This is a genomic window from Nocardia sp. NPDC052316 (assembly GCF_044547795.1).
Taxonomy (GTDB): domain Bacteria; phylum Actinomycetota; class Actinomycetes; order Mycobacteriales; family Mycobacteriaceae; genus Nocardia.
This window is the reverse complement of the sequence record NZ_JBIUBB010000004.1, coordinates 744,915-802,585: the sequence shown is the minus strand read 5'-3', so window position 1 is coordinate 802,585 and position 57,671 is coordinate 744,915. Positions and strand designations below refer to the sequence as shown.

At 68.4% G+C, this 57,671-nt stretch carries 50 protein-coding genes (2 of these 50 cut by a window edge); 18 read left to right on the top strand and 32 right to left on the bottom strand.

Features of this window, described 5'->3' with window-relative positions; all coding sequences use genetic code 11:
* Window positions 1-260, top strand: the end of a protein-coding gene (locus tag ACIHA7_RS22110; RefSeq protein ID WP_397292612.1) for a hypothetical protein. Its footprint begins 823 nt before the window's first position; 260 of the gene's 1,083 nt are visible here — the last part of the coding sequence; its start codon lies off the left edge, out of view; the stop codon is at window positions 258-260.
* A 34-nt stretch (window positions 261-294) separates the two neighbouring features.
* Here ACIHA7_RS22110 and ACIHA7_RS22105 read toward each other — a convergent pair whose 3' ends face one another.
* The 4 genes from ACIHA7_RS22105 to arc form a co-directional block, all read right to left on the bottom strand.
* Window positions 295-1,815 carry an ArnT family glycosyltransferase gene (locus ACIHA7_RS22105; RefSeq protein ID WP_397292609.1) on the bottom strand — a complete coding sequence of 507 codons (1,521 nt, stop codon included), beginning with the start codon at window positions 1,813-1,815 and terminating at the stop codon, window positions 295-297.
* Window positions 1,808-2,443: a TetR/AcrR family transcriptional regulator gene (locus ACIHA7_RS22100; protein WP_397292607.1), complete on the bottom strand. Its 636-nt coding sequence runs from the start codon at window positions 2,441-2,443 to the stop codon at window positions 1,808-1,810. Before ACIHA7_RS22100 ends, ACIHA7_RS22105 begins: the two co-directional genes overlap by 8 nt.
* Window positions 2,444-2,497: 54 nt before the next feature.
* Entirely contained in the window at window positions 2,498-3,742 is a 1,245-nt protein-coding gene (locus tag ACIHA7_RS22095; RefSeq protein ID WP_397292605.1) for a carboxylesterase/lipase family protein, read from the bottom strand.
* 295 nt (window positions 3,743-4,037) lie between these two features.
* Window positions 4,038-5,798 (bottom strand): proteasome ATPase, encoded by a 1,761-nt coding sequence (gene arc, locus ACIHA7_RS22090; protein WP_135231828.1) that lies wholly within the window; start codon window positions 5,796-5,798, stop codon window positions 4,038-4,040.
* Between the two features lie 293 nt (window positions 5,799-6,091).
* Here arc and ACIHA7_RS22085 point away from each other — a divergent pair, with 293 nt between their 5' ends.
* Complete coding sequence (locus tag ACIHA7_RS22085; RefSeq protein ID WP_397292602.1) at window positions 6,092-6,508, top strand: hypothetical protein; 417 nt, start codon at window positions 6,092-6,094, stop codon at window positions 6,506-6,508.
* A gap of 49 nt (window positions 6,509-6,557) precedes the next feature.
* Here ACIHA7_RS22085 and ACIHA7_RS22080 read toward each other — a convergent pair whose 3' ends face one another.
* On the bottom strand, window positions 6,558-7,391 hold the full coding sequence (locus ACIHA7_RS22080) for a tRNA (adenine-N1)-methyltransferase (protein ID WP_397292600.1): 834 nt from the start codon (window positions 7,389-7,391) through the stop codon (window positions 6,558-6,560).
* Window positions 7,392-7,459: 68 nt separating this feature from the next.
* On the opposite strand from ACIHA7_RS22080, the gene ACIHA7_RS22075 reads away from it, so the two are divergent.
* A complete protein-coding gene (locus tag ACIHA7_RS22075) occupies window positions 7,460-8,371 on the top strand; it encodes a RecB family exonuclease (RefSeq protein WP_397292597.1) in 912 nt (303 codons plus the stop codon).
* Between the two features lie 316 nt (window positions 8,372-8,687).
* On the opposite strand, the gene ACIHA7_RS22070 is transcribed toward ACIHA7_RS22075, so the two are convergent.
* The 10 genes from ACIHA7_RS22070 to metH form a co-directional block, all read right to left on the bottom strand.
* On the bottom strand, window positions 8,688-9,899 hold the full coding sequence (locus tag ACIHA7_RS22070) for a YeiH family protein (protein ID WP_397292594.1): 1,212 nt from the start codon (window positions 9,897-9,899) through the stop codon (window positions 8,688-8,690).
* Entirely contained in the window at window positions 9,899-10,033 is a 135-nt protein-coding gene (locus ACIHA7_RS22065) for a hypothetical protein (protein WP_397292591.1), read from the bottom strand. Before ACIHA7_RS22065 ends, ACIHA7_RS22070 begins: the two co-directional genes overlap by 1 nt.
* Before the next feature lie 126 nt (window positions 10,034-10,159).
* Window positions 10,160-11,011: an ATP phosphoribosyltransferase gene (gene hisG, locus ACIHA7_RS22060; RefSeq protein ID WP_397292588.1), complete on the bottom strand. Its 852-nt coding sequence runs from the start codon at window positions 11,009-11,011 to the stop codon at window positions 10,160-10,162.
* 47 nt (window positions 11,012-11,058) lie between these two features.
* Window positions 11,059-11,340: a phosphoribosyl-ATP diphosphatase gene (locus ACIHA7_RS22055; RefSeq protein WP_174412539.1), complete on the bottom strand. Its 282-nt coding sequence runs from the start codon at window positions 11,338-11,340 to the stop codon at window positions 11,059-11,061.
* Between the two features lie 171 nt (window positions 11,341-11,511).
* Window positions 11,512-13,326: a choline/carnitine O-acyltransferase gene (locus ACIHA7_RS22050; protein ID WP_397292584.1), complete on the bottom strand. Its 1,815-nt coding sequence runs from the start codon at window positions 13,324-13,326 to the stop codon at window positions 11,512-11,514.
* Window positions 13,323-14,159 carry a class I SAM-dependent methyltransferase gene (locus tag ACIHA7_RS22045; RefSeq protein ID WP_397292580.1) on the bottom strand — a complete coding sequence of 279 codons (837 nt, stop codon included), beginning with the start codon at window positions 14,157-14,159 and terminating at the stop codon, window positions 13,323-13,325. Before ACIHA7_RS22045 ends, ACIHA7_RS22050 begins: the two co-directional genes overlap by 4 nt.
* 62 nt (window positions 14,160-14,221) lie before the next feature.
* Entirely contained in the window at window positions 14,222-15,085 is an 864-nt protein-coding gene (locus tag ACIHA7_RS22040; RefSeq protein ID WP_397292577.1) for an arpA protein, read from the bottom strand.
* Between the two features lie 150 nt (window positions 15,086-15,235).
* A complete protein-coding gene (locus ACIHA7_RS22035; RefSeq protein WP_397292575.1) occupies window positions 15,236-15,907 on the bottom strand; it encodes an HAD family hydrolase in 672 nt (223 codons plus the stop codon).
* On the bottom strand, window positions 15,904-17,616 hold the full coding sequence (locus tag ACIHA7_RS22030) for a protein kinase (RefSeq protein ID WP_397292573.1): 1,713 nt from the start codon (window positions 17,614-17,616) through the stop codon (window positions 15,904-15,906). The genes ACIHA7_RS22035 and ACIHA7_RS22030 overlap by 4 nt, the downstream gene beginning before the upstream one ends.
* 505 nt (window positions 17,617-18,121) lie before the next feature.
* Window positions 18,122-21,718, bottom strand: a complete 3,597-nt coding sequence (metH, locus tag ACIHA7_RS22025) for a methionine synthase (RefSeq protein WP_397292570.1) — start codon at window positions 21,716-21,718, stop codon at window positions 18,122-18,124.
* A 147-nt stretch (window positions 21,719-21,865) separates the two neighbouring features.
* On the opposite strand from metH, the gene ACIHA7_RS22020 reads away from it, so the two are divergent.
* Together ACIHA7_RS22020 and ACIHA7_RS22015 are read left to right on the top strand one after the other, a co-directional pair.
* Entirely contained in the window at window positions 21,866-22,750 is an 885-nt protein-coding gene (locus tag ACIHA7_RS22020) for a PAC2 family protein (protein WP_397292567.1), read from the top strand.
* A gap of 93 nt (window positions 22,751-22,843) precedes the next feature.
* On the top strand, window positions 22,844-25,456 hold the full coding sequence (locus tag ACIHA7_RS22015; protein WP_397292564.1) for an AMP-binding protein: 2,613 nt from the start codon (window positions 22,844-22,846) through the stop codon (window positions 25,454-25,456).
* Here ACIHA7_RS22015 and ACIHA7_RS22010 read toward each other — a convergent pair.
* Window positions 25,403-25,708, bottom strand: coding sequence for a hypothetical protein (locus ACIHA7_RS22010; protein WP_397292562.1), 306 nt, complete (start codon window positions 25,706-25,708; stop codon window positions 25,403-25,405). The genes ACIHA7_RS22015 and ACIHA7_RS22010 overlap by 54 nt on opposite strands.
* A 330-nt stretch (window positions 25,709-26,038) precedes the next feature.
* Between ACIHA7_RS22010 and ACIHA7_RS22005 the strand changes: the two genes are divergently transcribed.
* From ACIHA7_RS22005 to ACIHA7_RS21990, 4 genes are all read left to right on the top strand, one after another.
* On the top strand, window positions 26,039-27,178 hold the full coding sequence (locus ACIHA7_RS22005) for an XRE family transcriptional regulator (RefSeq protein ID WP_397292560.1): 1,140 nt from the start codon (window positions 26,039-26,041) through the stop codon (window positions 27,176-27,178).
* Between the two features lie 118 nt (window positions 27,179-27,296).
* A complete protein-coding gene (locus ACIHA7_RS22000; RefSeq protein ID WP_397292557.1) occupies window positions 27,297-29,192 on the top strand; it encodes a TIGR02677 family protein in 1,896 nt (631 codons plus the stop codon).
* Window positions 29,193-29,232: 40 nt separating this feature from the next.
* On the top strand, window positions 29,233-30,657 hold the full coding sequence (locus ACIHA7_RS21995; protein ID WP_397293122.1) for a TIGR02678 family protein: 1,425 nt from the start codon (window positions 29,233-29,235) through the stop codon (window positions 30,655-30,657).
* A gap of 4 nt (window positions 30,658-30,661) precedes the next feature.
* A complete protein-coding gene (locus ACIHA7_RS21990) occupies window positions 30,662-34,846 on the top strand; it encodes a TIGR02680 family protein (RefSeq protein WP_397292553.1) in 4,185 nt (1,394 codons plus the stop codon).
* On the opposite strand, the gene ACIHA7_RS21985 is transcribed toward ACIHA7_RS21990, so the two are convergent.
* The 11 genes from ACIHA7_RS21985 to ACIHA7_RS21935 form a co-directional block, all read right to left on the bottom strand.
* On the bottom strand, window positions 34,843-35,250 hold the full coding sequence (locus ACIHA7_RS21985) for a PPOX class F420-dependent oxidoreductase (RefSeq protein WP_397293121.1): 408 nt from the start codon (window positions 35,248-35,250) through the stop codon (window positions 34,843-34,845). The two genes, ACIHA7_RS21990 and ACIHA7_RS21985, sit on opposite strands and share 4 nt — an antisense overlap.
* A 70-nt stretch (window positions 35,251-35,320) precedes the next feature.
* Complete coding sequence (locus ACIHA7_RS21980) at window positions 35,321-35,797, bottom strand: DUF1772 domain-containing protein (protein WP_397292551.1); 477 nt, start codon at window positions 35,795-35,797, stop codon at window positions 35,321-35,323.
* Window positions 35,798-35,892: 95 nt separating this feature from the next.
* Window positions 35,893-37,158 (bottom strand): serine hydrolase domain-containing protein, encoded by a 1,266-nt coding sequence (locus ACIHA7_RS21975; protein ID WP_397292549.1) that lies wholly within the window; start codon window positions 37,156-37,158, stop codon window positions 35,893-35,895.
* 295 nt (window positions 37,159-37,453) lie between these two features.
* Window positions 37,454-38,470: an alpha/beta hydrolase gene (locus ACIHA7_RS21970; RefSeq protein WP_397292547.1), complete on the bottom strand. Its 1,017-nt coding sequence runs from the start codon at window positions 38,468-38,470 to the stop codon at window positions 37,454-37,456.
* A 125-nt stretch (window positions 38,471-38,595) separates the two neighbouring features.
* Window positions 38,596-40,194, bottom strand: a complete 1,599-nt coding sequence (locus ACIHA7_RS21965; protein ID WP_397292543.1) for an FAD-dependent oxidoreductase — start codon at window positions 40,192-40,194, stop codon at window positions 38,596-38,598.
* A 52-nt stretch (window positions 40,195-40,246) separates the two neighbouring features.
* On the bottom strand, window positions 40,247-40,897 hold the full coding sequence (locus ACIHA7_RS21960; RefSeq protein WP_397292540.1) for a TetR/AcrR family transcriptional regulator: 651 nt from the start codon (window positions 40,895-40,897) through the stop codon (window positions 40,247-40,249).
* A 51-nt stretch (window positions 40,898-40,948) separates the two neighbouring features.
* Entirely contained in the window at window positions 40,949-41,479 is a 531-nt protein-coding gene (locus ACIHA7_RS21955) for a M15 family metallopeptidase (RefSeq protein WP_397292536.1), read from the bottom strand.
* A gap of 52 nt (window positions 41,480-41,531) precedes the next feature.
* On the bottom strand, window positions 41,532-41,855 hold the full coding sequence (locus ACIHA7_RS21950; RefSeq protein WP_397292533.1) for a hypothetical protein: 324 nt from the start codon (window positions 41,853-41,855) through the stop codon (window positions 41,532-41,534).
* Window positions 41,852-42,112 carry a hypothetical protein gene (locus tag ACIHA7_RS21945; protein ID WP_397292530.1) on the bottom strand — a complete coding sequence of 87 codons (261 nt, stop codon included), beginning with the start codon at window positions 42,110-42,112 and terminating at the stop codon, window positions 41,852-41,854. The genes ACIHA7_RS21950 and ACIHA7_RS21945 overlap by 4 nt, the downstream gene beginning before the upstream one ends.
* 464 nt (window positions 42,113-42,576) lie before the next feature.
* Window positions 42,577-43,044, bottom strand: a complete 468-nt coding sequence (locus ACIHA7_RS21940; protein ID WP_397292526.1) for a hypothetical protein — start codon at window positions 43,042-43,044, stop codon at window positions 42,577-42,579.
* A 516-nt stretch (window positions 43,045-43,560) separates the two neighbouring features.
* On the bottom strand, window positions 43,561-44,865 hold the full coding sequence (locus tag ACIHA7_RS21935) for a diguanylate cyclase domain-containing protein (RefSeq protein WP_397292524.1): 1,305 nt from the start codon (window positions 44,863-44,865) through the stop codon (window positions 43,561-43,563).
* A 401-nt stretch (window positions 44,866-45,266) separates the two neighbouring features.
* On the opposite strand from ACIHA7_RS21935, the gene ACIHA7_RS21930 reads away from it, so the two are divergent.
* Window positions 45,267-46,379 carry an alkane 1-monooxygenase gene (locus ACIHA7_RS21930; protein WP_397292521.1) on the top strand — a complete coding sequence of 371 codons (1,113 nt, stop codon included), beginning with the start codon at window positions 45,267-45,269 and terminating at the stop codon, window positions 46,377-46,379.
* Window positions 46,380-46,413: 34 nt separating this feature from the next.
* Here the strand turns inward: ACIHA7_RS21930 and ACIHA7_RS21925 are convergent, their stop codons facing one another.
* Window positions 46,414-48,090, bottom strand: a complete 1,677-nt coding sequence (locus tag ACIHA7_RS21925; RefSeq protein ID WP_397292517.1) for a fumarate hydratase — start codon at window positions 48,088-48,090, stop codon at window positions 46,414-46,416.
* Between the two features lie 273 nt (window positions 48,091-48,363).
* Between ACIHA7_RS21925 and ACIHA7_RS21920 the strand changes: the two genes are divergently transcribed.
* Window positions 48,364-48,834, top strand: a complete 471-nt coding sequence (locus tag ACIHA7_RS21920; RefSeq protein WP_135231849.1) for a MarR family winged helix-turn-helix transcriptional regulator — start codon at window positions 48,364-48,366, stop codon at window positions 48,832-48,834.
* Window positions 48,835-48,838: 4 nt separating this feature from the next.
* On the opposite strand, the gene mftD is transcribed toward ACIHA7_RS21920, so the two are convergent.
* Both mftD and mftE read right to left on the bottom strand, forming a co-directional pair.
* Window positions 48,839-50,155 (bottom strand): pre-mycofactocin synthase MftD, encoded by a 1,317-nt coding sequence (gene mftD, locus ACIHA7_RS21915; RefSeq protein ID WP_397292514.1) that lies wholly within the window; start codon window positions 50,153-50,155, stop codon window positions 48,839-48,841.
* The gene (gene mftE, locus ACIHA7_RS21910; RefSeq protein WP_397292510.1) at window positions 50,152-50,886 is read right to left on the bottom strand and encodes a mycofactocin biosynthesis peptidyl-dipeptidase MftE; all 735 of its coding nucleotides are present in this window, start codon (window positions 50,884-50,886) and stop codon (window positions 50,152-50,154) included. The genes mftD and mftE overlap by 4 nt, the downstream gene beginning before the upstream one ends.
* A 40-nt stretch (window positions 50,887-50,926) precedes the next feature.
* On the opposite strand from mftE, the gene mftR reads away from it, so the two are divergent.
* The 7 genes from mftR to ACIHA7_RS21875 all read left to right on the top strand — a co-directional run bounded on the left by mftR (window position 50,927) and on the right by ACIHA7_RS21875 (window position 56,972).
* A complete protein-coding gene (mftR, locus tag ACIHA7_RS21905) occupies window positions 50,927-51,520 on the top strand; it encodes a mycofactocin system transcriptional regulator (RefSeq protein ID WP_107657742.1) in 594 nt (197 codons plus the stop codon).
* A gap of 127 nt (window positions 51,521-51,647) precedes the next feature.
* Complete coding sequence (locus tag ACIHA7_RS21900) at window positions 51,648-52,550, top strand: STAS domain-containing protein (RefSeq protein ID WP_107657743.1); 903 nt, start codon at window positions 51,648-51,650, stop codon at window positions 52,548-52,550.
* A 14-nt stretch (window positions 52,551-52,564) separates the two neighbouring features.
* Complete coding sequence (locus tag ACIHA7_RS21895) at window positions 52,565-52,954, top strand: STAS domain-containing protein (protein ID WP_107660644.1); 390 nt, start codon at window positions 52,565-52,567, stop codon at window positions 52,952-52,954.
* Complete coding sequence (locus ACIHA7_RS21890) at window positions 52,932-53,357, top strand: ATP-binding protein (RefSeq protein WP_397292506.1); 426 nt, start codon at window positions 52,932-52,934, stop codon at window positions 53,355-53,357. Before ACIHA7_RS21895 ends, ACIHA7_RS21890 begins: the two co-directional genes overlap by 23 nt.
* Window positions 53,350-53,985 carry a SpoIIE family protein phosphatase gene (locus ACIHA7_RS21885; protein ID WP_397292503.1) on the top strand — a complete coding sequence of 212 codons (636 nt, stop codon included), beginning with the start codon at window positions 53,350-53,352 and terminating at the stop codon, window positions 53,983-53,985. The genes ACIHA7_RS21890 and ACIHA7_RS21885 overlap by 8 nt, the downstream gene beginning before the upstream one ends.
* Window positions 53,986-53,998: 13 nt before the next feature.
* A complete protein-coding gene (locus ACIHA7_RS21880; RefSeq protein ID WP_397292500.1) occupies window positions 53,999-56,335 on the top strand; it encodes a SpoIIE family protein phosphatase in 2,337 nt (778 codons plus the stop codon).
* A 298-nt stretch (window positions 56,336-56,633) separates the two neighbouring features.
* Window positions 56,634-56,972, top strand: a complete 339-nt coding sequence (locus ACIHA7_RS21875; protein ID WP_135237380.1) for an STAS domain-containing protein — start codon at window positions 56,634-56,636, stop codon at window positions 56,970-56,972.
* 5 nt (window positions 56,973-56,977) lie between these two features.
* Here ACIHA7_RS21875 and ACIHA7_RS21870 read toward each other — a convergent pair whose 3' ends face one another.
* Both ACIHA7_RS21870 and ACIHA7_RS21865 read right to left on the bottom strand, forming a co-directional pair.
* Window positions 56,978-57,376: a hypothetical protein gene (locus ACIHA7_RS21870; RefSeq protein ID WP_397292498.1), complete on the bottom strand. Its 399-nt coding sequence runs from the start codon at window positions 57,374-57,376 to the stop codon at window positions 56,978-56,980.
* A 111-nt stretch (window positions 57,377-57,487) separates the two neighbouring features.
* Window positions 57,488-57,671 carry the 3' end of an LLM class F420-dependent oxidoreductase gene (locus tag ACIHA7_RS21865; protein ID WP_397292496.1) on the bottom strand. The gene runs 854 nt beyond the window's last position, so the window shows 184 of its 1,038 coding nt (coding positions 855-1,038); the start codon falls outside the window, past its right edge; it ends in the stop codon at window positions 57,488-57,490.

Here is a 57,671-nt window from a genome sequence, read left to right as displayed (position 1 = left end):
TGGTCAACCTCTCCCTCGCCTGGCACCGTCTCGATACCGACCCGCGCATCGCGCTGACCATCATCCCCGGCCCCGACGGCGAGCCCGAACGGATAGCGCAGCACAAGGCGATCACCGCATACATCTTCGCGATCGAGGACCTCGACCCCACCCGAGCTGCCTTCGAAGCTGTCCGGCACACCGCCGCTACCTTCGGCAGAAACTACCGCGACCTGATCCAGCGACTGCGAACCGAATTCCTCGCCGACGACCGCCGGTAGCCGGAGCTTGTCGCAGCGCCGTCATCGCCGACGCTCAGTCCAAACGGAGTAGGTCAGGCCAGGTTTGGGACCAGGGGTGGCGGGGACCGTCGCAGCGCCAGATGGTGACGTCGCGGGTGGCGCCGGGGAAGCCGAGGGGGGTGTCGGCGCGGCCGATGGGGGTTACCGAGGCGAAGAGGGGGCGGATGTCGGAGGCGTTGTCGCCCACCCAGAGGACGGTGGTGGCGGAGTCGGGTGGAGTGCCGAAGTAGCCGAAACCGCGGTTCGGGCTGTAGGCGGCGGGGAGGTCGTATTCGGAGCGGAAGACGTCGAGTGCGCTTGCCTGCCAGTAGGAGTCGGTGATGATGACCGTGCGGGCGCGGTCGGCTTCGGGCAGGGATCGGTAGGCGGCCGCAGTGGCAGCGGCGAGTTCGGGCCAGCCGAACTTGCCGTACACGCCGATCGACAGCCCGGCCTGGGCCTCGTTCTCGGCCGGCGTGTAATCGGATTCGGGTCGCCACGGCAGCGTAAAGACTGCGAGGGCAACGGATACGACGGCAAGCACGACCGTGACGATGGTGCGCAGGCGGCTTGTGCGCTCGGCCCAGCGGACCGCGCCCGCGGCGAAGATCACGGCGTAGCAGCCCGCCGCGTAGTACGGTCTGCCGTCGGTGGCGATGAAGGCCACGGCGAGCAGCAGCGGCAACGGGGCGAGGAATCGATACCGGCGCAACGGTTCCCAACGGAACAGCGTCACGATGCCGTAGATCAGCAGCAGGCCGCCGAGGATCCCGGCGGAGGCGATCGCCAGCGGCAGCCAGGTGTAGCGGCCGCCGATGGTGGCCTGTTCGGCGGCGATCACCGCGCCGAGCCGCAACTGTGGCCAGCCGTGACCGGCCTGCCAGATCAGGCTCGGCAACGTCACAAGCACCACCAGGGCCGCACCCGCCCACAGCGCGGGGCGGCGGAGCAGATCACGCGGGCCGTAGCACAGCACGCCGATCGCGACCGCGGCCCAGAAGAACGGAATCAACCATTTGACCTGCATATCCAGGGCGGTGGCCAGGGAAGCCCACAGCAGCAGTGCGTCCCGCCGCGTGCGCACCCAGCGGACGAGCAGCCAGCTGATCAACACCCACAGCGCGGTGTCGATGGTGTTGGTGGCCAACTGGGTTCCCTGCACCAACAGGAATGGCGAAGACGCATAAGCGATGGCGGTCAGGATCTGCGCGCGCTGGCCGCCGCCGAACTCCCTGGCTATCTGCGCACTGATGACCACCGCCGCCACCGTGACCAGCAACGCCGGAATACGCTGCGCTACCAGCGATCCCGGCGCGAGCAGGTCCATCAGTCGGGCGATCGCGGGCACCAGCGGGCCCTGATCGGCGTACCCGAAGGAGAGCCTGCGACCTGCGGAGATGAAGTACAGCTCGTCGCCGAAGAAGCCGTACCGACCGGTGCAGGCCAGCAAAGCGATCGCCGAGAGGAATGCGACGGCACCTACTCCGGCGAGCGCGAACGGCCGTTGCTCGAGCGTATCCAGTTGCCGCACCGAGGTTGTCGCAGTGTCAGTCATCTTCCCCCGCCTTTCGTGTCGCCACATCGAACAACCGGCACATATGGGTCGAAAACCCGCCCATGTCGAAGTCCGGCTCCTTGATCGCCCGCCCTGCCGCGCCGTCGATCGCGTCGCGGATGGACTTCGCCATCGCCACCGGATCGAAATCACCGAACTCCCCGGCGCGCTGGCCTTCCCGCATGACCTCGATCAGCGGCTCGATGATCTTCTGCTCACCGTCGGCCGAGGCGAACTTCGGCCTGCCGTCCGCGTCACGCAGGTTCAGCACCACCTCGGTGAGGGCCGAGACGTAGTTCTTGTTCGCCTCGATGAAGTCCAGATTCGAGGCGATGTAGGCCAGCAACATGTTTCGTGGCCCGGTCGCCGCCGCGACCTGCGGCCCGATGTACTCACCCGCCGACAGATACAGCTGGACGACCAGCTGCGTCATCAGATCGTCTTTCCCGGCGAAGTGGTAGGAGATGACCCCCTTGGAGATCCCGGCATGCTCGGCGATCCGCGCCAGCGACGCATTGCCGTACCCGACCTCGGAGATCACCTCCACCGCGGACGCGATGATCTGTCGCCGCCGCGCCTCCTCGATGAACGACTTTCGCTGGCCGACTTGACCATTTTCTGACCGCACGGCCAGATATTAGCACGATCGGCCAGCCGGGCGCTCGATCAACCCAGCACTCGGTCAGCCGAAGTGCCGGATATCCACGCGCTCCCACCCCGGATCGCCGTCCCGGACGAAAGCGAGCCAACTGCCGCGCATCTCGTCGACCAACGACTGCGGACGCTCGCCTCGCAGCATCGGCGCGTGCTGCCAAGCTGCCGCGCTACCGAGCAAGAACGGCAGTTCGAGGCAGTGGCACGCACGGAACGGGCTGTCCGCCGGCTGCCACTCGAACTCGAACAACCAGGCGGCACCACCACCCGCGTTGAGCGACTCGCCCAACTGCCGGGTCGGCGCGCCGAAGATCTGCTCGGAGACCGTCGCGACGGCGTCCCAGTCGTCGGAGAAGAACGCCGCCACCTCATCTCGCGTCGTGCCGAGCAGCATCCGCAGGTCCCGCTCGCCCACCGCGCGCACCAGATCGGCGGCCACCAACTCTTCATCCGCCACCAACTGGAACGGCGGCACCACCTGCCCCTCGCCGCCTTTCGCCACAGCCGACTGCGCGGCAAGCAACGCCGCCACCGGCACCTCGCCGAGCTGCTCGGCGTCGATCCCCAACTCCCGCAAGAACTTCGCGCCGACCCACTCGGCCGCGTCCGGCGTCGCGGGCAGCATCCCGAGCGGTGGGCTCTGCAAGATGGCCTGCTGGAACAGCCCGTCCGCCTGCTTCCCCGACAGCATCGCCACCAGCGAAATCGCACCCGCCGACTGGCCCGAAGCGGTGACCCGCGCCGGATCACCGCCGAAAGCGGCGATATTGTCGCGCACCCAGGTCAGCGCCGCGATTTGATCGCGCAGCCCCAGATTTCCGTCACTGACCCCCGGCAACCGCAGGAACCCGAGCGCACCCAGCCGATAGTTGATCGTCACCACGACAACGTCCCCCAGCGCGGCCACCTCGCCCCCGTCGTACCAGCCGAGACTGCCCGCCCCACTGGAGAATCCGCCGCCGTGCAGGAAAACGAGCACCGGATGCCCCTCCCCCGGCGGCGCCCACACATTCAACGACAGACAATCCTCGGCATGCGCCACCTCGAAGGACCCCATCACCCGCTCCAGCCGCGACGCCAATTGCGGTGCCGCCGGACCGAATTCGGTCGCGTCCCGCACCTGCGTCCATGGCGCCACCGGCTCCGGCCGCCCGAATCGCTCAGCCCGTGCGTACGGAATACCCCGATAAGCCGTCACCGCCCCCTCGACAACGCCACGCACCGCCCCCGCGGTCGTCTCGACAACGGTCGACAAGTTGATCTCGCTACTCATACCCCGAGTCTGCCCCCGATCCCGCCTTCCAGCCGCCCTGTTCCCCCACCACACCGAAATCCGCCACACCCCGGCCTGAGCCAAACGGATTCCGCCATGATCGACGGGGCATAGTGGCGGCGGCACACCGGGTTCGACGACGACCATGTCCCGTTCGTCGGATCCTCGACGACCAGCGCACGACGGAGCGGAGATGCGCCCACCATCGATCAGGGGCGTGCTCGACCGGATCCGATACCCCCGGCAAACCAAAAGGCCGCGCTCCCAACGGAAGCGCGGCCTTCGGCACTGAAACTTACAGGTACTGACCCGTATTGGACTCGGTATCGATCGCCCTGCTCGCGCTGGCGTTCTTACCGGTGACCAACGTGCGGATGTAGACGATCCGCTCGCCCTTCTTACCCGAGATGCGAGCCCAGTCATCGGGATTCGTGGTGTTGGGCAGGTCCTCGTTCTCGGAGAACTCGTCCTGGATCGAATCGTAGAGATGCTGGATACGCAGGCCGGGGTTGCCGGTGTCGAGGACGGACTTGATGGCGTACTTCTTGGAGCGGTCCACGATGTTCTGGATCATGGCGCCGGAGTTGAAGTCCTTGAAGTACAGGACTTCCTTGTCACCGTTGGCGTAGGTGACCTCCAGGAAGCGGTTGTCCTCGCTCTCGGCGTACATCCGGTCGACGACCCGTTCGATCATCGCGCGGACGCACAGGGCCTTGTCGCCGCCGAACTCGGCGAGATCGTCGGCGTGCAGGGGCAGTGTCTCGGTGAGGTACTTCGAGAAGATGTCCTGTGCCGATTCCGCATCCGGCCGCTCGATCTTGATCTTCACGTCCAGGCGGCCCGGCCGCAGGATCGCGGGGTCGATCATGTCCTCGCGGTTGGAGGCACCGATCACGATGACGTTCTCGAGGCCCTCGACACCGTCGATCTCCGACAGCAGCTGCGGCACGACCGTGGTCTCCACATCGGAGGACACGCCCGAACCACGGGTGCGGAAGATGGAGTCCATCTCGTCGAAGAACACGATCACCGGCGTACCCTCGGACGCCTTCTCGCGCGCCCGCTGGAAGATGATCCGAATGTGGCGCTCGGTCTCGCCCACGAACTTGTTGAGCAGCTCGGGACCCTTGATGTTCAGGAAGAACGACTTGGCTTCCTTGGCATCCTCACCGCGCGCCTCGGCGATCTTCTTGGCCAGCGAGTTCGCCACCGCCTTGGCGATGAGCGTCTTACCGCAGCCGGGCGGACCGTAGAGCAGCACACCCTTGGGTGGGCGCAGCGCGTACTCGCGGAACAGATCCTTGTGCAGGAAGGGCAGCTCCACCGCGTCGCGGATCTGCTCGATCTGCCTGCCGAGGCCACCGATGTCGGTGTAGTCGACGTCCGGAACCTCTTCCAGCACAAGGTCTTCGACCTCGGCCTTGGGGATGCGCTCGAACGCGAAGCCCGCCTTGGTGTCGACCAGGAGGGAGTCACCGGGGCGCAGTTTGCGAATCGGGGAGTCGGGATCCTCCATGTCGTCGTACTCGGCGACCTTGGCAAGCGGACCCGCCAGCCAGACCACCCGCTCCTCGTCGGCATGACCGACCACGAGGGCGCGGCGGCCGTCGTCGAGGATCTCCCGCAGGGTGCCGATCTCGCCGACCGCGTCGTAGATGCCGGCCTCGACCACCGTGAGCGCCTCGTTGAGGCGGACGGTTTGACCGTATTCGAGGGTCGAGGTCTCGATGTTCGGTGAACACGTCAACCGCATCTTCCGGCCCGAGGTGAACACGTCTACGGTCTGATCGTCATAGACACCGATCAGAATTCCGTATCCACTCGGCGGCTGGCCGAGCCGATCGACTTCCTCACGCAGGGCGATGAGCTGCTGGCGCGCCTCTTTGAGCGTGTCCATCAGCTTGGTGTTGCGAATCGTCAGCGAATCGATGCGGGCTTCCAATTCCCGTGCACGATCCGGCGAATCGGCGAGTTGCCTACGGAGCGCAGCCGCTTCGGCGCGTACCGCCTCGAGCTCTCTCCAGGCCGCCGAATCCGAATTCTCGATGGGGCTCATGTGCTGCTCCTCCCAGTCCCGGTCTATCAACGCTACCGGGCGCGAACCGTTCTCGCTTTCCGACATGGTTTCGTCGTGATCACATCTGGGCTGCGATCGACAGCCGGACGACCATGTTAGCCTGCCCTAACCCGCACTCGGTGAGCCCGCTCGCCGACCGAGCCGAAAGGTTGCTGAATATGCTCCTTCCCGCCAGGATTCTCCGCGTTTCTGTTGCTACCGCTACTGCCGCGCTCGCCGTTACCGTCGGACTGGCGGGCTGTAGTTCCGATGACAACAAATCCGATGCCAAAGTGTCTTCCTCCAGCGTTGTGGCCTCGAGCTCCAGCTCTATTACCTCGAGCAGTGCCGCGGCGACCGGGACCGCGGCGGCGCCGAGTCCCGAGACACTGCAGGCGGTGCTCGTCACATTGTCCGATCCCGCGGTACCCACCTCGGAGAAGACCAAGCTCATCGTCGACGGCGAAAAGCGCACGGCCAACATCGATCAGATGAACAAGGGCCTGGCAGGCTACACACTGACCTACGCAGTGGCAGATATCACAACACAGGGCAACACCGCCACCGCGCAGGTGACCATCACCTCGCCGCACGGCGCCCTGCCCCCGATGCCCCTCACCTGGGAGAACGTCGGCGGTACCTGGAAGCTCTCGGACGCGAGCGGCTGCCTGATGCTCGGCTTCGCGCAGGCGCCCTGCGTACCCGCCTGACCCGCCGCGGCCGACCGAGGGTGAGGTGCGGACACCCTCGGTCGCGCTGTCAGCCCTTGGAGGGCCTGCGCTGCGGCTTGGGGGTCACCGTGCCCTCGGCAAGCTTGCGTGCGCTCACCAGGAAGGCCGTATGGCCCTGCATCCGGTGTTCGGGGCGCACCGCCAGGCCGACCACATGCCAGCCACGCACGATCGACTCCCAGGAGCGGGGTTCGGTCCAGCATTCCTGTTCGCGCAGCGCCTCCACGACTTTCGACAGCTGCGTCACCGTCGCAACATAGATGATCAGCACGCCACCGGGCACGAGCGCCTTGGCAACGGCGGGCAGCGCATCCCACGGCGCGAGCATGTCGAGCACCGCCCGATCCACCGGCTCGCCCGCGAAGTCGGCGACATCGCCCACCGTCAGCGACCAGTTAGCCGGACGTTCGCCATAGAAGGTTTCGACATTGCGGATGGCATGGTCAGCATGGTCCTGGCGAATTTCGTAGGAAATCACCTCGCCCTGCGGCCCGACGGCGCGCAACAGCGAACACGTCAGCGCGCCGGAGCCCGCGCCTGCCTCCAGCACCCGCGCGCCGGGGAACATGTCGCCCTCGTGCACGATCTGCGCGGCATCCTTCGGGTAGATGACCGCGGCACCGCGCGGCATCGATAAGACGTAGTCGATCAGCAACGGGCGCAAGGCCAGATACGGGGTGCCATTGGTGGAGGTCACCACCGAACCCTCGTCGGCGCCGATCAGGCTGTCGTGCTTGATGCCGCCGCGGTGGGTGTGGAATTCCTTGCCCTCCTCCAAGACCACCGTGTACAGGCGTCCCTTGGCATCGGTCAGCTGTACCCGGTCACCGAGGGTGAAGGGACCGGTCCGTCTGGCCGTCATGAATCTCCGTTCGTGCTGGTGAATAGTCGCGCACCTGCATGTCGGTGCCGCCGGATAGCCTGCCAGGTATGAGCTCGCCCGTGTCCACGCCCCCTACCGACGGCGCCGCGGCGTCCGATCCCGGTGCGGCGGCGAGTCGGTCGCGCCCCGCGCTGTCGCCTTCGCGGGCAATGGATTTCAAACAGTGCCCGCTGAAGTACCGGTTCCGGGCGATCGACCGGATCCCCGAACCGCCGAGCAGGAACGCGCTGCGCGGCACGCTGGTGCACGCGGTGCTGGAGGACCTGTACGGGCTGCCCGCGGCGCAGCGGCAGCCGAGCCGGGCCGAGAGCCTGATCGTGCCCAGCTGGGCGCGGGTGGCGGCCGAGTGGCCCGAGGTGACCGAGTTGATCACCGACGCCGAGCTGGACGGCTTCCTCGGCGAGGTGCGCACGCTGGTGCAGACCTACTACCGGCTGGAGGATCCGACCCGCTTCGACCCGGAATCCAGGGAGGCGCGGGTGGAGGTCGAGCTCGACGACGGAGTTCTGTTGCGCGGCTTCGTGGATCGGATCGACGTCGCGCCGACCGGGCAGCTGCGGGTGGTCGACTACAAGACCGGCCGCGCCCCCGGGCCGACCCAGGAGACCAGGGCGCTGTTCCAGCTGAAGTTCTACGCCCTGGTCGTGCTGCGCACCCGCGGCATCGTGCCCACCCAGCTGCGCCTGATCTACCTGGCCGACGAACAGATCCTCACCTACGCGCCCGACGAGGAAGAACTGCTGCGCTTCGAACGCACGCTATCCGCGCTGTGGGAGGCGATCCTGGACGCCGGGCGCACCGGGGATTTCCAGCCGAACCGCGGGTGGCTCTGCGCGTACTGCGACTACAAGCCGCTCTGCCCCGAGTTCGGTGGCACGCCGCCGCCGTACCCGGGTTGGCCCACCGGTGGGACGACCGAGTCGCCGGACGAGACGTTGGCGGACGCCGTCGCCGAGTAGCGACCGCCGCATTGTCGGCCTCGGCCCGCCGCGCAGGGATTCCCGCCCCACACGTGAAACTGTGGGCGCTTCCGTGCGCGGCAGGCAACGCCTTACGCGCCAGACGATCCCGCACGCGCCGGGCAACGCCGTGCACGCCAGACGATCCCGTGCACGCCAGGCGATCCCGTGCACGCCAGGTGATCTCGTACGCGCCAGGTGATCTCGTGCACGGCGGGAGCTCTCGTGCACGGCGGGAGCTCTCGTGCACGGCGGGCGCTCTCGTGCACGGCGGGCGATTTTGTGTGCGGCAGGCGATTTTGTGTGCGGCTGCGACTCAGAGGGTGAAGTCGCGGAACAGCAGCACCGAAAGGCCCAGGCCGACAGCGAGGTTCACCACGACGGCGGAGCCGAAGACGACGATCGGCCGCCAGCCCGCCTCGCGCAGCCCGCGCAGCGAGAACTCCAGCCCGATGGAGACGAAGGCGAGGATCAGGAACCAGGTGCGCAGATCGTTGACGATGGCGATGTGTGCGGCACCCACCTTCTTGTCGACCGACTGTAGATACAGCGTCCCGATCACCGACGCCGCGATGAAACCGAGCACGAACTTCGGGAACCGCGCCCAGAACTGCCGCGCCGAGGGCCGCACCGCACCGGCCGTGTGCTCCACCCTCAGAGTGAAGTACGCGGTCAACGCGATCGCGACGATCCCGATCAGCGCGTTCTGCGTGGTCTTCACGATGGTGGCGATCTGCAGCGCCTTCTCCCCCGCGATGGCACCCGAGGCCGCGACCGCCGCCGTCGTGTCGATATTGCCGCCGATCCAGGCGCCCGCGACCGCGTCGGACAGTCCGAGAACCTCGGCGAGCCAAGGCAAGACGAAGATCGACGGTAGCGCGAAGATGATCACCAGCGACGCCGCGTAGGCGATCTGCTCCCGTTTGGCCTGTACCGCGCCGGCCGCCGCGATCGCCGCGCTGACGCCGCAGATGGACACCGCCGAGGCCAGCAGCGCCCGCAGCTTGTCGTCGAGCCCGAGCCTGCCGCCCAGCCACCAGGTGAACCCGAACACCGCCGTGATCAGCAGCAGCGTCTGCAGGATCGACGGTCCCGCCGCGGTCACCAGGATCTTCAGATTGATGGAGGCACCGAGCAGCACCACGCCGGTCTTGATGAAGAACTCGGTCCGGAAACCGGCCGAAAGCCGGTCGCGCAGCGCGAGTTTGGTGAGGATGACATTGCCGAGCAGGCCGATCGCGATGGCGTACACCGGGAACTCGATCGATTTGGCCACCCGCTCGAGCGGTGTGTCGGCCGCCCACTGCGGCACGTGCGTGTCGAAGTAGCGGGTCAGTGCGCCCAGCACGACGACGACCGCGATGCCCGCCACGACCGCGCCGACGGTCGGCCTCGAAACTGCTTGTAATGCTGCTGTTTCGGACTTCACGGGCCCGGAAGTATCAGCGCTCGTTCCGGTTTCGGTGACCGACTCGGTCGCCACACTACCTTCGGCCGTATCGTCCTCGCGCGCTTCAGGACCCGGCATCACGGCACCAGCCAATCCGGAATCGCGCCGAGGAGAACCAAAGCGATCAGCGTCAGCCCGACGATCGCCGCTAGCCAGTCCTCGTTCCAGGCGAATGTGGTTCCCGAACGTTGCTCGGGCGATCTCTGTGCCACGGGTGTGCTCCTTGCGTTCCTCATCGAGAGGCCGCACGGTAGCAACACCCGCTCACCTGGCACACCGGTTGCGTTCAGCGTGAATTATTCACGCATACCAGACAAAACAGTCGGCGATAATCCGACTCAGAAGGCCCGGCAGGAGCGAATATCGAAGGCCAGGATGGCTTTCGCGCCGAGTTCGGCCAGCTGGTCCATCACCTCGTTGCCCTGCTTGCGCGGCACCATGGCGCGGATCGCGACCCAGTTGTCGTCGGCCAGCGGGGACACCGTCGGCGACTCCAGCCCCGGCGTGATCTTGACCGCCTGCTCGAGCAGCTCCTTCGGGCAGTCGTAGTCCAGCATGATGTACTGCTGGCCGAACACGACGCCCTGGATGCGCGCGATGAGCTGGTTGCGGGCTCGCTCCTGCTGGTCGGAGCCGCTGCGTTCGATCAGCACGCCCTCCGAGTCGCACAGCGACTCACCGAAGGCCACCAGGTTGTGCTGGCGCAGGGTGCGCCCCGAGCCGACCACGTCGGCGATGGCGTCGGCGACGCCGAGCTGGATCGAGATCTCCACCGCGCCGTCCAGGCGGATCACCTCGGCCTCGATGCCGCGGCGCTGCAGATCGTTGAGCACCAGGTTCGGGTAGGAGGTGGCGATGCGCTTGTCGTAGAGGTCCTCGACCTGCCACGCCTGCCCGGCCGGTGCGGCGTAGCGGAAGCTGGAGCGGCCGAAGCCGAGGCCGATCCGCTCGCTGACCGGCGCGCCCGAGTCGAGCGCCAGGTCGCGGCCGGTGATGCCGAGGTCGAGCTCACCGGACCCGACGTAGATGGCGATGTCCTTGGGCCGCAGGAAGAAGAATTCGACCTGGTTCGCCGGGTCGAGCACGGTCAGATCGCGCGGATCGGTGCGCCTGCGGTAGCCGGCCTCGACCAGGATGGCGGTGGCGGCTTCGGACAGGGCGCCTTTATTGGGGACTGCGACGCGCAGCATGGCAGGAAGTCCTTTCGGGAGGAGAAACTACGAGTAAGACGCACCCGTCACAGATGTCGGTACACGTCTTCCAGCTTCAATCCACGACCCACCATCAGCACCTGAACCCAGTACAGCAGCTGCGAAATCTCCTCGGCGAGCGACTCGTCGCTCTCGTGCTCGGCCGCCAGCCACACCTCGCCGGCCTCCTCGAGCACCTTCTTACCCTGGCTATGCACGCCGGCGTCCAGCGCGGCCACGGTTCCGGACCCCTCGGGGCGGGTGACCGCACGATCCTGCAGCTCGGCGAACAGGGTTTCGAAGTTCTTCACGATGAGCCATTGTTTCAGACCGGTGTGCGGGACCGTTGCTCCGGCCCATCCCAGCTTCCGGCGTGCCCCGAGGCGGCGCGACCTGGACCGCCGATCGGGGGCAGCCGACACCGGTGCGCGCAGCCGCGAGATCACGGACAGCCGGAGCTCCGCATCCGGCCCGCCGACCGGATGCGAAGCTCCGTCGGATCAACTCTCCGCGAGCAGCGCCTCCAGGTCGGCGACCGCGGTGCGGAGGTGGTCGGCGAAGGCGTGCATCTCGTCGGCGACGGTGGTCGGGGTGGCCAGGTAGAGATTCCAGCGGTCCGGCAGCAGGACGTAGGCGACGCCGATGCAGCGGGGACTGGTCGAGCCGAAGCCGAAGTAGCGGATATTGACCGACGGCGCCGAGCTGGTGCTCAGGTAGTCGTCGCGCATGATCAGCCAGCCGGGGCTGTCGTAGAGCGCAATCGGCTCGGTGACGCCGAGCTCGGCGCCGCGGCGGCGCTGGATCCACTGCAGTTCCCACAGATGCTGTTCGGGCGCGGCGCCCGCCTGGCACTCCTTGGCGCGGGCGACGTGCGCGGCGGCCGCGGTGCGCGCGGCGGCGAGCCGGGTCGCACGGTCGACCGCGGGGTCGCCCATCGCATCAACGAACGCCACCATCTCCGGGGTGATCACCCGCATGGCCTCGGTGCGGCCGTTGCGATACTGCCGGGTGGCGATGGATTCGTATGTCGCGCCGGTGATTCCCTTGCTGCGCCGATGCGCGAGCTGATAACTCAACTGCGCGAAGGCATCCGGCGAGATGCCGAGCTGCTTGGCCCGCGTGGTGCCGAAGTCCTCGAAAGAGACCGTCTGCGTGGCATTTTCGGCCGCGTACCGCGCGAAGTCGGCGCCGGCGGCGATGATGTCGTTGCGCTGCGCGGCGTCCAGCACGAAATCGACCGGCTCTACGGCGGGCAGCCCTTGCGCCTGCGCCCCGGATCGGGCGGCGTGCTCCTGCGCGGGCACCTCCAGCATGGCGTCCACGAAGGACAGGATGGTGGTGCCGTCCAGCCCGCAATGCTCGACATTGATACCGGCCTGGCCGTCCTCGAAGACGATGAACGACACCGCCTTGTCGAACCAGCGGTTGGCGCTGTCGCCGTGCAGCAGCTGATCACACGCGTGCAGCTCGTCGCGCGGCGCGAAATCCTCCAGGCAGACGCAGAACAGCGCGGTCTCGATGGTGTCCAGCGCCGTGGCGTTGGCCGGTTCGGCGAGCAACGCCTGCCTGCTCGCCGCCCATTCGGCGCGCGCCTTGGTGGTGAGATGTCCGACGGCCGAGTCGGTTCGGGTCGAACGGGCACCGGCCTTGAGCACCTCGCGCAGCCCGCAGGCCAGATCCTCCAGCGAGTGCGGCGCGCCGTCCGGTCCGATCACGTCCATCCGGAAGATGCTGCCCCGGAAGAAGACCATTACATGCTTGGCGTCCGACGGGCCCGGCCACTCCTCGCTGTACGGCACCCGGACGCTGTCCTGGGTTTCGCCGGGGATGCGGGTCTCGGAGAACAGATACTTGTTCTGCCACATCGACAGCGCCTGCCCGCGCTGCAACACCGGCGGGATCGCCTCGGCGTCCAGCGAGAGCTTGTAATCGACTGCGGCGGAGATGATTCCGGCTGCCCGATCCACCTGGGTCGCGGCCGTGGAGGTGGCCAGCGTTGTGTCGTCGCGGAAGAGGAAGAAGAAGTTGGCGTTCAGGGCGATGCGGTCGCGCCTGCCCAGGTATCGCGACGGCCAGAACAGGTCCAGCCAGCTGCCCACCCCCGGGGTGGCGTCGTACTCGGCGAGGGCCGCGTGCAGCATGCGGCCTGGCCCGTCGGGGCGCAGCAGGTCGGCGACGGCGGCCTCGGTGGCGGCGAGTTCGTCCGCGGTCAACAGCGGCGCGCACCACTGCAGGAAGCGGCCGCAGCTGTCCTCCAGCGTGGGCAGGGGCACCCTGGGCAGGCTGTCGTCGGCGGCGAAGGTGCGTTCGGTCAATGCTGGTCCTCGGTGTCGGCGTGGTGCTTGGGCAACGGTCGCGATAGGTAGAGCCCGGCGTAGAGCCAGCCGTCGGTTTCCCGGTCGGCGGTGTCGATTCCCTTGGCGGACAGGGTGTTCAACACCTGCGTCTGCTCGGTCGCGGAAGCGAACCTGCGCTGCTGGAACAGACCGGGCGCCTGCTCGGTCCGGTAGCCGAGCGCGGCGAGTTCCGCGGCGATCGGAGCGAAGTCGAACATGCGCAGCACGAAGTGTGCCATCCACGGTCGCCGACGCGGATGCGCGGTGGCGACGCGGGCCAGAGTCTTCTCGGTGACGTAGCCGATACAGCCGGTGGAGATGATGAGGTCGGCGGAGGCGAGCACCGCGCGCTGCTCGTCGGTCGGTTCGCCGGACTCGAGGTCGGCGTGCACGGTGTCGTGCAGCAGGCCACTCTCCTGCGCGTAGGCGAGGGCAGGCGCGGAGGCGTCCATGCCGAGGAAGCGGACATCGGTGAGACCGGTCCCGGCGCCGAGCGTCGCGCGGTCGCGGGCGATGAGGGCCGCGCGATCGCCCGTCGCGGTGCGGTAATGCTCGGCGAGCTCGCGCATGGTGGTGTCGAAGCGCAACAGTGCCGCGTTGACGCCGTAGGAGCAGCCGAGGTCGAGCACGGTGGGCGTGGTCACCCGGGCAGAGGCGCGGAACTCCCGGATCTGCTGCTGGAAAACGGGTTTCGCCAGTTCCGGGATGCGATAGTCGAGATCGGACATGCGGGCGTAGTAGTCGCGTGGATCGGGCCGGTCGTAGATATCGTCGAAGGAGGCTTTCCCGGTCGTATGTAACGGCACTGCCACAGTCGTTCCTCTCGGGGTCGAGCGGTGTCTCCCGATCACTGGGATGAATCGGGCCGTTCGGCTCAGTCGAGCAAGCGGTCACCGCGGACGACGTCGGCCGCGGCGGCCAGATGGTCGGGTAGCACCCGGCCGAAGAGTTGCCGGGTGCGCTCCACCGTGCCGATCACGCCGGGCCGGTCGGTGTAGGCGAAGATCGCCGAATGCCGTTGCGTGGCACCGGCGACGGGTGACACGCGGTGCAGCGAGAAGCGGCCCTGGAACAGTTGCAGGTCGCCGGGGCGCAGGTCGAGCCGCTGGATGAGGCGTTCGCCGGTGCCGTCGAGCACGGCGCGAACGTCGTCGAGATGCTCGTCAACCGGCGTGCGAATGTTGGGGCAGTACTCGAAGATTCCGCCCGACTCCGCGGGCTGGGTCAGCATGCTGACGGTGAATTCGTTGGTGTCGAAGTGCCACGGATGCGACATGCCCGGCGCGACGACGTTCAGGCACAGCCCGGCCAGCGGGTCGGCGAATTCGTGCAGTTCGGCCAGGCCGAAGCAGTCCGCGACGAAACGCTGGAATCGCGTGTCGATGTACAGCTGGTGGATCAGCGCGTCGCCGGGGATGCGGTCGCGCGGCACGAACGCGTTGCCGCGCTCGAGCACGATCCGTCCCGGATGATCTTCGGGCAGTGCGGTATCCAGCGGAATGTTATAGGCGTTCACCCGCTCGACCTCGTAGTACGCGTGCGGCGCCATCGCCTCGCCCTGCGCCCGCAGCGTCTCGGTCAGCTCCGGCCGGATGAAGCCGCGCAGCACGGTGCAGCCGATCGCGGCCAGGTCCGCGCCGGCCCGCCGCACCGCGGCCTGCCGCTCGGCATCCGCCGGATTCGCGAGGGGATACCGTGCGGTATCAACGATCTCGTCCAGGACACCCACCGCTGCCATGGCGACATTCTGGTAGAGCGGACCGGCGACACGCCCGAGATTCGGCGAGATTGCCGGTGACGGCAGTCACACCTATCTATCTGCGCGCACTCCCATTGCGGCACAGTAACTCTCGGTGCAGCGCAGTCGGGAGTGTCGAACTCGGCCCGCTCAGTCGCGCAGCTTCAGCGCCTGTTCGAGGTCCTCGATCGTCAGCCCGACCAGGGTGTCGCGGAAGCTGCGCCCCGGCCCGTCGGGCACCGCGATCTCGCACGGAATCACGATCACCGCGCAGCCCGCGGCCTGCGCGGCGCGCGTGCCGGTCGGCGAATCCTCCACGGCGACACAGTCCCGCGGATCCACGCCGAGCAGCTCCGCGGCCCGCAGGTACACGTCCGGCTCCGGCTTGCCGTTGGCCACCTCGTCACCGCAGACCGATACATCGAAGAAGTCGCGCCCCAGCGTGTTCAACCCGAACTCGGTGAGCGACCGCTTGGTATTGGTGACCAGCGCCGAGGCCAGCCCCGCGTCCCGCACCATCGCCAGCGCGTCCTCGGCCCCCGGCCGCCACGGAATGGGGCCGGTCATCAACTCGGTCACCCGCCACTCCAGGAACTCCCCCGCCGCCCGCAACGCCGCCGCCGTCGGCGGCACGCCGAGCCCCTCGAAGATCATCCGCAGCGCATCCGGCCCGGACGCCCCGATCAGCGCATGCCGCAACTCGTCGGTCATCTCGTGCCCGTGCTCGCGAGCCAACTCCCGAACCGCCACGTCCCAGAGCTTCTCCGAGTCGAGCAGCGTGCCGTCCATATCCCACAGAACGGCGGCTGGTCGGGGGGTCACGTACCGGAACCGGAGATCAACATCCGTCCATTGTCCGATACCACCTGGATCCACCGGCTCTCGGATCGGACCTCACCGTTCTTCATGCGATAGGTGAGCGAGACCGTCGCGCGATTGTCGCCGTTCTGCGTGACCTTGCCGACGCTGACCGAGCTGACCGTGCCCCACCAGCGGGAGTACTCGGCGTAGCCGCCGGTCTGGGCCTGGTACGACGGTGTCAGCTGCGCCCAGGCACCGGAGGTATTGCCCGGCAGCATGCTGTAGTAGCCCTGTGTGAACTGGACGACGTTGGCCGACTGCGGCGCGCCGAAGGGAGTCGCCGTGACGGTCGGGGGTGGCGGCGGCACCGTCGTGGGAGCCGGGGTCGGGGTGGGCGACGGCGGGGCCGAGGACGGAGTCGGCGTCGGGCTCGGCTGGGTGGTCGAAGCCGGCGGGGACGCCTGAGTCGTCGGTTCCTGCGGGCCGGGGGCGGCCGCGTTGGAGGGGGACGGCGGGCTTTCGACGGACGAGGACGGGGCGGCGGTCGCGGGCGGGGCGGCGGTGTCGCCGCCCTTGCGATCATTGGTGAGCAAGGCTATGAGGCCGATCACGGCCAGCACCACGACGAACGCGGCCGTCGCCAGGGCGAGGGAGCGGTTGCGCGAGGGTCCGTTGTGCGCGCCGCCGGGCAGGGTGGCCAGGCCTGGGCGCGGCGGGATGGGGGGTTGGGCGGAAACGGATTCGGCGGCAGCGGAATTCGTCAGCGCGGCGGTCGCCACGATCGAGGTGGCGTCGTTCGCGTTCGAGGTACTGCCCGCGCCGTCGGTGCCCGGGTGCGGGATGACGGTCGTCGCGTCGGCGCCCGGTGCGGGCAGGGCCTTGGTGAGCGACGGAGCGCCGATCTTCGGATCCCGGCCCTCCGCAACGGCTTCGAGCGCCTGCTGCGCCTCCCGCATGGTCGGGCGGGCGTCGATCGTCGGCGCGAGCAGCCGCATCAGCACGGGGCCGAGCGCACCGGCATGCTTCGGCTCCGGCACCTGGCCGCGCGCGACGGCGTGCAGGACCGCCAGCGGGTTGTCGCTCTCGCCGAACGGCGGCTGCCCCTCGACGGCGGCGTAAAGTGTTGAGCCGAGGGCGAATACGTCGGAGGCGGGCTCCGGGTTCTCGCCGCGCGCCACCTCGGGGGCCAGATAGGCGGGGGTGCCCGCGAGGAAGCCGGTGGCGGTGACGGTGACGTCGCCGACCGCGCGCGAGATGCCGAAATCGGTGAGCTTCACGGTGCCGTCGTCGCCGACGAGCAGGTTCGCCGGTTTCACATCGCGGTGCATGATGCCCGCCTCATGGGCGGCGGCGAGTGCGGCCGCGGCTTGCGCGCCGACGCGCGCGACCTCCACCGGCGGCAGGGTCCGCTTGCCGGAGAGCTTGGCCGCCAGGCTGGGCGCGTCCATGTATTCCATGACCAACCAGGGCTGGCCGTCTTCCTCGGCGACGTCGAAGACGGTGATCGCGTGCGGATGGTGCAGCCGGGCCGCGATCCGGCCCTCGCGCATGGCGCGCAGCTTCGCCTCCAGCGCCGCGGTCCTGGACAGGCCGGGCGCGAGGATCAACTGCTTCACCGCGACCGTGCGCCGCAGGCGGACATCGGTCCCCCGCCACACAACGCCCATGGCACCTGTGCCGATCGGATCCGTGAGTCGATACCGTCCCGCGATCAATCGGTCCGCCGTCATGCTGTTGTGCCTTCCTGCTTACGCGCCGAGCTGGTCCTGCACTGGCGCGTACCGTCGGGAAAATCCCGAAAATGCCACGCGCCGAAGTCCTTTGCACCCGTATGCAGCGATGGCGACGCACCCGCCGACTGCTCCGGATGCAGTTGCAACGCCTCCGACAATGGCATACCCACCCGACACACATCCACCTCACCGAAACTCCCTGAGCAATCCCCCAGGTCAGCGCCGCGCCACGCCGAGACACGAAATACCCTCGGCGCGTCGGGATTTGCCCAAATCATGGCATACGAGCAGGTAACCAAGGCCCTCGCCGGACGCGAACAGTGTTCCGCGACACCGTGACCACGATCACTATCCGATCACGACGGTCATAACCGATTTCGCCCGACAACAGTCATCCGTACTGGTCGAAATTGGGGTCGACCAAGCCCGCGCACCCATTACATAAGCCGCACACCCGCTATAGACGGTGCACGGCTTACGTAAAAGGTGTGCGCTGGGTGAATCAGGCGTTGAAGTACTTCGCCTCGGGGTGCAGGAGGACGAACGCGTCGGTCGACTGCTCCGGATGGAGCTGCAATTCCTCGGAGAGGACGACGCCGATGCGGTCGGCCTCCAGGAGATCAACCAGTTTGGCACGGTCGTCCAGGTCGGGGCAGGCGCCGTAACCGAACGAGTACCGGGCGCCGCGGTAGCCGAGCTTGAAGTACTCCAGGACGTCGGCGGGGTCGGAGTCGGCGACCGCGTGACCGTCCAGGGTCAGTTCCTCACGGATACGGCGGTGCCAGTATTCGGCCAGCGCCTCGGTGAGCTGCACGCCGATGCCGTGCACCTCGAGATAGTCGCGATAGTTGTCGGCCGCGAAGAGTTCGTTGGCGAAGTCGGCGATCGGCTGACCCATGGTGACCAGCTGGAACGGCAGCACGTCCACCTGACCGGTCTCCTCGGCCCGCTCGCGCGAGCGGATGAAGTCGGCGATGCACAGGAAGCGATCCCGCTGCTGACGCGGGAAGGTGAACCGATACCGTTCCGGCGCACCGGGATTCGGCTCGGTGAGCACGACAACGTCGTCACCCTCGGACACCGCCGGGAAGTACCCGTACACCACGGCGGCGTGCTGGAGCACGTTCTCGGTGCTCAGCCGGTCCAGCCAGGCGCGGAACCGGGGCTTGCCCTCGGTCTCCACCAATTCCTCGTAGCTCGGCCCGTCGCCGCCGCGCTGGCCGCGCAGACCCCACTGACCGAGGAACAGCGCCCGCTCGTCGAGCAGCCCCGAATACTCGTGCAGCGCCAGGCCTTTCACCACGCGGGTGCCCCAGAACGGCGGGGTCGGCACCGGCACATCCGCGGCCACGTCGGAGCGCGCGGGCACCTCGATCGGCACCTCGACCGCCTTGCGCTCCTCGGCGATGCGCTTGGACCGCTCGTGCCGGGCCTTGCGCTCGGCCGCCTTCTCCCGCGCCGCGATCGCCTCGGGACTGTCGGGGTCGAGGCCGCCGCCGCGCTTGCGGGTCATGATGTCGTCCATCAACCGCAGGCCCTCGAAGGCGTCGCGGGCGTAGTGCACGTCACCCTCGTACACCTCGGTCAGGTCGTTCTCCACGTAACCGCGGGTGAGCGCCGCGCCACCGAGCAGCACCGGGAACTGCTCGGCCACGCCCTTGGTGTTGAGCTCCTGCAGGTTCTCCTTCATCACCACGGTCGACTTGACCAGCAGCCCGGACATGCCGATGACGTCGGCCTTCTTGTCCACCGCGGCATCGAGGATGGTCGCGATCGGCTGCTTGATGCCGAGGTTCACCACCTCGTAGCCGTTGTTGGACAGGATGATGTCGACCAGGTTCTTGCCGATGTCGTGCACGTCGCCCTTGACGGTGGCCAGCACGATGCGGCCCTTGCCGCTGTCGTCGGTGGCCTCCATATGCGGCTCCAGGTAGGCGACCGCGGCCTTCATCACCTCGGCCGACTGCAACACGAACGGCAGCTGCATCTGACCGGAGCCGAACAGCTCGCCGACGGTTTTCATGCCGGACAGCAGCGTCTCGTTGATGATCTGCAGCGGCGGCACCTGCTGCATCGCCTCGTCGAGGTCGGCCTCCATGCCGTTGCGCTCGCCGTCCACGATCCGCCGCGCCAACCGCTCGAACAGCGGCAACTGGGCGAGCTCCTCGGCGCGCGAGGCCCGCGACGACGACGTCGACACGCCCTCGAACAGGCTCATCAGCTTCTGCAGCGGGTCGTAGTCCTCGCCGCGGCGGTCGTACACCAGATCGAGCGCGGTCTCGCGCTGCTCGTCCGGAATCCGCGCCATCGGCAGGATCTTCGACGCGTGCACGATCGCGGAGTCGAGCCCGGCCTGCACGCACTCGTGCATGAACACCGAGTTCAGCACCTGACGGGCCGCGGGATTCAGGCCGAACGAGATGTTCGACAGGCCGAGGGTGGTCTGCACCGCGGGGTGCTTCTCCTTGAGCAGGCGGATGGCCTCGATGGTCTCGATGCCGTCCCTGCGCGACTCCTCCTGGCCGGTGCCGAGGGTGAAGGTGAGGGTGTCGATGATGATGTCGCTCTCGCGCACCCCCCAGTTGCCGGTGATGTCGGCGATGAGCCGCTCGGCGATCTCCACCTTCTTCGCGGCGGTGCGGGCCTGCCCCTCCTCGTCGATGGTCAGTGCGACCACCGCGGCGCCGTGTTCGGCGACCAGCTGCATGGTCTGGTGGAAGCGGGACTCCGGCCCGTCGCCGTCCTCGTAGTTCACCGAGTTCACCGCGCAGCGACCGCCGAGGTGCTCCAAACCCGCCTTCAGCACCGGGGTTTCGGTGGAGTCGAGCATGATCGGCAGCGTCGAGGAGGTGGCCAGCCTGCTCGCGAGGGCGACCATGTCCTTGGCGCCGTCGCGGCCGACGTAGTCCACGCACAGATCCAGCATGTGCGCGCCGTCGCGGGTCTGATCCTTGGCGATATCCAGGCACTTCTGCCAGTCCTCGGCCAGCATCGCCTCGCGGAACGCCTTGGAGCCGTTGGCGTTCGTGCGCTCACCGATCATCATGATCGAGGCGTCCTGCTGGAACGGCACCGCCGTGTACATGCTGGACACGGCGGGCTCGTGCGCCGGGGCGCGGCGCGCGTCGATCGGCGGCAGCTTCGGCTCGATCGCACGGACCGCCTCGGTCACCTGCCTGATGTGCTCGGGCGTGGTGCCGCAGCAGCCGCCGACCAGCGCGAGCCCGAACTCGGAGACGAAGCCGCTGAGCGCGACCGCCAGCTCCTCGGGGGTCAGCGGGTACTCGGCACCGTTCGCGCCGAGCACCGGCAGGCCGGCGTTCGGCATCACCGACACCGGAATCTGGGCGTGCCGGGACAGATGCCGCAGATGCTCGCTCATCTCGGCCGGGCCGGTCGCGCAGTTGAGCCCGATCATGTCGATGCCGAGCGGCTCCAGCGCGGTGAGCGCCGCGCCGATCTCGCTGCCGACCAGCATGGTGCCGGTGGTCTCCACGGTGACGTGGGTGATGATCGGAATGCGCCTGCCGAGCTGCCGCATGGCCTCCCGGCTACCGGTCACCGCCGCCTTGACCTGCAGCAGGTCCTGGCAGGTCTCGATGAGAATGGCATCGGCACCGCCGTCGAGCATGCCGAGCGCGGACTCGGTGTACGCGTCACGCAGCGCGGTATAAGGAGCGTGCCCGAGGGTGGGCAGCTTCGTGCCCGGCCCCATCGAGCCGAGGACATAGCGCGGTGTCCCGTCGGCGGACGGCCCCATCTCGTCGGCGACCTCGCGGGCCAGCCGGGTGCCGCGCTCGGACAGATCCCGGATGCGGTCGGCGATGTCGTAGTCGGCCAGGTTCGGCAGGTTGCAGCCGAACGTGTTGGTCTCCACGGCGTCGGCGCCCGCCTCGAAGTACGCGCGGTGGATGCTGCGCAGCACGTCGGGGCGGGTGTCGTTGAGGATTTCGTTGCAGCCCTCCAAACCGAGGAAGTCGTCCAACGTGAGGTCGGCCGCTTGCAACATCGTGCCCATCGCGCCGTCCCCGATCACGACGCGGCGGCGCAACGTGTCGAGTAGCGTGGTGTCGAACTCGGCGGGCAGTGACGCAGACATGAGGACCAGCGTAATGGTCCGGTCGGACAGGCCGACCCCCCGAGCCGGGTGGACACGGACACACCTGCGCCGCCGACGCCGTCGAACACGCCGGGCCCGGCCCCGGCATACGACACGCCAGTTCGCCGCACACATTAGGCTGACCGAGTGAACCCCAGTGAAACTCCCGATCCGGAACTGCCGACGTTGCGGGAACCGGTGCTGGTCGCGGCCTTCGAAGGCTGGAACGACGCGGGCGACGCCGCAAGCGGCGCCGTAGAGCATCTGGAATTGATCTGGGACGCCGAGCCGCTAGCCGAACTCGACTCCGAGGACTACTACGACTACCAGGTCAACCGGCCGACGGTCCGGCAGGTGGACGGCGTGACCAGGGAAATCCAGTGGCCATCCACCATGCTCTCGGTGTGCTCGCCGCCCGGCAGCGAGCGCGACATCGTGCTGCTGCGCGGTATCGAACCCAATATGCGCTGGCGCAGCTTCTGCGAGGACCTGCTGGAGTTCATCGAACAACTCGGCGTGCAAACCGTCGTCATCCTCGGCGCGCTGCTGGCCGACACTCCGCACACCCGCCCGGTCCCGGTCACCGGGTCTGCCTACAGCAAAGAAGCAGCGGAGCGTTTCAACCTGGAGCAGACCCGGTACGAGGGGCCGACCGGCATCACCGGCGTGCTGCAGGATCAGTGCGTGAAGGCGGGTGTGCCCGCGGTGTCGTTCTGGGCCGCCGTGCCGCACTATGTTTCGCAGCCGCCGAACCCGAAGGCCACCATCGCGCTGCTGCACCGGGTCGAGGACGTGCTCGACATCGAGGTGCCGCTCGGCGAATTGCCCACGCAGGCCGAGGAATGGGAGACCGCGGTCAACGAGATGACCGCGGGCGACGACGAGGTCAGCGAGTACGTGCGCTCCCTCGAGGAGCGCGGCGACGCGGCGGTCGACGTGAACGAGGCGATGGCCAAGATCGACGGCGACGCCATCGCGGCGGAGTTCGAGAAGTACCTGCGCAGGCGCGGCCCGGGCAGCTTCGGACTCTGAACAGGCCCGAGTACTAACAACTTTGGGTTTGCCCGCTGTTCACCAGGGGGCCGCTTGTTGGCCGGAAAGCCGCCGCCCCCTATTCTTTTTAGGGTGACCTTTCCCCCGCTCGTCGCGCACCTGCGTAGTTTCGGCGAGCGGGTCGCCGTCCGCTGCCCCGGCTCGTCCGGAGCGGATGGCGCGGCGAAGGAAACAGCGGCGGACGAGGCGCGACGGGTCACCTACGCCCAGCTGGCGACGCTGGTCGAGGATTTCGCGGCCGAACTCGGACCGAGCCGGCGGCTCGTCGCGCTCGCGGCGCGCAACGATCTGCGTTCGCTCGTCGGGTATCTCGGCGCGCTCAGCGCAGGCTGCGTCGTGCTGCTCACCGCGGAAGTCACCGACGAGTTGCTGGGCGCCTACGATCCCGACGTGGTCATCGAGGACGGCGAACCACTCATCCGGCGCGAGACCTCCGCGCACACCTTGCATCCGGATCTCGCGCTGCTGCTGAGCACCTCGGGTTCCACCGGCTCGCCGAAGCTGGTCCGGCTCTCCGCGGCGAACCTGCTCGCCAATGCGGCGTCCATCGCCGAATACCTCGCCATCGGCCCGGACGACCGCGCGGCAACGACCCTGCCGATGTTCTACTGCTACGGGCTTTCCGTGGTGCACAGCCACCTGCTGCGCGGCGCGAGCCTGCTGCTCACCGAGCGGTCGGTACTGGACGACGCGTTCTGGGACGAGTTCCGCTCCTGTCGCGCAACATCTTTCGCTGCCGTCCCCTACACCATCGACCTGCTGGACCGAATCGGCTTCGCCCACATGACATTGCCCGATCTGCGGTATGTCACGCAGGCCGGCGGCAGGCTCGCGCCCGACCGGGTCCGCGACTACGCGAAGCTCGGCGCCCAGGCGGGCTGGGACTTCTTCGTGATGTACGGCCAGACCGAGGCGACCGCCCGAATGGCCTATCTCCCACCGGAGTTGGCGGCCGAGCGGCCGGACTGCATCGGGGTGCCGATCCCCGGTGGCGAGTTCAGTCTGGAACCGATCGAGGAGACCGGTGGGCATCAGCCCGGGGTCGACCTCGGTGGGCACGCGACCGACGCCGTGCCGCACGAACTGGTCTATCGCGGCCCCAACGTCATGTTGGGTTATGCCGAGTCGCCCGCCGATCTCGCGCTCGGGCGCACCGTAACCGCCTTGCGCACCGGCGATCTCGCCCGCCGCACCCCCGATGGCCTGTACCAGGTGATCGGCCGCCGCAGCCGGTTCGCGAAGATCTTCGGGCTGCGCATCGATCTGCAGCGTCTCGAATCCGGGCTGGCGGCCGCGGGTTTCACCGTCTGCTGCACCGACGACGAGGAACTGCTCGTCGTCGCGGTGGAGAGCCCCGCGACCGATCCGACGGAGACCGCGGCGCAGCTGGCCGGGCTGCCCGCCGCGTCCGTACGGGTATGCGCCGTAGCGGAATTGCCGCGGCTGGCCAACGGCAAGCCGGATTACCCGGCCGTCCGCACGCTGTCGGCGCCCGCTGCGCAGTCCCGCGGCATCCGTGACCTCTACGCCGGCGCCCTCGGTATCGACCCGGCGCGCATCCACCCGGACAGCACCTTCGTCGACCTCGGCGGCAACTCGCTGACCTATGTGACGACCGCGGCCAGGGTGGAACGCGCGCTCGGCAGGCTCCCCGCCGACTGGCCGACCATGACCGTCGCCCAGCTGGACCGGATCCCGCACGGCGGCAGGCGGTTCGGCCGCACCGTCGACACGAGCACGCTGCTGCGCGCCGCCGCCATCGTGCTGATCGCGGGCACGCACATCGGCCTGTTCGTCTGGTGGGGCGCCGCGCACGTGCTGCTCGGGGTGGCCGGATTCAACTTCGCCCGCTTCGCGGTGACCGCCGCGCCGCGTGCCGAACGGTTGCGGCACGTGCTGCGCACGGCCGCGCTGATCGCCGTGCCGACCGCCGCATGGGTAGCCGTCACGTTGCTGTTCACCGACTACTACGGCTGGCAGAACGTGCTGCTGCTCAACAAGATTCTGGGCCCACACGACAGCGACACCGCAGGGCATCTGTGGTTCATCGAGGTGCTGATCTACTTCATGGTGGCCGCGGCGCTGCTGCTGCGGGTACCACTGGTGGACAGGCTGCAGCGGCGCGCACCGTTCTGGTTCGCCATGGGCCTGCTCGCGCTCACCTTGGTGCTGCGCTATCAGCCGTTCGGGCTCTATCCGGCAAAGGATGTGCCGTTCTCACCATTGGCGGTGTGGTTCTTCGCCATGGGCTGGGCGGCCGCGAAGGCGACGACGGCGTGGCAGCGACTTGTGGTCAGTGCCGTCCTGTTGGCCTGCGTGCCCGGCTATTTCGGCGTGCCGGATCGCGAGCGGTTGGTGATGACGGGGCTGCTGCTGCTCATCTGGCTGCCCGCGATCCGGGTGCCCGCCGTGCCGGCGGTGGTCGCGGCGGTGCTCGCCGACAGCTCGTTGTTCGTGTATCTGCTGCACTGGCAGGTGTATCCGCTGTTCGGGCAACACCATGTTGCGGCGTTGCTCGCCTCGCTGCTGGCCGGTGTGGCCGCGACGAGGGTGCTCGCGGAGGTGCGACGGCGCTCCGGGCGGACCACGCGCTGGGCGATACCCCAGTGGTCCGGCGTGCCGTCGTGGCTGTCAGGTCTCGATGGTCCAGACCTGCGCCGCCGCTTCGCGCGCCAGCTTCGCTAGCAGAATATCCCGTGGGATCGTCTGACCGGCAAGGTGATCGAGCGACGGGACCACTACGTGGTGCGCGTCCGCTCGCTTGAGCTCCTGGGTCAGCTCGACAAATGCCGCGCCGTCACCGGAAGTCGATTCATGGAACGTTGCGGCGAAGCAGAGCCCTTCCTCGCGGGCGAGGGTGCTCATCGCATCCTCGAGCTCTGCGCTGTGGCCATCGGCCAGATCGTCACGCAAGTATCCATAGATCAACGCTTCCACCCGAACCTCCGTTGGATTGGGTACCGCTGTTCTCATGTGGATCTCCCCCATTGTGGGGCACTGCGCCTTGCAAGGACAGATGCAATTACATCTGGCTGTAACAAGATGGGTCCGGCAAACTTTCCGCTCCCTTGGTCCAGCATGCACAACGCCAAACTGCGAATGCAGATGTCAACCCACTGACACCTATATGCCCTATCTCGGCCACCGGGCGTTAACTGGTGCGATACTACTGACGTGGCCGCTGGAGACGATCGACCCGTCTGGGCTGTCCGGATGCGTTCTGAACGCGATGCGCGGGGGTGGTCACAAGCAGATGCCGTCCGCGTGATGCGCGCCAAGTCATCCCACAACCTGCCGACAGACAGTACACTGCTGCGTAACTGGCGCCGCTGGGAATCGGGCGAGTCGCGGCCGGATGATTTCTATGCCCCTATCATCGCCGCCGCCTTCGACACAGTCACAGCGGCGTTCTTCCCCAAGGCCCGGCCGAACCGGGACGACGAGGTGCTCTCGGCAACCGGCATGGACACGCTGGAATTCATCGGCCGCCTGCGCATGTCGGACGTCTCCCCCGCCACCCTCGATGCCATCCGCATCACCGCGGAACGCCTGTGCTGCGAGTACTCCTACGCCGATCCGCACGAGCTGCACGCCGAGGGCACCGGATGGTTGCGGAGAATTACCTCGCTGCTGGACGGACGACTGACTTTGGCGCAGCACCGCGACATCCTGGTCCTCGCGGGATGGGTTGCGTTGCTGGTGGGTTGCGTGGACTACGACCTCGGCCGCCGGACCGCCGCCGAGGCCACCCGCCGCGCTGCGTACTCGCTCGGCCAGGAGGCCGAGAACGCCGAAATCACCGGCTGGAGTGCGGAAATGGCGGCTTGGTTCGCGCTGACCCAAGGCAACTACCGGGGCGCCATCGACGCCGTCGACCAGGCACTCGAGGCCAGCCGGAACCTGGGCGTGGGTGTGCAACTCGCGGCGCAGCGGGCCAAGGCGTGGGCGCGACTCGGCGACCGGCGCGAGGTCGAGACAGCTCTCGACGAGGGTCGAGCAATTTTGGAGCGACTCGACCATCCGATCAACCTGGACAACCACTTCGTGGTCGACCCACAGAAGTTCGACTTCTACGCGATGGACTGCTGCCGCGTCGCGGGCGAGGATCGGCGCGCGGAGAGTTACGCCAACGAGGTCATCCGCAACTCGACCAGAGCCGACGGCACCGTCCGCAATCCGATGCGGGTATCCGAGGCCCATCTCACCCTCGCCGTGGTCGCCGTGCGCAACCGCGACTTGGAACTCGCCGTCGACGAGGGACTGCGCGCGTTCGCGGGTAAACGCCGTTCACTGCCCTCGCTCATGTGGATCGCGGGCGAGGCCGCGCGCGAAATCATCGCCCGCTACCCCGGAGATCCGCGCACCCGAGTCTATTTCGACCAGCTGCGCGCACTCTCGAGCGAGTGACCGGTAGCGAACCGGCACAGCCCGATTCAACGGCGAACATCCGGCAAACAGGACACGGCCACGCCGAACTGGGTACGTTCGCGTTGTCGGCGACCGGCCCGCTACTACCCTGTTCCCGGTGACCGACTCCGTCGACGGCTCAGCCATCGCCTCCGTCCTCTGGGACGACCGGCTACGGCTGTTCTCCTTCGCCACCGCCGAGCGCCGCGCCGACTATCTGTGGGTGCTGCGCGCTTTCGACAGCGCCCGCGCGGCCTACGTGGTGCTGCTGCACGCCGATGATGTCGCGGAGTGGATCGAACGCAACGGACACCACCTGCGCACCCCCGACCTGCGCGCATCGGAACCCGCGGCTGACGTCGAGAGCCAGCAACATATAGAGGACAAGTCAGCCGGTCGGTTCGGCGACACGGCGCAGGCCGATGGCACAGCGCAGTCCGACAACACAGCGCAGTCCGACAACACAGCGCAGTCCGACAACACAGCGCAGTCCGACAACACAGCGCAGTCCGACAACACAGCGCGGTCCGACAACACAGCGCGGTCCGACAACACAGCGCAGTCCGACAACACCGCGCAGTCCGATGGCACAGCGCAGTCCGACGATGGTCCCGCGAGTGCCGCCGCTTGGTCCACCGAACGCGGCGCCCGCCCGAACGCACCCCGGCTCACCGCCGCCGAGATCGGCCCGCTGCTCGATCAACTCCACCAGTGGGGTGTGCTGGAACGCAGTTACGACGGCACCCGCGCCGCCACCCTGGCCGAGTATCGCAACCGGCACTTCGTCTACCAGTTCTCCCAGGCCGGTTTCCAGGCCTATCGCGCGGTCGCGGGCGTGCTGAACGCGCGGCTCGACGAGGCGTCGCTGTCTCGGCTGGTGCTGCCGGAGCTGCTCGCCGATCTGCACACCCTGGCCGCGGCCAATCGCGAGGGCGACGCCGAGCGGGTCTACCGCACGCTGCGCCGCCTCGACGCCGCATTGACCGATATGGCCGCCCGCGCCGCGCACTTCTATCTCTCGCTCGGCGACCTGGTGCGGACCACCGAGATCACCCCGGAATCCTTTCTGGCGCACAAGGACGCGCTGCTCGCGCACATGCGCGAATTCAGCCTGGACCTGGCCCGATTCACCCCGCGGCTGGCGGGTGCGATCGCCGAGATCGAGGAGACCGGTGTCGAGGAGCTGATCGAGCGGGCCGCAGGCTGCGACGAACGGGTGCTGTTGAGTGTCGCGGAGCGGCAGGCCGATTGGCACGCGCGCTGGGACGGGCTGCGGACCTGGTTCGTCGCGTCCGGCTCCGGCGAGCACGCGGGCACCACCGAGGCGGAACGGTTGCGCGAGGCGACCATGAGCGCCATCGCCGCCGTGCTCTCGCTGCTGCGCCGGGTCACCGAGACGCGGCGGGGCGGGGTGAGCCGGGAGTCGGCGCTGCGGCATCTGGCGGGCTGGTTCACCGCCGCGCCGAACGCGGACAGCGCGCACGCGCTCTTCGACGCGGTGTTCGGCCTCGGCAGGCCGCGCCACCTGGCGATGGAGCATCCGGACGCCGATCTGATCCCGGCGCAGCGGTCCTGGTGGGAGGCGCCGCCTTTGGAGATCTCGCGCACCCTGGCCGAGACCGGCAGGCCACCGTCGGCCGGCGCACCAGCGCGAATCCACCGCAACGACGCGGGTATTCGGCGGTTGCGCGAGGCGCAGCTGGACGCGCAACGGGCGCGGGCCGACGCGGCCAAGTCGCTGGCCGCCGCCGACGTGCACGAGCGGGTGCTCGACGAACGCGAGACCGAGGTGCTGTTGCGGCTGCTCGACGCGGCGTCCACCGCGTGGGTGCCGGTGAGCGGCCGGGTCGCCGGGACCACCGGATCCGACAGCGGGGTCACGCTGACGGTGTCGGAGCACGACGGTTCTACCGTGGTGCGGACCGCGCACGGGTTGCTGCACCTGAACAATCGCAGGCTCGAGGTGCGCCAGACCACCAAGACCCGGCCGCGCGGCGCCAAGGAGGCTCGATGAGACACCATCGGGTAGTGCGAGGCGCGGGGTGGCGCGGATGATGCACGGACGCAAGATCGATTCCCTTGCGCTGGACAACTATCAGCGTGCGGCCAGGGTGATTCTCGCCAATCACCTGGTGACCAGGACCTACCCCGATCGGATCGCGCTGCCGCTGATCCGCCGGTGGGCCACCGAACTGCGGGAGGACCTGGCCGAGCTGTTCGGCTACCGGTTGGAGGTCACCGAGACCACCGCCCGGGTGTTCCCCATCATCGACCGGCTGGACGCGGGCAAGCCGGCGCGCACGCCCGCCGACCGCCTCTTCGATCGACGCCGCTACGCCTACCTCGCGCTCGCCATCGCCGCGCTCGGCCGGGCCGGCGACCAGACCACGCTGTCGGAGTTGGCCGATCAGGTCGCCGCGTACGCGGGCCGGGTGGCGGGACTGGAGCTGTCCACCGATCGCGCGGCGGACCGGGACGCCTTCGTGGACGCGGTCGGCTGGCTGACCCATCGCGGCGCGCTCACGCTCGCCGACGGTGACGCCGGCGGCTGGGCCAGCGATCCGGAGGCGGGCGAGGCGCTCTACGATATCGACCGCCCGGTGGTGTTCGCGCTGTTCCGGCCGCCGCGCGCGCTGCAACATCTGCACAGCGTGCGCGGGCTGCTCACCGAAGAGGCCGCGGGCGCAAGCGGTCCCGCGCACGCGCCGACCGTCGCGGACCTGGCGCGGCGGGTGCGCCGGGCGCTGGTCGAACGGCCGGTGGTGTACCTCGACGACCTCGAGCCCGCGGAACGCCCGGTGCTCGGCCAGGATCGGATCGTCGCCGACGTCGAGCTCTTCACCGGGCTGCGGGCCGAACGCCGCGCGGAGGGGGTCGCGCTGATCGATGTCTCCGGGCGGCTCTCGGACATCCGATTCCCGAGCACCGGAACGCTGGCACAGGTGGGGCTGCTGCTGGCCGGTGAGATCGCCGACCGCGTGCTCGACCTGGACAATCCGCTCGAACAACGGCCCGCCGCACCGGATCCGGGTGCCGCGCTCGCGGCGCAGTTGGACGGCGCGATCCCGGAGTCGACGGTCTTCGCCCCGCTGGCCGAACTGCGCGCGCTCGATGACTTCTCGGCACCGTCGGACTCGGCGTTCGACGCCGACGAGGCGACCGAAGATCCGGTCGAGACCACGTATCCGGTGATCGAGGCGGCGTGGGTGCGCGAGACCGTGCAGGCGCTCGCCGATCGGTACGGCGCCACCTTCGCCGCACAGTGGCAAGCCGATGTGCCCGGCCTGACCACCGAGGTGGTGGCATTGCTGGAGCGGCTGCGCCTGGTGCGGGCGGTCGAGGACGGGCTGCTGGTGTTGCCCGCCCTGGCGCGTTATCGCGGCGCCGTCGTCACCGTGCGCACCAAGCGCACCGAGGAACTGTTCGTCACCGCGGCCGACACCTATGGGTCCGACAGCACTGGCACGGAAGGGAACTGAGGCGATGTCGCTCATTCACGGCGGAGTGCGGTTCATCCCGACCCGCGCCGGAATCGTCAACCTGTGGGACTACCGCGACCAGGAATTCTGCTTCGCCGACGGCAGATTGGTGCTGCGCGGCCCGAACGGGTCCGGCAAGACCAAGGCGCTCGAGGTGCTGTTCCCGTTCGTGCTGGACGGGCGGATCGAGCCGCGCAGGCTCAACCCGTTCGCCGGTGAAGAGCGCACGATGAAGTCGAACCTGTTGTACCGCAAGCAGGAATCGGCCTACTCCTATGTGTGGATGGAGTTCGCGCGTGGCGACTGGGACGACCTGGAGGCGGTGACCGTCGGCATCGGCATGCGCGCCACCCGCTCCTCGGACAAGGTGACCCGCTGGTACTTCGTGGCCGACGGCCGGGTCGGCGTCGACTTCTCGCTGATCGGACCCGACGACCGGCCGTTCACCCGCAAACAGCTGGCCGAGCAGATCGGCACCGACGCCATCGTCGATCGGCCGGTCGAGTACCGCAACGCCATCGACGCCAGGATGTTCGGGCTCGGCACGCAGCGCTACGACCAGCTGATCAACCTCATCCTCACGCTGCGCCGCCCGCAGCTGGCGAAAAACCTGGACCCGCGCGGGCTTTCGCAGGCCCTCACCGACGGCCTGCGCCCGCTCGACGAGCAGTTGATCCTCGACGCCGCTCGCTCGTTCAGCGACATGGAGGAGGTCGGCCGCACCCTGGAGGGTCTGGTGCACGCCGACAGCGCCACCCGCGCCTTCGTCGATGTCTACCGGAAATACCTTGCGGTGCAGGCCAAGACGGACGTCGACCAGTTACGTACCCGGCTCGACGCGGTCACGCACGCGAGCACCGCGCTGTTCGCCGCGACCGCGCTGCGCGAGCGGCGCGAGGCCGAACGCGCCACCGCCGAGACCCGCGCCGAGGATGCCGACCGCGCCTACGAGCAGGCGCTCGGCGACCGGGAGAACCTGCAACGCTCCAGCGCGTACGAGGGCAAGCAGCAGCTCGACGATCTCGCCGACGCGGTCCGCCGCCTGGAGACCTCGGCGAGCGTGCACGGCGACAAAGCGCTGAAGGCGCGCCAGACCCTCGACCAGCGGGCGCAGGAGGCCGAACGGGCGCGCGCCGCCGTACGCACCGCCGCCGCGGCGCTGGCCCGCGGCGAGGACGAGTTGCGTTCCGCCGCCGAGGAAGCCGGGATCAACTGGACGGCGCTGTCGGAGACGGCCAGGGCCGAGCAGCTCACCGCGACCGTGCGCGGCCACGCCGAGGAACGCGACGCCGACGTGCGCGCGGTCCGGCAGGCGCTCGGGGTCATGGAGACCGCGGCCGCCGAACGCACCAGGGCGGAGCGGCTCGCCGAGCGCGCACGCGAACTGAGCGAGGCGGCCGCCGCCGAGGTCGCGCACGCCGAGGCGGCGGTGGTGCTGGCCCGCACCGAAGCCGCCGCGGCACTGCGCAAGTGGTGGGACGAGCACCGCGAGGTGTACGCCCCGCTCGGCAACGGACTGTTCGAGGCCTTGGATACCGCACTGGCGCAAGCGGGTTCGGAGGAGGCGACGGTCGCGGAGGTGCTCGCCGAACGCACCGAGGCGCTGATCGACGAGATCCGCACCGAGCGACAGGAGGCGCGCGGGCGTGCGGTGATCGCGCGCGAGCAGATCGCCGAATTGACCGCCGAACGAGACCGGGTTGCTGCCCAGAGCGATGACGCGCCACCGGCTTTCGCCGCGCGCGCCAGGAGCACCGACGAGCGGCCCGGTGCTCCGCTGTGGCGCCTGGTTCGCTTCGCCGACGACGTCGCGCCGCAGGCCGCCGCGGGCATCGAGGCCGCGCTGCACGCCGCCGACCTGCTCGACGGCTGGATCTGCGCCGAGCCGCCCGCGAAGTACGACTCCGATCAGTTCCTCGTCCCGCTGCCCGTCAAGGAACGCCCGAAGGGCCGCACGCTCGCCGATGTCCTTGTCGTCGAGGAGGATTCGAGCGAGCTGACGGTGCCGAGGCAAGCCGTCGCCGACGTGCTCGCCTCCATCGCCCTGCACGAGGGCAAGGGTGATCCGACCGGCGGTCTCGCGGTGAGCACGGCAGGCGGCTTCCGGCAGGGCGTCCAGGTGGGCAGGCATCACAAGGCCGACGCCGAGTTCATCGGCGCCACCGCACGGGCCCGCCGCCGGGAACTGCGGCTCACCGAGCTCGCCGCGGCGCTCGAGGCGGCGAACGAAGCCCTGCGGGCCGCCCAGGATCAGGAAGCCGATGCCGACGCCGAGCTGGCGCGGGTCTCGGCCGCCGCCAAGGCGTTGCCGCGGGCCACGGCGGTCGCCACCGCCTTGCGCGCGGTCTCCGAGACGGCGGGCATGATGCGTTCTCGCTCCGAGGCGGCCGCCCAGGCCGAGCGCGATCTCGATCAGGCCGTCGCCGAGGCGACCGCGGTCGAGAAGAAGCTGCGCGCGGCCGCGACGAAACACCGGACCCCGCGCGATCCGCGCGAACTCGACGCCTTGGCCGCCGCCATCCGGCATTTCGAGAACACCGGCACCGGGCTGCTGCGACTGCGCACCGAACACGAGCGGGAACGCGAGCGCGAACGCGAGGGCAGCGACCGCCACGACGAGGCCAAGGATCTGGCCGAGGCGTTCGCCGAGGAGGCCGAGGCGGCCAAGTCCGGCTACCAGGAGCAGCTGCGCAAACTCGAAACCCTGCGCGAGGCCCTCGGTGCCGGCGCCGCCGACATCGACCAGGAACTCGAGCGGGCCCGCGCGAAGATCGAGGCGACCAAGGCCGAGCAGAAGGCCGCGCGCAAGGCCGCCAACGAGGCGATCGAGGCGATCGGTGACGCGGAGGCCGCCTATCGGACCGCGCACGAATCACTGGGCACCGCGCTCAACGAGGTGCTCGCCGACGTGAAAGCCCTTGCCCCGTATGCCCGCCCTGACCTGCTCCGGCTGCTCGGCGCCACCGCCGAGGGCCGCTGGCCGAGCAGTGAGGCCGCCTGGTCGACACCGGAACAGTTGCTGTATCGGATTTCTCAGGCGGGGCCCGAGGCCGAACCCCAGGTGTTGCCGGACGAGGTCGCCGAACTGTTCGAAAGCCTCACCACCGCAACGGCTTCGGTGCGCGCCAGCGAGGCGACGCGCAAGTCCACCCGCAGCGCGGTGACCGCGGCGCTGCAGGAGTTCGATGCCGCGCTGGCCGGGTCCGGGCGCGACTACCGGCTGCAGTGGGACGCCGCGGACGGGCTCACCGTGGTGCAGGTGCAGGACGACGACGGCATGTCGGCACTCGCCGATTTCGCCGCCCGCATCGATAGTGCGCGCAAAGACCAAGAGCTGCTGCTCACCGACGCGGAGCGCCGCATCCTGGAGGACGCGCTGCTGACCGGGCTGGCCCAGCAGATCTACGAACGCACCAGCGACGCCCGCGATCTCATCGCCAGGATGGGCGCTGAGATGAAGCAGCGGCGGATGTCCTCGGGCAACACCATCGGCGTGCACTGGGTGCTGGCCGACACGCTCTCCGAGCCCGCACGGGCCATGTGCAAGCTGCTCGACCGGGACGCGTCGGTACTCGGCGCGGACGAACTCGCCACCATCCGTGCGCATTTCGCCGCCGAGATCCGGGCGGCCCGGGCGGCGCATCCGGAGCGCTCCTACCCCGAAATCCTGGCGGCCACCCTGGATTACCGCACCTGGCGGGTCTTCTCGTTCACCCTCATCTCCGCCGACGGCAGCGAGGACAAGCTCACCGTGGCCAGGCACAGCGCACTCTCCGGTGGTGAGCAGTCCGTCTCACTGCACCTGCCGCTGTTCGCCGCCGCCCACGTCATGCTCGACTCGGCCGACCCGCAGGCCCCGCGCCTGCTGGCGCTGGACGAGGCCTTCGCCGGTGTCGACGACAACGGCCGCAGCGAATTGCTCGGACTCAGCGTGCAATTCGACCTCGACCTGTTCATGACCGGCTACGACCTGTGGATCACCTACCCGCACGTCCCCGGCTGCGCCCACTACGACCTCGCGCACGCCGCCGCCGAGAACACGGTCAGCGCAACCCTGCTCGTGTGGGACAGCGGCGACCTGCTCGCCGAACACGACGGCACCGACCTCACCGCCGCCCTCGGCTCCCCCAACCGCCGCCGCGTGCACTCCACGATCGAGGGTGGGATCGAACTGACCACCGTCGGCTAGCCCCTTCGGCCGACTACTCGGCTGGTGAAGTCGAAGGAGCCGCCGTCGATACCCCAGGAGATGATCCGTTCAGGGTGGATGCGGATGACCGCGCGTTCCTGGGGTGGGAACGGTGGCTCCGCGTCGTCGAGGGCCTGGGCCGTGCCGCGGACCTCGATGCCGCGAATTACGTAGGGGTCCAGGGAAACCTGTTGGTCGATGACGAACGACACCCGGCTGCCCGCCTCGACATTGCGGAACTTGCGACTGGCCCGCATCCGCATGCCCCCGATGTCGATCGTGCCGTCGGCGTTCACCCGGTAGCTGGTCGGGTTGTTCTGCACCACGCCGTCGGGTGACACGGTGGCCAGCCTGCCGATGCCTGCCTCGGCCAAAAACTGCTGTTCATTACTGGTGAAGGTCAGGTCGTTGCTCCTCGATTCGATGTCGGGTGTGCCCGGCGATGAGCCGGAAAGACGGCGGAGTGCGCTGGGATCAGAACAGAACGAGTGCGGCGCACAGTCCGGCGACGGCGATGAACTGCAGGGGGACGCGGTACTTCAGCAGGCTGTCCCACTTGTCCTGCAGCGCACGGGCATTCGGCGGAATGATGCCGCTCTGTGCAGCGGCGGTCTGCTGGGAGTTGATCGGCTTGGCGATGCGGACGTACAGGGCGAGCCAGATCAGCAGCGCCGCCACCGTGATCCCCGCCGCGACAGTGGCGCCGGTCCGCCCGGCCACCAGCGCGATCAGCAGCGTGAGCACCGCGGCGACCACGCCGCCCCCACCCACCACCGGCATGCGCTTATCGCCGTAGTAGTGACCCCACCCCGCACTCATGGTCACGGTCACGTCATCGAGCTTGCGGTAGACCGACCGGGTGATCACCGCCCCGCAGACGTCGGTGCCGTAGACGACGGCATTGGCGAGAACGGCGACGGCGGCAATGACCTGGCCGGTGACGATCAGCATTTCGGCTTCCCTCTCCAAAATCTAGCAGCGCTAGAAGTTGGAGCAAAGGTAACATTCCACTACTAGCTTGTCTAGCGTTGCTAGATTTCAGATCGCTACCGCGGGCCGTGGCCGAGGCCGAGCAGGGCGGCGACGATCTGGCCGGTGGCGTCGAGCATGCTTGCGAAGATGTCCTGCGGCAGCGGTTTTCCGTTGCACCACAGCACATTGCAGTGCGACGGGGCGTACGGGCCGACACCGAACAGGATCTGGGCGGTGTGCACCGGGTCGACCCAGAAGGCGACGTCGTCCAGGCCGCCGATGATGGGGCCGAAGGTGTCGCCGTAGCGGTACGGGTCGTCCACCGGCTCGGCGGGCACGTCGGTGACGGCGGCGACCACCCGGCGCAGGAACTCCTTGTTGTCCGGATTCGACTCGGCGGCGAGGGAAGTCTGCACATTGCCGGTGTCGATACCGCCTGGCACGCCCAGCCGGACGATCACCATGTCGCGGCTCGGGATCACCACGTTGAACTGGCCGAGTGCGCCGACGAACGCGTACAGGTCGCGGGGTGCGCCGCGGAACATCGGATGGTCGAACACTTTGGCGGTGGGCACCGTGGCGGTTTTGTAGGAGTCACCGGCGTTGAGCCAGAACAGGAATCCGTAGCCGCCGTTGGCCTCGGTGGGCTGACGGGCCTGCCGGATGTAGTCCGGATCGATCAGTTGTGTTCCGCCCCAGCGGCCTTCGTGCAGCAGGAGCAGACCGAGCCTGGCCAGATCGTCGGCACGCATCGCGAGACCGCCGTTGACGGCCGTGTTGCCGCTGCGGTCGCGCAGCCACACCCACTGATCGCGATCAATGCCCAACGGCTGCATGAGCTCTCGCTGGACGAAGTCCTGGAAATCCGTGCCGGTGGTGAGCTCCACGATCTTCGGCAACAGGGCCAGCACGGCCTGGGCGTACTGGAAAGTGGTGCCCGGCTCGAAGGCGGGTGGGGTGTGCAGGGTTTGCAGCACCTCGTCGGTGGCGATACCCGCGACATCGGCGGCCCAGGAAAAGCGCAAGCCGGTCGTTTGATTCAGCACCTGCCGCACGGTGAGCGCGGCATGCGCGGCGTCGGCCTGCGGGAAGAACTTGCCGAGTGGATCATCGAGGCCGAAGTAGCCCAAGGTGATCGCACGGCCCACCGCGACCGAGGTGACGCCCTTGGACGAGCTGGCCAGCGGCATCGGCAGATTACCGGTGCCGGTGCGGTCGCCGACCAGGCAGCCGTGCCGGTACACCTGAATCGCGTACGCGCCCTTGGCCGAACCGAAGTTCAACGCGTCGGTCAGCGCGGTAGGGTCGAGTCCGGCGGCGGCCGGGTCGACGCGTTGCACCGGTTGGCCTGCGAGTGGTTCGGCGCACGCGGTACCGGGAGCTACCGTAACGCCGGGCTGTGCCGCAGCGCTGGGTTCCGCCGCAGCGCTGGGTTCCGCCGCAGCGCTGGGTTCCGCTACAGCGCTGGGCTCCGCTACAGCGCTGGGCTCCGCTACAGCGCTGGGCCCTGCCAATACGAAGGTCACCACAGCGGTGACACTGAGCCCGCCCGCCCACGCTCGACGGAAATTCATACACGACCCATTTCTGTTCTGTTCCTGGCTGATTCAGTGACGCAGGCTTCGTGCGTCGGCGCTAGTTCAGCGCATCGGCGAGCGCATTGCGTTCCACGCTGAAGAAGGTCTTGTCGGCGGGCAGCCGCCAGTCGGGGCCGACGAAATACGCCTTCGCGACCTCGTCACCGAACGCCTGATACCGCAGCCACGCCAGCGCGGTGCCCGTGTGCAGGTAGCTGTCCAGTCCGTCGACCGGCGAGAAGTGGCTCACCCCACGGGCATTGGCGATCCACGCGGGCGCTTGGTAGGACAGGTTGTACTGCCACCAGCGCACCCAGGCGAAGTCCGGCACGACGAAATCGTTGTAACCGGTGAGGAACAGCGTCGGCACCGAGACCAGCGCGCCCACCGCGAGCGGGCCAGGTTCGATGGCGAGCACGCCGCGCACCCGCAGCACCGGATCGATCATCGACGCGATACCCGGGAACACCGTTCCGGCTTGCAGCGCCGCCTGCCCACCGCCGGAATGACCACCGAAGAGCGTGCGGCTCAGATCGATTCGGTTGTACAGCGGCGAGTTCGGGTCCCGGTCGGCGACCACGGCGGTGGCGACGCCGAGGGCAGGCACGTACGCCAGCGAGTTGAAGAACTCATAGGGGATCACCACCACGAAGCCGTGGCTCGCCCACTGCCGGGCGAGTGCGTCGTACATTCCCGGGTTCGCGCCGAATCCCGAGGTGAACACCAGCAGCGGTGCCGCGGGGAGGTCGGCGATATCGGCCGGGTAGTAGGTGTTCACCCCGATCGGCGAGTCCAAGCCGTTGGGAAAGGCCTGGGTGCAGGTCATGTCGTCGCGGTTGCCGAGCATGTGCACGACGATGTGTTCGACCATCCCCCAGACCGATTCCTGACACGGATTCGTGCGCACCGGTGTCGCGACCGGGTGAGGGCCGGGCTTGTTGAACACACTCTGCGCGGTGGTTCCCGGCTCGGGCACCTCCGCGGTCGCGGCCGGCGCCGCCACCGCGGCGAACACCGCGATCGCCGCCGCCAAAACCGCGGCCCCTGAGCGCATCCGAGCGGCATACCTCATCATCGAGGGCTCCCTCATCCGTCCGGCACCGTTGCCGGACCTGCTTATCCGATAGTGAAACCATTCAGTCTCGAATTGCAGAGAGTACTCGGCAGTGGCCTACGACACAATGGGGTACGCCAGGCCGGTCAGCGCAGCGTCGACAGGTCGCGTCCCGCGATCCAGCCCCAAGTGAGCGCGCAGGCGATGGTCAGCCCGCCCGCGATCGTGCCGGGGCCGAACACTGCCGCCGCCGCATTGCCCGCGGCGTAGAGACCCGGGATCGGGCGGTCGGACCAGTCGAGGACGCGGGCGTGGTCGTCGGTGCGCGGGCCGCCCTTGGTGCCGACCGCGCCGGGGTAGACCGGAACGGCGAAAAACGGTGGCTCGCTTACCGGTCCGAGGTTCGGATGGGTCGCGGTCGGGTCGCCGAACGCGTGCTCGTATCGGGTGCGGCCCCGCTGGAAGTCGTCGTCGCGCCCGGCCTCGGCCATCGCGTTGAATCGGGTGACGGTGTGCGACAAGGCCACCGGGTCGATGGCGATGCGCTCGGCGAGTTCGGCGAGACTGTCGGCGCGGATCAGCCAATCCGGCGCGGGCGCACCCGCGGGGATGCCCGCGACCGAGTATTTGGCGCGGAATCGCGCGTCGCCGATGGCCCAGGCGGGTAGGTTGCGTGGCCGATGGGTGTTGGGATCGAGTTCGGCGAAGGCGCTCGCACAGTTGTGGCCGGCCTCGTTGACGAATCGGCGACCCGCCGGGTTCACCCACAACACATGGGGCAGTGACCGTTCCGGCAGCGTGAGCTGCGGCTGCGGTGTGGCGGCGGGGTCGGGCCAGCTCCGGTCCGGCGCCTGACAGGCAGGCCAGGACCAGTACTCGCCGGTGTAGGCCAGTGCGGCGCCGACCCGTCCGGCCATTCGCAGCGCGTCGCCGTGCTGGATCGGCGGCGTCACCGGGTGGGTGAGCGGCCCGGACAACAGCTGTGACCGCAGCGCCGGATCGTGCTCGAAGCCGCCGCTGGCGAGCACGACCCCGCAGCGTGCGCGAACCACACTGTCCGCGTGGTCGACGCGCACGCCATCGACCCGCCCCTGCTCGTCGCGCGTCAGTTCCGTTGCCCGGCACTCCCGGATCAGGCGCACGCCCGCCTTTCGGCAACCGTGCAGCAGCCCGACCACCAGCCCGGCACCGAGCGTCACCGTCCCGGCGGCCATGCGTTCGGCGATCAGCTCCATCGGCGGTGCGCCACCGGCGAACAGATGATGCTCCAGCACTTCCTGATTGGTCAGCACCGGTGCGAAAAACGGTGCCGGCCAGACCAGTTCGTCCAGATCACCCAGGTCACCCAGGGTCATCGGACCGACCTCGAGGTGCCGCGCGGTCTTGCCGCCGGGCAGCTCGGCGAAGGTGTCCGGATAGGCCGGCGCCGGGGCGAAGCGGATCGGCGAGTGCTCCTCCAAGAAGCGCACTACCTCGGGCACTGTCCGCACGAACGTCTCCACCATAGCGTCGTCGCGTCCGGGTGCCGCGGCACGGCAGTAGGTGAGCGCCTCCTCGACGGAGTCGGCCTCGCGCATCCGATGGTTCGCCGGGGCCCACACCTGCCCGCCGGAGACCGCGGTCGACCCACCCCAGCGCGGCGACGCCTCGAGTACCACCACCTCGGCGCCGCCGTCGGCAGCGGCCAGCGCGGCCGCCAAACCCGCTGCACCCGAGCCGATCACGACAACATCGGCGTCGATCATGACAACCTCCTCGCTATTTTGTTTATTAGTACACAAAAAAGCGGAAGGCCTGTCAAGAGCGCGGAAGCAGTCCGTCGAGCAGTGCGTTGAGCCCGAAGTCGTAGTTGTCCCACGCATGGGGCCACGCGGTGGCGAGTGCGGCGACCGCCGGCGTCTCCCCCGGATCCGCGGCTTCGATCATCGCGACCTGAAAACTAGTGCGATCCGGATCGGAACCGGTGCGCGTCATCGCTATTCGGATGGTCAACACGCCGACGGTGTATTGCCACACCGCCCGATACGCGGCGCCCGCCTGCTCGGCGGTGAGCCCGCAGGCGACGAACGCCTGCAACAGCTCCTCGAGCAGCCACAGAATCGATCGGCCGACCAGGTTGCCGCTCGCCAGCACCCCGACCACCCAGGGGTGCGCCGCCAACTCGTCGTGCAGGAACCGCCACAGCACCACCAGTCGCTGTCGCGGATCGTCGGGCAGCTCGGGCCGTTTCAGCGTGGCCGCCACGCGGTCAAGCAACAGCAGCAGCAATTCGTCCTTGTCCCGGACATGGCGGTAGATGGCCATCGGAGAACTCGACAGTCGCTGCGCGACCGCGCGCATGGTCAGCGCGTCGATCCCACCGGAGTCGACGATCTCCTCCGCAACCAGCAGGATCGCATCCCGCGACAGCCGGGCCGGGCGCCCACGGCGCCGCACCGAATCGTTCATCCCCGCAGTTTGACAGCCCGCGGACGGCTGAGCCGCAACCCGCCTCGGCGACTAACGGGTGCTGGCGTCCGGGCGCATCGGCGGGCAAGCGCCGCCGGGGGCGGTGGCCCGTTCGAAATGCCACCATTCGTTGTCGTACATGCGGCACAGGCCCCAGCGGTTCCCGTTGGCTTCCAACCACTGTGCCCCGACGAGGGGGCCGACGTCGACCGCGTGGCCCGAGACGTGGGTCGACTCCTCGGGTGGCAGCACCCAGCGGCGGGCCGCGTCGGGTCCGCCGTAGGTCGCCAAGCCGTCGTCCCACAGCTGCTGCTGCTCATCGGGGGTGCGGTAACCGGAGGTGATCGACAACGGCACACCTTGCGCGTGCGCCTCGTTCTGCGCCAGCGTGTAAGCCACCGCGAGACCGGGTTCCAACCCCTCGGTCCCCGCCGCCGACCCCATCGCCTCCCGCTGGTCGGCAGGCACCCGCTCCTCCGCCCCCGCCTGCGGCGCCAGCAACCCCGTCGCGACCAGCGCGGGCAACACCGCCACCGGCAGCCCGAGCCCTAGTCGTTTCCGCACACCACTCCGCAACACCATGCCGGCGATGGTAACGGGCCGCGCCGACGACCGCCTCGGTCGCCGGCCACGCTCAGAGGTCCAGCTCGATACGCAGCTTGGACGACACACTCTCCATGGTCTCCGCACTCAGCTCACCGTGCGGCCCGGATAGCCATGGCCGATAGGTGCTCGAGATCAGGTCGACCCTGACCCACCCCACGATCGGGTCGGCGCTACCGAGCTGAACCGCGACCATCGATTGCGGATCCAGACGTTCCACGGGAGCGGTCAGCACCCGGACCCGCTCGTCGGGCAGCCGGTAGTCCGCCGAGACGATAACGCGGTAAGGCGTGCGTGGATCGTCTTCCCGCGAAGGCCGGTCACGCTCGAACTGATAGACCTCGCCCCGCCTCATGCGCGCGGACCGCGACGCGTCTCGGCGTCGACTTCGGCCGCGCGTTGGTCGGCGAGCTCGGCTTCGGCTACCGCGACGTCATATCTGCCGAGGCTGCGATCGCGAGCCGCCGAGCGAATCGCGTCTTGATAGAGCATCCACCGGTGCGCACAGCGCGCGAAATACGGCGACAGCTGCATCCCGGCTTCGGCGGCGCCCTGCTGGAGATCGGCAAGGACAGCTTCGTCGACCGTGAGGGTGATCTTCCGCGTCGCCATACTTCTCACCATACCACTAGCCATACTGCTGGCCGAGAGAGAAAGCGGCGGGGCCGTCGCCCTGCTCGAAGCCGTCGAGCGGCGGGATGGGTCGGTTGACGAGTAGTCATAGTCGATGGGCATCGCCCATGCTTACCTGAAAACCGTTGGGTGGCAAATGCTTCATCCACAAGGAATGCGGGTTGTCCACAATCTATCCCAGTGCTGTGGATCACAGTGTGCGGGCGGTTGCTACCAGTCCGATTCGTGACAGTTGGGGCGTTGTCGCGAATCCGCTTGCCGCCCAACTGGAGCCGCCGGCCCCGATCAGGCCGCGGACGGCACCCGGGCTGAGGCAGCGGGTGGTCGCCCGCGGACCGGGCGGGTTGTGCACAGGTCGCGGCGGTGTACACATTCGCTCCCCAGGGATGTGAACAGCCACTACAACGGACAATTCGACTAGCGCACCGGACAATTCGGCCGAATCACTCGCGCAATGGAGTGACCAGTGTGAGATGGTCCCGTTCGGCGACGGGCATCCGCGCGGCCCCGGGGTGGCGAATCGCCTCCACCGCTTCACGATTCCGCCCGATTCGCTCGATGATTTCGCTACCGTGATCGCGGGCGTAGGCAATGGCGATTTTGATCTTGCCGGTATGCAGGCTCGACTTCGCGCTCAACACTGCGATGCGCCGCTCTACCGGACCGTCCAATTCCTGTAGGCGGGCAACGACTTCCCAGACATCGGGGCCCGCGACCAACGCGGCGCGGCGATCGTTCATCGGTCCGCGGAAAACAATGCCGGGATGGTCGAGCTGATCGACCCCCTCCCGGATGAGGCGATCTAGCAATGCGGTAGAAGTAGTACCCTCGCGTGCGGCGCGTGCGGCCAGCCTGCGGCTAGCGGATTGTGAGAGACGCAGTGTTGTCGTGATGACCCTGGACGTACTCATTGTCCTCCTCGACCTTCAATGGCAGCTGAGATCAAACGGCACCCTGAACCAACGATGTACATCGCTAAGGGTGCCTCGCGAAACGGCCAGGTCACCCCGGCGATCGGGGTGACATCGGGATGTCCGCACAAAAGCCTCACCGAAAATCAAACGCCCAGCTCACGCCGCCTGCTCAGCGTCGGCGTCGCGAAACAGGGCCCCATTCCAGGCCGTATGCCGCGAAATCTCGGGCGGGATCGCGTACCGCCGAAACGATTTCCACGACGCGTTCCGGCAAACGGCACCGGTCATCGGTTGGCTGCGTCGCGAGCCGCCACCCGGCCGACTTTGCTACTCGAGCCGACGAACAGTTTCGCGCGAAGTGTTCGAGGCGCTTCTCGACGGTGTACACCGAACACATTCCGCTGCGCGCGATTTGCGTATCGGTCAGCCTGGCGCGACGCGGAGGGCGCGGTGCCGAACGCGTTTATTGCCCGAGAAAGAATGGCTACCGGAAATGGTGCCGCGCGGCGGACACTATCGCCGCACAACAGGCGACGCCACCTGCGATTCGAGGGTGTGCAGCACCCAGCGATCCTTCCCGTCCGCCTTGGCCCGATAAAGCGCGGTATCCGCGGCGTCGAGCAATGCCTCGGCCTGCGTGCCGACCACCGCGGTCAGCACCGCACCGATACTGGCCGACATCCGCAGCCGCAGCGCGCCGATGGAGAACGGGTCGACGAGGGCCGATTGCAGACTGGTCGCCACGGCGGTCACCCCGGAATGGTCGGCGGGCGGCGGAATGACCGCGACGAACTCGTCGCCGCCGATGCGCGCGACCGGGCACCGGTAGTCGAGCACGCTCTCCTGCAGCCGCGACGCCACCGCGGCAAGCACCTGGTCGCCGGTCCCGTGCCCGTAGCGATCGTTGACGTCCTTGAATCCGTCGATGTCGATGAAGCACAACCCGACCCGATCCTCGATGTCTGCGGTGGCGATCATCGCCTCCACCCGTTCGAGCAGATGCCGCCGGTTCGGCAGCCCGGTGAGCAGATCATGGCGGGCCTGCCGATGTAGCTCGTCGCGCAGCCGGTGCTGCTCGGTCACGTCCTCCCCCACCGCGAGCAGGTAGTCGTCCTGCCTGCCGACGCCCTTGACGAAGGTGATGGCGAACGCGGCCCACCCGTAGCTGCCGTCGGCGCGTACGAGCCGTTGTTCCAGTTTCACCGTGCCCTTTTCGTGCGGCACCAGCTCCTCGTAGACCAGGGTGCGGATGTAGTCCCGGTCCTCGGGGTGCGCGAAGTCGTAGACGGACGCGCCGCGGAGTTCGTCGACCGGCACGCCGAGCATGTCGGTGAGGCCTCGGTTGGCGTCCAGCAGGGTGAAGTCGGTGCCCACGATCGCGATCGCGACCGCCGCGTTGTCGAAGACGACCCGAAACCTGTCGTCGGCCGCGCGGCGGGCTTCCTCTCGAGCCTGTTCGACCGATTGCCGTTCGAGGAAGAACTGCCGATGCAGCTCCGCGCCATAACCCTGGCCGAACGCCGCGAGCAGCGCGGAGAGCCGATAGCCACAGTCCGGGTGCTGCTCGCCCAATCGGTACAACACCTTCGCGGAGGCGACCGGCACCTCCGAGCCGAGCACACCGGCGGCCACCAGCGCGGCGCCCGCGTCCGCGGCGACGCTGGCATCGAACGGATCGGCGTGCAGCCCAGCAACCAACTCCCCGACCAGGCCGGCCAGCAAGCGCAACGTCTCATGCGGCGGCACCGGCATGCGGGTCACCGTGGACAGCGCGTGCCACCATCCGTGCGCCAGTGTGTTTCGTTCGATCTGTTCCACCACGACCCCTTGATAGTTCGGCCGTCGCTAACCCGCTCGACAGTGACACGTCTAGCACGCGCGGAATCCGTTCGCACGGAAGTATTCCCAGTGTTGGCCAAAGGATCAGGTCGGTGCGGTTCGAGAGTTACCGATTCGTGCTGCAAGCCGGCGACCGCTGCGCGGACCAGCGTGGACTGTGTACTCGGTCACCCCGCTTGTCACGATTGGGAACACATTCGCTCCACATTGGTAACGAGAACCAGGGTTCAGGCGACTCTGCTATCACAAGCAACAATCGCGCAGTGGATACTGAGCAGCCACAACAGATTACGGTTGCCCCTCGCCGGAATCTCACTGAAAGAAGCAGGACGATCAGCCGCCGACAACCCCGAGGTCAGGACCGTAAGCGCCCACTGTGGATGCTCGGCCTGATCGCTCCCTCGTGTGCCTTACTGCCCTCGCAGCTCGTGCTGCACACCGGCGCGCCCGTGTTCTGGTGGATCGGCCCGGTGATCGTGCTGATCGCGATCCCGGTGCTGGACTGGGTCGTCGGCGAGGACGGCGCGAACCCGCGCGACGAGGACTACGAATTGCTCTCCGGCGACCGGTATTACCGCTGGTGCACCTACTTGTTCCTGCCGATCCAGCTGTTCGGGCTCGGCATCGCCTGTTATCTGTGGGCGGGCGAGGAACTCACGATCGTCGACAAGCTCGGCCTGGCCGCGACGCTCGGCTTCGTCAGCGGCATCGGCATCAACGCCGCGCACGAGCTCGGGCACCGGGTCGAGCACCTGGAGCGCTGGCTGGCGAAGATCGCACTCGCCCAGTCGGGTTACGGGCATTTCTTCGTCGAGCACAACCGCGGTCATCACGTGCGGGTCGCCACGCCCGAGGATCCGGCCAGCGCCCGGCTCGGTGAGTCGCTGTGGGAGTTCCTGCCGCGCAGTGTGCGCGGCGGTTTCCGGTCGGCGATCCAGCTCGAGCGGGAGCGGCTCACCCGCAAGAACCGGGGCTGGTGGGACGTGGACAATCACATCCTGCAGGCGTGGGCGATGAGCGTGGTGCTGTTCGGCACGTTGGTTGCGCTGTTCGGCTGGCAGATCCTGCCGTGGCTGGCGCTGCAGGCGGTGATCGGCATCGGGCTGCTGGAGACGGTGAACTACGTCGAGCACTACGGCTTGTTGCGGGCCCGCCGCAGCGACGGCAAGTACGCCAGGTGCTCGCCGCGCGACAGCTGGAACAGCGACCGGCTGGTCACCAACATCTTCCTGTTCCATCTGCAGCGGCACAGCGACCACCACGCCAATCCGGGACGCCGGTACCAGACACTGCGCAGCTCGGCGCACGCACCACAACTGCCCGCGGGCTACGCGACGATGGTCCTGCTCGCCGCCGTCCCGCCGCTGTGGCGGCTCGTGATGGACCATCGGGTGCTTGCCCACTACGGCGGCGACATCACCCTCGCCAACGTCCAACCGCCCAAGCAGGGACGCCTGCGCGCCACCCTCGCCTACCGGCGCGCCCCAGGCTGAGCGGCGGGCGGACTCCCTCGCCCGCCCGCCTTCGTCAGACCCGTTCCGCCGAGCGCGTGCGCACGCGCAGGGCGATGGGCTTCTGGGTTTCGGCGAAGAAGTCGTTGCCCTTGTCGTCGACGACGATGAAGGCGGGGAAGTCTTCGACCTCGATCTTCCAGACGGCTTCCATCCCGAGTTCGGGGTATTCGAGCACCTCGACGGACTTGATGCAGTCCAGCGCGAGGCGGGCGGCCGGGCCGCCGATGGAGCCGAGGTAGAAGCCGCCGTGCTCGTGGCACGCCTTGGTCACCTGAGCGGAGCGGTTGCCCTTGGCCAGCATCACGAAAGAGCCGCCCGCGGCTTGGAACTGGTCGACGTAGGAGTCCATCCGGCCCGCGGTGGTCGGCCCGAACGAGCCGGATGCGTAACCCTCGGGAGTCTTCGCCGGGCCCGCGTAGTAGACGGCCATCTCGCGCAGGTACTCCGGCATCGGCTCCCCCGCGTCGAGCCGCTCCTTGATCTTGGCGTGCGCGATGTCGCGGGCGACCACCAGCGGACCGGTCAGCGAAAGCCGGGTCTTCACCGGATATTTCGACAACTCGGCGCGGATCTCCGACATCGGCCGGTTCAGGTCGATCCGCACCACATCGCCGCCGAGGATCGAGTCGGTCTGCTCCGGCAGGTAGTGTGCGGGCTCCCGCTCGAGCTGCTCGAGGAACACGCCCTCCGGGGTGATCTTGGCCAGCGCCTGCCGGTCGGCCGAGCAGGACACCGCGATGGCCACCGGGCAGCTGGCGCCGTGCCTGGGCAACCGGACGACGCGCACGTCGTGGCAGAAGTACTTACCGCCGAACTGCGCGCCGATGCCGAAGGATTGGGTGAGCTTGAACACCTCTTCCTCCAGCTCCAGGTCCCGGAAGCCGTGCGCGGCAAGCGATCCCTCGGTGGGCAGGTTGTCCAGGTAGTGCGCCGAGGCGTATTTGGCTGTCTTCAGGGCGAATTCGGCGCTGGTACCGCCGATCACGACAGCCAGGTGGTACGGCGGGCAGGCCGCGGTGCCGAGCGAGCGGATCTTCTCGTCCAGGAACTCCAGCATGCGCGTTGGGTTCAGCACGGCCTTGGTCTCCTGGTACAGGAACGACTTGTTCGCCGACCCGCCGCCCTTGGCCATGAACAGGAATTTGTACACCGGATGCGCGGGATCGCCTGGCGTGGAATACAACTCGATCTGCGCGGGCAGGTTGGTGCCGGTGTTCTTCTCGTCCCACATGGTGATCGGGGCGAGCTGGGAGTAGCGCAGGTTCAGCTTGGTGTAGGCGTCGAACACGCCGCGGCTGATCCATTCGGCGTCGTCGGCGCCGGTGAGCACGCCCTCGGACTTCTTGCCCATGACGATCGCGGTGCCGGTGTCCTGGCACATCGGCAGGATGCCGCCCGCGGAGATGTTCACGTTCTTGAGCAGGTCCAGCGCGACGAAGCGGTCGTTGCCGCTGGACTCGGGGTCGTCGATGATCTTGCGCAGCTGGGCCAGGTGCGTCGGGCGCAGGTAGTGACTGATGTCGTGCATCGCCTCGGCGGTCAGCAGGCGCAGCGCCTCCGGCTCCACCTGCAGGAAGGTCCGGCCGTTGACCTCGAAGGTGCTGACGCCCTCGGTGGTGAGCAACCGGTACGAGGTGTCGTCGGCGCCGATCGGCAACAGGTCTGAATAACGGAAGTCCGGCGCGGTCACGGGACGCACTCCTTCGGGCTGGGCCTTGGCTGTTGCTCAGCCGGGCTGGTCACAGGCACAGCGAGCGTATCCACCCCGCAACGTCACATGATGCTTAGGCAAGGCTTATCTCTAGCAGTTGCCACAAAAGGTTGCACGTTCAACCCCGGGGGTGCTACCTGTCGTCTCACACAAAACGATCGGACGTCCAAGCGTCCGTTCGCCGCAACAACCGTCGCGCGACGCACAACGACGCGCGACAATGTATGACACGCCAGAGTTTGGAGCGCTATCGTGACCGATCCCCATTGGCTCGATGACGTCGAAATGCGCGCCTGGGTGGGCTTCGTGCGCACCCGCGACCTCATCGCCGCGGCGGTCGGGCGGGACTCGACGCGGGAGTCGAACCTCACCTACGTCGAATACTCGGTGCTCGCCTTCCTGAGCAAGTCCCCGGACCACCGCTGCACCTTCGCCGACCTGGCCGCGCAGCTGGAATGGTCGCAGAGCAGGCTGTCGCATCAGATCACCCGGATGGAGAAGCGCGGGCTGGTGGTCCGCGAGCCGATCCCCGACGACGCGCGCCGCACCGCGGCCCGGCTCACCCCGCGCGGTGCGGAGGTGCTGACCGGCGCGGCGCCCGCGCACGTGGTCAGCGTGCGCAAACACATGATCGACGTGCTCGACCGGCAGCAACTGGCCGCCCTCGCCGACATCTACGACACGCTGCTCGCGCATCATCGACAGCCGGCGAACGACAACTGACCACTCAGGCGGAGGTCGGGGCGGCCTCCCGTTGCGCCGCCGATTCCGAGATCGCGGCGGCATCGGCCACGCCTGCCTCGCCGGGCGTCTCTGCCTTCTTGGCTACGCCTGTCCCGTCAGCCACGTCCGCCCTGTCGACCACGACGGGCACCGGCACGCCCAGCGCGCGCTCGAACCCGTTTGGCACCACCAGGTCCCCGCGATCCAATTCGGCCACACTGGTTTTGCGCAGACCGAGCAGCGCCGAGTCGATCCCGCCGCGCAGGATGTCCAGGACGTTCTCCACGCCCGCTTGACCATTGGCGGCCAGGCCCCACAGGTACCCGCGCCCGATCATCACCGCGCGAGCGCCGAGCGCCACCGCCTTCACCACATCGCTGCCGCGCCGGATGCCGCCGTCGAGCACCACCTCGATCTGCGAACCCACCGCGTCGGCCACCGCGGGCAGCGCCCGGATGGCGGCGGGGGTGCCGTCGAGGTTGTTGCCGCCGTGGTTGGACACCGAGATCGCGGCGACGCCCGCGTCGACCGCGCGCAGCGCGTCGTCGACCCGGATGACGCCCTTCAGCATCACCGGGCCGGCCCACTGCTCGCAAATCCATTGCACGTCAGCCCAGTCCGGCGGCGGCGTGCCCATCCACTCGCCGTAGGCGCCGAAGAACCCCGGCGCAGGCCCGTCGCCGAGCGCCATGTTCGGCGCGGTGAGATCCGGAATGTGCCCGGCCTTCGCATAGGTGGCGAGCCAGCGCGGCCTGGCCAGCGTCTGCGGCGCGAACTTCAGCATGGTGCGCAGGTCGAGCTTCTCCGGGATCACCGGGCTGCCCCAGTCCCGGCCGTGCGAGAACGACCAGTCCAGCGTCAGGATCAGCCCCACCGCGCCTGCCGTCTTCGCCCGGTCCATCCGCTGCAGGATCTCGTCTTTGCTGCCGCACCAGTACATCTGGAAGAAGGTCGCCGGGTTGGCCGCGGTCACCTCTTCGATCGGCTTGCTGGCGAAGGAGCTGAGCCCCATCGCGATGCCGCGGGCCGCCGCCGCGCGGGCGACGGCCACCTCACCGTCGGGATGCACCGCCTGCACACCGGTCGGCGAGATCATGACGGGCATCGAAAGCTGTTGGCCGAGCACGGTCGTCGACTGGTCGCGGGTACCGATCGGGCCCGCGACGTGCGGCGCGAAGCCGAGTTCGGTGAACGCCTGCTGGTTGTCCTCGATGGTCTGGCCGCGCTCGGATCCGGCGATCAGCGCGCCGTACACCGATTTCGGCAGTCTCTTCTTCGCACGCCGCTGCGCTTCGGCAACGGTTTCGAACCACGGGTTCATGGTCGGACGGTCCTTTCCAGGGCAGCTACCGGCCACCACAGCCGGGTTCGGTCGAGCAGGTCGGTGGTCAGGTGGTCGAGCAGGGTGGCGCCCTCGTCGGCGGTCGCGCCGGTCGGGTCGCCGAGCACGCCGTTGGCGCTGACCGCGCGGACACCGGCGTCGCGCAGCAGCGGCATCAGCTCGGTGAGCGGGCGCGGGTCGCCCGGTTCGGCGCGGTCCAGGCGTACCCGGTCGGGCGTGAGTGCCAGTTGCACAGCGGTTTCCGAGCGTCCCGCGTGCAGATCGCCCTGGTAGCGCGGCAGATACACGCGCACGTCACGGGATTCGCTGCGCAACAGGGCCTCCGCGCGCCGCAATGGCTCCAGGTTGCCACCGTGCCAGTTGACCAGCAGGATGCGGTCGAAAGTGTCCGTCGCCGAACGGCACAGCTCGACGACGAGCAGTTCCAGTGCGGCCTGCCCGACGGACAGGGTGCCGGGGAAACCCGCGTGCTCGCCGCTCGCACCGTACGGGATCGCCGGCGCGACAAGCACATCCGGGCGCAGCGCGGCGAGGCGGGCACAGAGTGCCGCGGCGATGTCGGTGTCGGTGGACAGCGGCAGGTGCGGGCCGTGCTGTTCGGTCGCGCCGACCGCGACGGCGAGAATCGCGCCCGCGGCGGCCCGCTCCCCCGCCTCCGGCGAGGTGAGATCGGCCGTCGCGTAACTGTGGTGCGCGACACTTTCGAACATCTCCGGAGATTATCGTCAGCCACTGACATAATCAATACCCGTGACAGCAAGGACCACCCGCGGTCGCCCGCGCGGCACCACCAAACGCGAGCTCGAACTGATCGCCATGCGGCTGTTCACCGAGCAGGGCTTCGACGACACCACCGTCGAGCAGATCGCCGCCGCGGCGGGGATCAGCGGCCGCACCTTCTTCCGCTACTTCCCGACCAAGGCGGAGGTGCTCTGGTACCAGTTCGATGACGAAGTCGCCGCTCTGCGCACCGCGTTCGCCGCGGTGCCCGACGATGTTCCGATGATGACCGCGGTACGCCGAGTTGTCGTGAACGCCAATCGGTATCGGGCCGAGGACGTGCCCGAGCTACGCACCCGCATGCAGCTGGTCGCCACCAACCCCGCCTTGGCCGCCACCGCGGGCGCGCACTACGACGCCTGGGAACGCGCGGTCAGTGACTTCGCCGCGCGCAGGCTCGGCGAACCGGACAACGCCCTGATCCCGCTTGCGGTCGGGCGCACCACCCTGGCCGCCGCCCGCGCCGCATTCGATGCCTGGCTGGCCCGCGCCGACGCGGACCTCACCGTTTACCTGGAGGCCGCGTTGAGCGGGTTGGAGCGCGGTTTCGCCCCGCCACCGTGAATCGCACGCGAACAACCGGCAGGTTTCATCCGCAACAGGGTTGGGGTATGACTAGGCTCGGTGTCGGTCGCACGGCCGAACCGCACGATCATCCCGACTCAAACCGTCGAAAGGGGCAGGAGTTTTCATGTCCGAGGTGTCCATGAGCCTTTCGGCGGATTCGCTGAGCGGACCGGTCGACAATCTGCTTCCGCAGTTGGTCGAGCATCTGCGTCAGAATCGCACCGCCCTGCGCGAAGAGTGGGCTCGGCGGATCACCGACGCCCAGCTCCTGACCGCGATGACGCCGGAGGAGATCTTCTCCGAGGCGACCTCCGTCTACGACAACTACGTCGAGGTGCTCGAGACCGGTAGCGTCGAGGCGCTGCAGGCCTACGCTCGCGACCTGTCCGAGCGCATCATTCCGAGAGGAGTCGAGACCGACGAGGTCCTCGGCATCGTCCTGCTCCTGCGCGACGTGCTCGCCCGCTCGCTGTTCGAGAAGTACCAGGCCGACTTCCAGCTGCTCAACGCGGTGCTCGACGCCTACGAACCGGCCGCCAACCGTATCGCCAACACCGTGGGCGTCTCGTTCGTGCAGGAACGCGAGCGCGTCATCCGCCAGCAGCAGGAGGCGATCCGCGAGCTGTCCACCCCTGTTCTCCAGGTGCGTGAACAGCTGCTCATCCTGCCGATCATCGGCGTGCTGGACAGCCAGCGCGCCCGCCAGCTCACCGAGCAGCTGCTGCGCGCGATCCGGGCCAACCGCGCCAAGGTCGTCGTCATCGACATCACCGGTGTCCCGCAGATCGACTCCACCGTGGCCAACCACCTGGTGCAGACCGTCGACGCGTCCGGTCTGATGGGCGCGAACGTGATCATCACCGGCCTCTCCTCGGAGATCGCGCTGACGCTGGTCACCATCGGCCTAGACCTGTCGAAGATGAACGCGGTCGGCGACCTCCAGGGTGGCATCGAGGAAGCGGAACGTCTGCTGGGCTACGAGGTTTCCCGAGTCGCCGAGCGGGTCACCGAACGCGACGGCCGCTAGATCGGGGCGGGCAGATGCCGGTACCGATTCTCAAACAGGGCACCTACCTCATCGCGTCGGTGCAGTCCGCGCTGACCGACGCCGACACCGAACGTCTACAAGACGACCTGATGAAACAGGTCAGCAAGTATCGAGCACACGGCATCATCGTCGACGTCACCGCGATCGACATCATGGATTCCTTCGCGGCGAGATCGTTGCGTACCATCGCGCACATGACGCAGCTGCGCGGCGCCGAAACGGTGATCGTCGGGCTGCAACCGGAAGTCGCCTTCGCCATGGTGCAACTCGGGCTCACGTTCGAGGACATGCACACCGCCCTCGACCTCGAAGAGGGCCTCGCTTGGCTCAACAAGAAGACGGCCAGCCCACGCCAGCGAGATGGTCGTGACAGTGGCCGCTGAGAACCTGGTGATCGCGGTCAGAGTGTCGGGCGACATCGTGATCGCACGTCAGGCCGGCCGCGAACTCGCAGCGAAGCTCGGATTCACACTGACAGACCGCACCATGATCTCCACGGCGATCTCCGAAATCGCACGCAACATCACCAGTTACGCAGGCAGCGGCGAGATTCGGCTGCTGGTCGACGATCGGGAGGGTCGGCAGGCACTGGTGGTGCAGGCCGAGGACCAGGGGCCCGGCATCCACGACATCCCCCGCGCGCTCGAGGACGGCTATTCGACCGGGCGCGGACTCGGGCTGGGTCTGCCCGGCGCGCGCAGGCTGATGGACCGGCTCATCGTCGACTCGGCACCCGGCAAGGGCACGTTGGTGGAGATGTGGAAGTGGGTACCCAACGGTGCATGACGACGGGTTCATCGGCCGAATCGAGTGGGCGGTGGCCGGTCGCGCGCTACCCGGCCAACGCGTCTCCGGTGACCGCGGCCTCATCCTCGACACCGGCGGCGGCACCGTCCTTTTCGCCGTGCTGGACGGGCTCGGGCACGGTGCCCCCGCGGCCGACGCCGCCGACCGGGCCGCGCAGGTGCTCTCCGAGAACCGCGCCGAACCGCTGGACGTGCTGATGGTGCTGTGTCATCGCGCCATGGCCGACACCCGGGGTGCCGCGGTCTCGCTCGCCCTGTTCGACCCCGGCGACACGGTGCGCTGGCTCGGCGTCGGCAACGTCGAATCCCGGGTGCTGACAGTGACTCCCGCGGGGCTCACCAGTCGCGCGAACATCTTGCTCACCGCGGGGATCGTCGGCTATCGACTGCCGCAGAATCTGCAACCGCAGACCATTCATGTGCGCCCCGGCGACCTGCTGCTGATGTCCACCGACGGCATCGTCAGCGAATCCGCCGACGCGATCGATCTCTCGAAGTCCACCGCGGAGATCACCTCCGACATCCTGGCCAAGCACGCCAAGGACACCGACGATGCGCTGGTGCTCGCCGCCCGCCACCGTGGTTCGGCGCAAGGCCTGCCGTCATGAGGGGCCGCGTCCTATGACAGCACTGGCCGACTTCCTCGACGAATACGCGAAAGCCCTACGGCGACATCTGGATTCACCGAGCCAGGGCACACTGGCCGAGGGCTACGAGCTCGGCAGGCGGGCGTTGGTCGAGGGCATCAGCCTGCTCGACCTCAACGAGAACCACTTCCGGGTGGTGCAGGCCGCCGAGCACGCGGCGGGCATCGGCGGCGCCGACTCGCGGCTGGCCGAGTCGGCGTTGGAGTTTCTGCTGCAAACCCTTGCCGCACTGGACATCGCGACCCGCGGCTACCTCGACGGGGTCGGCCGTTACGAGCAACAGCGTTCCCGCGCAGACGATCTCGCGGGCCGCGACGCCTTCCGCACCGCGTTGGTCGAGTCGCTGCAGGACGGTTTCTTCGTCGCCGACTCGCACGGCGCCATCGTCGAGGTGAACTCGGCGTTCGGCGCCCTCACCGGGTACGGCGCCGCCGATGTGCCGTTCCCGCTGCCGCATCCGTGGTCGATGCCGGACGGGCCGCGCTACCCCGATCTCGGCACGGAGGCACAGCGTTTCGTCATTCCGATCCGGCACCGCGACGGCCGCACCGTGTGGCTCGCGGTGAGCACCAGCGCGCTGATCAAGCCGGAGAACAACGAGCGCATCTTCGTCGGCACCATCCGTGACGTGACCGCCGAGCACAACGCGCAGGCCCGCGATCAGGCCGCGTCTCGCCTCGCCACCGCGGTGGCCGCCGCGACGAGCGTGGTCGAGGTGCTGGCCGTCGGCCTCGACGAAGTGCGGCGCACGGTCGGCGCGCAGACCGCGGTGGTGGCGGTGTGGCCGAGCAGACACGTCGAGCCGGAGGTATACGTCTCCGGCGCCGAGGGCGCGAACGGTCCGGAGAACGCCGAACTGGACGCGCGGGCGCGGGCCATGCTGGAGCGGGCCAGACGCAGACCCGGTCGCAGCCTGTTCGCCATACCGGAGGGCACCGAGAGCTCCGAGGGCATCGTCGCCCCGCTCGGCGAAACCGGCGACGCCGCACTGTGGCTGCGGTTCGCCGCGCCGCGCGCGATCAGCGCCGCCGACTGGACGCTGTTCTCACTGCTGATCGGCCACCTCAGCCTGGCGGTGCAGCGGGCGCGCAACTTCGATCAGGCGCGTTCGACCTCGCTGACCCTGCAGCGGGCCATGCTCGGCCCGATCGAACTGCCGCCGCGGTTCTCGGTGCACTACGAGCCCGCGCTGCCGCCGCTGGAGATCGGCGGCGACTGGTACGACGTGGTGCCGTTGCGGGACGGCACCATCGGCGTCGTGGTCGGCGACTGCGTCGGCCGTGGACTGTCCGCCGCCGTGGTGATGGGCCAATTGCGTACCGCCGCAAGGGCATTGCTGCTACGTGGGGCCGGCCCCGCGCAGCTGCTCGCCGAGCTGGACACCGTCGCGGGGCGCATCCCCGGAGCAATGTGCACGACCGTGTGCGCCGCCGTGCTCGATCCGGTGCGCGGGCTGGTCCGCTACAGCAGCGCGGGCCACATGCCGCCGATCCTGGCCGATGTCGAAGCGACCGGACGGTTGCTGGAGGGCGGGCGTTCGGTGCCGCTGGCCACCTTCGACCCGCCGCGCCGCCCGGAGGCGACCACCGCGTTGACGCCGGGGTCGACACTGGTGCTGTTCACCGACGGGCTCGTCGAACAGCGCGGCATCGACATCGACGACAGCTTCGCCAAGATCGCCGCCGTGCTCGCCGACACCTCGGCCAAACTACCGAGGGAAGTGGCCGACGCGGTGCTCTCGCGCCTGCGACCCGCCGCCGGTTACGACGACGACGTCGCCATGGTGGTCTATCGCCAACCCCCGGCGCCGCTGCGCCTCGAGGTCCCCGCGCACCCGGATGAGCTTGCGGCACTGCGCCGTACGCTCAAAGCCTGGCTGGCCGCCGCCGCGGTGCCGCACGACCTCGCCTCCGACCTGGTGGCCGCGGCGAACGAGGCGTGCAGCAACAGCATCGAGCACGCCTACCGCAACGGCGCCGTGCCGAGCGGCCGCCCCGCGAGCACCGATCACTCGATGGGCCGGGTCAGCAAGACCCTGCGCGACCCCGCCGCCGACATCAATCGCGTCCAATTGAGCGCCACCTGCAACACCGAGACGGTGGTGATCACCGTCACCGACGCGGGCAGCTGGAAGCCGCGCTCCGCCGATCCCGGCTATCGCGGCCGCGGCATCGATATGATGCGCGCGCTCACCGAGGAGCTCGACATCGACCACACCGGGCCGGGCACCCGCGTCCGCATGTCGGTGACCCTGCCCGCCATCACCTTCCCGGTGGCCAACCCGCTGCGCGGCACCAACCGCCACTTTTAGACGAACGCAGGGCCCTGCTACCGCAGGCACCGGGCCGTCGGGCGCGCGTCGGGGTGTCGGTACGCGGCTGTTTCGCGCACGATCGGCCGAGGCCCCGCAGATGCCGCGCCGGGCGACCAGCCGCTGCGCCGACCGGCCGAATGCTTCTATTCCGAAGCGGCACAACAACAGGTTCGACCGGCGTCCTTACGGTAGTGTTTGTCCTTATGAACGCGCCGAGGTTGCGAATTCGCCGCTACTTGTGTGTTGTGATGTTGTGACCAACACTTCCGGAGACGCGTATCCCCTCGCGGACACGATGACCACCACCGTCGCCTCACAGGATGGTGCGACGGTCCTCACGGTGGTCGGCGAGGTCGACCTGGCAACCGCCCCCGCGCTGGAGAGCTCGATCGAGGCGATCCTCGACGGCAAGCCCGCGGCGCTGATCATCGACCTGACCGCAGTCAGCTTCCTCGCCTCGGCGGGGATGGCCGTGCTCGTCGCAACACATCAGCGTGCGGGTAAGGACACCGCCATCGCCGTCGTCGCCGACGGCCCCGCCACCAGCAGACAACTGCGGATGACCAACCTCGATCAGGTCTTCGCCGTGCACTCCACGCTGCAGGAGGCGCTCGCGGGGTTCCAGAACCGCTGAGAGGTTCATCCGGGCCGTAGGCGCTCGTCCCGCTGCGCCTCGGTCGCGGAGGCTACTTCGAGGATGGCGAAAGCCGCGGCGCGCAGCGGCTCGATGTCGTCCTCCCCGATGCCGTGCCGTTCGGCCTCCTGCAGCAACTCGATCGCTCGGTTCGAGCGCTCCACGAGGTCGAACAGCAGGTATTCACAGGTGCGGAGGTAGGCGTACGCGCCAAGGAGTGCCACCGCGCCCCGCAGTTCCCGGTCCAACGCCGGGTTCTCCAGGTAGAGCCGCACCATCTCGAGCAGCATGCGCCAGTCCGGCGGCGGCGCGGACGAGTCGAAGCATTCGGATAGCGGTTCGGGCAGCCGCCGCGACGAGACCAGCGCGACGATGGCCGCAGGCAGCGGGGGTGTATCGAACATTGCTTCCTCGCCGCCGTGTGGAACCGGTGATCGGCGCCCGACCCCCGTGCCGGGCAGCTTACGGCGTGGTGGGCAGGGCGACAATCCCTGCCCACCACCATCATCGGTCGCTCAGCAGAGCTCGCGCAGCTGCTCGATCAGCTTGACGCGTTCGGCCGGGGTCGCGGCCATCGGCAGGACGTTGAGGACGGTGACGCCTGCCTCGGCGAAGGCGGCGACCCGTTCCTTGACGTAGCCGGCGGGTCCGATCAGCGAGGTGTCGCGGGCCAGCGCATCCGGGACGGCCTTGGCCGCC

What these genes read in the sequence shown, in the direction of transcription:
- ACIHA7_RS21965 (WP_397292543.1), bottom strand. Translation starts at nt 40,194, where the DNA reads ATGATCGACGCCGATGTTGTCGTGATCGGCTCGGGTGCAGCGGGTTTG.
- hisG (WP_397292588.1), bottom strand. Translation starts at nt 11,011, where the DNA reads ATGCTGCGCGTCGCAGTCCCCAATAAAGGCGCCCTGTCCGAAGCCGCC.
- ACIHA7_RS21870 (WP_397292498.1), bottom strand. Translation starts at nt 57,376, where the DNA reads ATGTTCGATACACCCCCGCTGCCTGCGGCCATCGTCGCGCTGGTCTCG.
- ACIHA7_RS22005 (WP_397292560.1), top strand. Translation starts at nt 26,039, where the DNA reads ATGCGCGCCAAGTCATCCCACAACCTGCCGACAGACAGTACACTGCTG.
- ACIHA7_RS21880 (WP_397292500.1), top strand. Translation starts at nt 53,999, where the DNA reads ATGACAGCACTGGCCGACTTCCTCGACGAATACGCGAAAGCCCTACGG.
- ACIHA7_RS22030 (WP_397292573.1), bottom strand. Translation starts at nt 17,616, where the DNA reads ATGACGGCGGACCGATTGATCGCGGGACGGTATCGACTCACGGATCCG.
- ACIHA7_RS21940 (WP_397292526.1), bottom strand. Translation starts at nt 43,044, where the DNA reads ATGAGTACGTCCAGGGTCATCACGACAACACTGCGTCTCTCACAATCC.
- ACIHA7_RS21960 (WP_397292540.1), bottom strand. Translation starts at nt 40,897, where the DNA reads ATGAACGATTCGGTGCGGCGCCGTGGGCGCCCGGCCCGGCTGTCGCGG.
- ACIHA7_RS22075 (WP_397292597.1), top strand. Translation starts at nt 7,460, where the DNA reads ATGAGCTCGCCCGTGTCCACGCCCCCTACCGACGGCGCCGCGGCGTCC.
- ACIHA7_RS22040 (WP_397292577.1), bottom strand. Translation starts at nt 15,085, where the DNA reads ATGGCAGCGGTGGGTGTCCTGGACGAGATCGTTGATACCGCACGGTAT.
- ACIHA7_RS21890 (WP_397292506.1), top strand. Translation starts at nt 52,932, where the DNA reads ATGGTCGTGACAGTGGCCGCTGAGAACCTGGTGATCGCGGTCAGAGTG.
- ACIHA7_RS22070 (WP_397292594.1), bottom strand. Translation starts at nt 9,899, where the DNA reads ATGCCGGGTCCTGAAGCGCGCGAGGACGATACGGCCGAAGGTAGTGTG.
- ACIHA7_RS21980 (WP_397292551.1), bottom strand. Translation starts at nt 35,797, where the DNA reads ATGCTGATCGTCACCGGCCAGGTCATTGCCGCCGTCGCCGTTCTCGCC.
- ACIHA7_RS22095 (WP_397292605.1), bottom strand. Translation starts at nt 3,742, where the DNA reads ATGAGTAGCGAGATCAACTTGTCGACCGTTGTCGAGACGACCGCGGGG.
- metH (WP_397292570.1), bottom strand. Translation starts at nt 21,718, where the DNA reads ATGTCTGCGTCACTGCCCGCCGAGTTCGACACCACGCTACTCGACACG.
- mftE (WP_397292510.1), bottom strand. Translation starts at nt 50,886, where the DNA reads ATGTTCGAAAGTGTCGCGCACCACAGTTACGCGACGGCCGATCTCACC.
- ACIHA7_RS21875 (WP_135237380.1), top strand. Translation starts at nt 56,634, where the DNA reads ATGACCACCACCGTCGCCTCACAGGATGGTGCGACGGTCCTCACGGTG.
- ACIHA7_RS21995 (WP_397293122.1), top strand. Translation starts at nt 29,233, where the DNA reads ATGCACGGACGCAAGATCGATTCCCTTGCGCTGGACAACTATCAGCGT.
- mftD (WP_397292514.1), bottom strand. Translation starts at nt 50,155, where the DNA reads ATGAACCCGTGGTTCGAAACCGTTGCCGAAGCGCAGCGGCGTGCGAAG.
- ACIHA7_RS21970 (WP_397292547.1), bottom strand. Translation starts at nt 38,470, where the DNA reads ATGATGAGGTATGCCGCTCGGATGCGCTCAGGGGCCGCGGTTTTGGCG.
- ACIHA7_RS21930 (WP_397292521.1), top strand. Translation starts at nt 45,267, where the DNA reads ATGCTCGGCCTGATCGCTCCCTCGTGTGCCTTACTGCCCTCGCAGCTC.
- ACIHA7_RS21990 (WP_397292553.1), top strand. Translation starts at nt 30,662, where the DNA reads ATGTCGCTCATTCACGGCGGAGTGCGGTTCATCCCGACCCGCGCCGGA.
- ACIHA7_RS21900 (WP_107657743.1), top strand. Translation starts at nt 51,648, where the DNA reads ATGTCCGAGGTGTCCATGAGCCTTTCGGCGGATTCGCTGAGCGGACCG.
- ACIHA7_RS21955 (WP_397292536.1), bottom strand. Translation starts at nt 41,479, where the DNA reads ATGGTGTTGCGGAGTGGTGTGCGGAAACGACTAGGGCTCGGGCTGCCG.
- arc (WP_135231828.1), bottom strand. Translation starts at nt 5,798, where the DNA reads ATGAGCCCCATCGAGAATTCGGATTCGGCGGCCTGGAGAGAGCTCGAG.
- ACIHA7_RS22080 (WP_397292600.1), bottom strand. Translation starts at nt 7,391, where the DNA reads ATGACGGCCAGACGGACCGGTCCCTTCACCCTCGGTGACCGGGTACAG.
- ACIHA7_RS22105 (WP_397292609.1), bottom strand. Translation starts at nt 1,815, where the DNA reads ATGACTGACACTGCGACAACCTCGGTGCGGCAACTGGATACGCTCGAG.
- ACIHA7_RS21945 (WP_397292530.1), bottom strand. Translation starts at nt 42,112, where the DNA reads ATGGCGACGCGGAAGATCACCCTCACGGTCGACGAAGCTGTCCTTGCC.
- ACIHA7_RS21895 (WP_107660644.1), top strand. Translation starts at nt 52,565, where the DNA reads ATGCCGGTACCGATTCTCAAACAGGGCACCTACCTCATCGCGTCGGTG.
- ACIHA7_RS21950 (WP_397292533.1), bottom strand. Translation starts at nt 41,855, where the DNA reads ATGAGGCGGGGCGAGGTCTATCAGTTCGAGCGTGACCGGCCTTCGCGG.